Genomic DNA, 56,712 nt, shown 5'->3' on the forward strand with positions numbered 1-56,712 from the left:
AGCAAGTCGAACACCAGCACGAAGAAGAACCACAGGCCGATCGCCAGGCCCGATGCCTGCGCGCGGTCGCGCGACAGCACCGACAGCCACAGCGCCAGGCTCAGGAACGCCAGGCCCAGCAACCCGGCGCTGGCGACAAAGCCGAGGTAGTGGTACAGGCCGGGCCAACCGAACTGGCGCGCCAGCAGCACCGCCATCAATGCAAAGCCGGCGGCGGTGGCAAGCAGCAATGCGGCGGCCAGACCGAGGTACTTGCCCAGCAGCAGCTCGCCACGCGTCAGCGGCAACGACAGCAGCAGGTCCAGCGAGCCGCGCTCGCGCTCGCCCACCACGGCATCGAAGCCCAGCAGCAGCGCGATCATCGGCACCAGGTAGATCACCAGGCTCGCCAGGCTGGTGATGACGAACTCCAGCGAACGGGGTCCAAGCACACCTTGCTCGGCGCCGCCGAAATAGCCGATCGCCAGCGACAGCGCGGTGAAGACGACAGCCACGGCGAGCACCCAGCGGTTGCGCATGCGGTCGCGGAATTCCTTGGCTGCGATCGCAGCCACTTGCCTTGCATCGATGCGCGCGTTCATGCTTGTCCCCGCATGCCGAGAAACAGGTCTTCGAGCGAAGGCTCGCGGATCTGCAGGTCACTCAGGCGGCCCGCAAGCGGCTGCAATGCGGCGAGCACCGGCATCTTGGCAGCAACGGGACAGCGCACGGTCAGTTCATCCGGCACTCCGTCCACCACTTCGATCATGTCGCGCGCTTGCGTGCGCAGCAGGCGCAGCGCGTCCTGGCGTGCGCCCGGTTCGAAGCGCAACAGCAGCGTCAGCGGCAGCCCCGCCTGCGCGCGCAGCGCCTCCAGGCTGCCGGTGGCCTGCAGGCGGCCGGCGGCAAGAATGGCGAAGCGGTCGATGCGCTGCTGCAACTCGGCCAGGATATGCGAGGTGATGACGATGGTCACGCCGCGCTCGCGCAGCGTGTTGAGCATCCGGTAGAAATCGCGGATTGCCGCCGGATCCAGCCCGTTGGTCGGCTCGTCGAGGAACAGCACGCGCGGCGCGCCAAGCAGCGCCTGCGCGAATCCGAGTCGTTGGCGCATGCCTTTCGAGTACTCGCGCACCGGGCGCGCGGCGGCGGCGGACAAGCCAACCTGGTCGAGCATCGGCGCACAGGCATCCGCCTTCACGCCCTTCAGGCGCGCGAAGAAGCGCAGCGTTTCCAGCCCGCTCAGGTTGTCATAGAGCACCAGATGCTCGGGCAGGTAGCCGATACCGCGCCGCGTGGCGCGAAATGCACGGCTGCCTACCTCGGCACCTGCGACGCGCAAGGTGCCGTGCGTGGGTGGCAACAGTCCCAGCATCACCCTGAACAACGTGCTCTTGCCCGCGCCGTTGTGCCCGATCAGCCCGAGCAGTTCGCCCTGCCTCACGCTGAGGCTGACATCGTCGACGGCGCGCAGCGAGCCGAAGTGCCGGCTCACGCCGGTCAGCGAAATGGCATCCGTGGCCATTTCAGTTGCCGCTGGCCTGAGCATCCCAGTCCCTCCAGTTGGCGCGCACCGGGCGCATGCGCGGATAGGCGTCGACCACGCCCGGCGCCCGGATCACCGGGAACTGCCGTCCCGCCAGCCGCAGCGCCTGCAGGGCCGGACTGCCCAGCAGCAGCGTCACCCCCGGGTAGCGCCAGCCGAGCCGGTCGACGAGGTCATTGGCCTGGTACGGCACGTCGCCCACGCCGTCGCCGTCGCGGTCCCAGCCCAGGTAGCTGCTCCAGTAGTTGCCGTGCCCGCGCCCGCCCCACGGCTCGTCGCGCGCGCCCACGTAGCGCACCGGCTCACGGTTGCCGATGAAATCATTGCCCTGCACCACATTGCGCGTCGAGCCGGCCGACAGGTGCACGCCGGTCGCATTGCCCAGCACCAGGTTGCCGCGCAGCGTGACGTACTCGACGTCGTAGATAAAGAAGCCGCGCTGGTTGCCGGCGACCACGTTGCCTTCGATCACCGAGTCTTGCAGCGTGCGCAGCATGATGCCGTGGTCGGCATTGCCCCAGGTGCGGTTGTTGCGCACGACCTGGTCGCGTACTTCCATCAGCGCCAGCCCGCCGCGGTTGCGGTAGCTGTCGTTGCCTTCCCACAGGTTGTGGTACGAGTTCATGTAATGGGTGCCGTAGCGGCTGTGGTGCAGCCGGTTGCCGCGAAAAATCGCATGGTGCGAGACATCGACGTAGAGCGCGTCGCGCACGAAGCTGATGTTGTTGTCGAGGATGCGTGCGCCGCGCGTGTTGTAGAGCTGCACGCCGTTGCCGCGCTGCGCCGAGTTGTAGTCGCGCTTGCCGGTAATGGTGTTGCGTTCGATGCGGACATCGTCGGCCTTCTCGATCCACAACCCGAACAGGTTGTAGGTCAGGTCGCAATGGCGCACGACCGCGCGGTGCGCGCCGGGGCGAATGTAGATGCCGGCGTTCTGGTCCTTCAGGCTGTCACCGGAGTCGCGCACGATAAGGCCTTCGACCGTCACGTCGGGCGCCGTGATGCGCAACGTATCGCCGCGCAGCGCGCCGCTGAGCGTGGGCCGCGCGATGCCGCGCAGCACCAGCGGCTTGTCGACGGCGAAGTTGCCGGTGTAGTGGCCGCGCGCGATCTCGATGGTGTCCCCCGCGCCGGCGGCATCGATCGCCGCCTGCAGCGACTGGCCGGGCTGCACGCGCCAGGTCGCGGCGTGCGTGCAGGTCAGCCATAAGAGCGCGATACCAGGCAGCAGCTTCATGCGACCAGCATCCCCATCGCCTTCAGCGCCAGGAACAGCACGGCACCGACCAGCAGGTTCTTGAAGCCGACATAGCTGAGCATGTCCATCACGGTGGCGCGCCGGTAGCGGCCGCGCCACCACGGGCCGTCCTTGACGTAGCGCTTGCCGGACAGGCGGATCAGCACTTCGTACAGGCTCCAGCCCAGCCACCAGCCGATCACCGCGCCGGCGCGCATTTGTCCGCTGGCGGCCAGCGCCCACGCGACAGTGGCCGCCAGCGCCACGGCAAGCCCCGCCAGCTGCAGTGCAGCGGCGGTGCGCCAGCCCTGCCCGCTCCATGGCCACAAGTGGTCACACAGCTCGGCGAGCCAGCGCGCGGCGCCAGCCGTTGCCGCGTATGGAGGCGCGATGGGATCGGTCGGCATCCGCGGATCGGGGCCCGATGGCTGTGCCGCTTCGGCCGGCACCGGCACCAGCGGGATGAAGTACCCGTTGCGTCCCACCGGCGTCAGCGGCAGCCCGTCGCGCTCGCGCAGCTTGCGCTCGCGCGCCAGCGGCGGGCAGCCGCGCGTATCGGTATAAAGTACCATGCAGTCGAGGCAATGCAGGCATTCGCGCTGGTCGATGCGGCCGTCGGCATCGATCGCCTGCGCGCCGCAGCCCACCGCGCACGCCTTGCAGTGGTTGCAGTCGGGCTTGCGCCGCAGGCCAAACCAGCGGAACGTGCTCGGCATCGCCAGTGCGGCGCCGAGCGGACACAGGTACTTGCAGTAAGGCCGTTCGATAAACAGTGACAGTCCCAGCAGCGTGCAGGCGAACAGGCCGTACGGCCACGCGCGGTTCGGGATGCCGACCAGGAAGGTCGTCTTGAACGGCTCGATCTCCGCCAGCATCTCGGCCAGCCCCATCGAAAACACCGACACCGCCAGCAGCCCGAAGAACACGCCATACTTGACCCACTTGAGCCGGTCATGCCAGCGACGCGGCAGTTGCCGCTGCCATCGCTTCAGTCCCAGGAAACGGCCCAGCTTGTAGATCGCCTCGGACAGCGAGCCGAATGGGCACAACCAGCCGCAGAACAGCCCGCGCCCGAACAGCAGCACGGTGACGATGATGAAGATCCAGAAGCAGAAGATAAAGGGATCGCTGAGGAACAGCGCCCAGTCCCAGCGCAGCAGCAGCGCATGGAACCATGTCAGCACCTGCGTGATCGATGGCTGCGCCATCGCGCCGAAACCGACCAGGACGATGCTGATCGTCCAGGCCGTGTACTTGAACGCATTGACCGGCCATTTGTTCTTGTGCGTGGCGCGCCGCGTCAGGCGGTCGCGCAGAGCGTAGACCAACGTGACCGCACCGAGCAGCGCGATGAACAGCGCAATCGCAATGAACTGCTTGCGCCAGACCTTGCGCCACGGCGCCTCGGGTTCGTCGATCTGCGGCCGGCCGCCCTGCAGCATCGCTGCCGGCAGCCAGTATGGCGCATCGAAGCTGGCGAAGCTGCGCGTACCGGTGGCCCGGTCGACGCGGTTGCCGAGGAACGACAGCTTCCACCGATAGGCCGCGGAAAACGCCGGCGACCGGATCACGAAAATCGCCGACTCCGTCACCGCCGGCACGCCCTCCGCCGCGACGCCGTAGAGGTTGAGGTAATCCAGGTCGCGGAAGGTGAACGCATCGGCGCCCTGGCGCACCTGCACGCGGTCGTAGATGCCCCCGCGCACGAAGCCCGAGCCCTTGAACGACTCCGCACCCGCGGTGCGGATCACGAAGATGGCGTGCTCGCCGGGCTTCAACTGCGCGCGCAACCCCTGCCAGCCGGCATCGCCCAACACGCTGCGGCCGATGTCGGAATGGTTCAGGTCGCCAAACCACAGTTCGATAAAGGGCTCGCCGCCACCGGGCAGCCCGGCTTGCGCCGGCTGCACCAGCAGCCGCTGCACCAACCCGCTGGCCACCATTTGCTGCCAGCCATAGTGCTTGCCGCTTTCCGCATATCGCGCCGGTGCCCGCTGCGTCGGCGCCAGGATGCCGACCTGCCGCGCCACCGCCGCGCCCGATGTGGTCAGCACCTGGTTCTGCGCGATCACCGTTACGGTGGCACCGGAGATGGCATCGACGCCGACCACGCCCTCGTCCGGCCGCGACTGGCCGACCTCGATCTTGTCGGCCACCGACTTGCCGACGTACTGCCGATTGAAATCGAGCAGCGCCGATTCCGGGATGCCCAGCAGCAGGATCGGCTCGGAATGCTTCAGTACCCTGATGCCCGTGTACTGTCCCCGCGTATCCATGCCGATCAGCGTCACCACCGGTTTGCCGGAATACGCCGGCGTATCGGTGATATCGGTGGACAGCATCACGTAGCCGAGCAGCTCGCGCTTTCCGTCCGCCCCAGTGCGATAGCCCTCGACGTAGGGCGGTTGTCCCTTGCGCAGAGAGAAGCTGGTCGCGCCAGGCAGCACTTCGGTGCAAGACACCAGCGCGCACAGGTCCGCCGCGGTGGACAGTTCGGGCGGCAAGGCTGCCTCGTAGGCGCCGGCGTGTGCCGGCACGGCAAAGCCAAGCGCCAGCAGACACACGGCGAAGCACGCCGCAAGCCGTTCGAGCATTGCGTGGATCATGAAATTGGGGGCAGGCAGATGACCGGCGCAGCGGCGGGCACGGCGCCAGGTTATCCACGCATGCCATCTCAGGCCTCGACGATCATGCGGCTGCGCATCTCAAGATGCAGCGCGTGGCAGAAGTGAGTGCAGTAGCACCAGAACACGCCCGGCTTGTCTGCCACAAAGGTCACCGACGCGGTCTCGAGCGGATTGACGATGAAGTTGATGTTGTACTTGGGGATGGCAAACCCGTGCGTCAGGTCTTCGATCTTGTCAAGGTTGGTCAGGATCAGCGTGACCTCGTCGCCCTTCTTCAGCTTGATCTCGCGCAGCGAGAACACCGGCGCCTGCGACGTGATCTTCACCGTCACCTTCCTGCCGTTGCGGAACACGCCCGACTGCTGCGGATCCTTCACCGCCAGCGGGAAGTCATCCAGCGCATAGACCTGCTTCGGCCGCAGCAGCTCGCGACGGAAGATGATGAAATCGTGCGGCTCGCTGTGCACCGGGTGGTCCGCCAGCAGCACCATCTTGTCGCCCGAGATATCGATCAGCTGTTCGTTCTCGGCATGCAGCGGCCCCACCGGCAGGAAACGATCCTTGGAGAACTTGCAGCCCACTGCCAGGAACTTGCCGTCGGCGGCGATCGTCTCGGACTGCGAGGCGTTCAGGTGGCCGGGCTGGTACTGCACGTCGAGCCGGTCGACCACGTACCTGGCGTTCTTGTCGCCCTTGTGGAAACGGATCGCCGAGTCGATATTCCACTTGACGATCTGGCTGTCGAGGAACAGCGTGGTGTAGGCATTGCCACGCCCGTCGAAAGCAGTATGCAGCGGCCCCAGGCCCAGCTCGACTTCGGCGACGATGGCATCGTCGAGCTTCTCCAGCTTGCCGTCGAACCAGTCCAGCACTTTCGCCAGTTCGATCACGGTGCCCGTCGGCGACAACTTGCCCGCGCAGATAAAGTACTTCTGATCGGGGCTGGCATTGACCCCGTGCGGGTTCTTCGGCACCGAGACGTAGGCGGTCAAGGCGGTTTTCGGGTCGGCGTTGGCCGCGTGCGTGCCGTCGACCACCGGCACCTTCGAATCGCCGATGGTCTTGAACTTCCCATCCTTGACCGCGGCCTCGATGCGGGCGATGTTGAAGAACAGGCAGGCGTCGCGCTCGGCCGACATCATGTCTTCATAGCGCGCGCCCATCTCGACGTTGTACTGGTTGGTGGCGGCCAGCTTGCCGTCGTACGAGGTCGCGACCAGGTCGCAGTTGCCGTCGATCAGCACCTGCCAGCGCACCGCCATCGTCTCCGCGTCGACGCAGGTGAACAGCGAGCGGTACTTGCCGGCGTCCTCGGTCGGCGTATTGGGCAGCGGCACGGCGAACTCGGCGCCGCAGAACACGCGCGTGGTGTAGTTGATGTTCTGATCGACGGGATCGCGCTTGTCCGGAAAAATGCCGTGGAAACCCTGCACGTTGGGCAGGTCGGTGATCTTGTCGCAGACGAAATAGTCGAGCCGGATACGTGCCAGGCGCGCGTTTATCTTGTCGTTGATCCACGCGTAGCGGCCATCGTAGTTGCCGTCCTTGTAGGAGGCATGCACGTGGTGCGTGTCGCCGACGGTGTACAGCACGTTGCCGTCGGGGCGTGTGCCCATCACGCGCTTGGATTCATTGGTGATGCCCCAGCCGGTCAGCGCATCGGGCACGAAGCACGGGATGCGGTGCAGCTCGCGCCCGGAGGGCAGGCCCAGCACACGCACGTCGCCCGCATGGCCACCGCTCCACAGTCCGTAGTAGGTATCGAGCTCGCCCGGCTTCAGGTGCACCGACGCACCGGCATGCGCACCGGCATGCCCTGCATGGGCACCGCTTGCCGCGGCGGCCGCGGCAGGGGCTGCGCCCTTGTCCGTGCATGCCGCCACGCCGGCCAGCCCGGCCAGCGCCGCGGTATTGATAAAGCGCCTTCGTCCCGGTGCCGCCGGAGCATCGGTGTGTGCCAGTGGGTCTTGGGAATGCCTTGTCATCTTCGATCCTCGAACCGTCATTGCAAAGGGCGGAGGGTCCGCCTGCCTTCTTCGTTGTGTTGGTGGCCTGGTGCTGCCGGCTACAGATAGTCGAAGCAGTTGGCGCGAACGAGGTTGACGGTCGTCATGGATTTCTTAAATATTCATTTCTGATGCATGTTTTTTCGGAAGACTGCCGGGAGAATGGCGGCACCACAACGTCAACGATCAATGCGGCAAGCGCCGCCCACCCTGTCATGCGCGCCAAGACCCTACCGGCAACGCTGTCTTCTTCCTCTTGCATCGACGCCATGCGGCGCAACGTTCTGCGCGCCGCAGCGATCAGCGTGCCGATGCTCGCCACCGCCATGTTCGTCAGGCCCGCGTTGGCCGATTCAACGGTCACGCGCGCATCGCGGCGCCTGCTGGGCACGCAAGTCGATATCGTGGTGCAGGACAGTTCTTACCTGCATGCAAGGTCCGGCATCGCCGCGGCCTTTGCGGAGATGGCGCGCCTGGAGCAATTGATGTCGCGCTACCGGCCCGACAGCCAGGTCAGCGCACTGCAGCGCGCAGCGGGCCGGCAGCCGGTGCCGGTCGCGCCGGAACTGATGGCAGTGTTGCAAGCGGCGGCGGCGCTGTCGGCGCGCACCGGAGGCGCGTTCGACATCACCGTCGGTGCCTTCGCCGGCTGGCACTTCGGCGGAGACAGCGCGCGCGTGCCCACTTCCGCCGAACTTGCACGTGAACGGACGCTGGTGGACTACCGGCAAGTCATGCTCGACGCACGCCGCGGCGAAGCGATGCTGCTGCGCCCGGGCATGCGCCTGGACCTGGGTGGCATCGCCAAGCTGCCGATCCTGCAGGCGGGCATGCAGGCGCTGCGCAGGCATGGGCTGCACAACGCGATGATCAACGGCGGCGGCGATGTATTGGCAAGCGGCCAGTTGCAAGGACGCGACTGGCGCGTGGGCGTGCGCAACCCGCGCGCGCCGGCGCGGCTGCTGGGCGTACTGGCGGTTTCCGATGCCGTGGTCGCGTCATCGGGTGACTATGAGCGCTGCTTCGTGGCCAACGGCAGGCGCTACCACCACGTGCTCGACCCCGCCACCGGCCTGCCGGCGGCGGGTCCGCATGGCGTGACGCTGGTGGCTTCACAGGCCATGGCGGTGAACGGCCTGGGCGCTGGGCTGATGGTGGCGGGCCAGTCCGCCGCGGCCGGCCTGCTGCGCAGGGCAGCCGGCGTCGACGCACTGCTCGTCGGTGACGGCGAGCCCTGGGCCACGACAGGGATGCGCCGCCGGTTGGCGGGTATGGCGGTGTAGGACGCGCTGGCGCGCCGCCCAAAGAAAAAGCCGCCTGTACCAAGGCGGCCTTTCCGTCTGCGACGGCGCGGCAATCGCCGCGCTACGGCTTACTTACTTCTTCAGCACCAGGTCGCCCGGCAGCGACTCGATATACGCCGCCATGTCCTTCAGTTCCTTGCGTGTGAACGGACGCGGCTTGCCGTCCTTGCCGGTCACCGCCGGATTGGCGTTGACCTGACCGGCCATGATCGCATTGGAGCGGCCCACCAGCGCGTTGCCCGACACCTGGTACGAGGCCATCGCGTGGTACAGGTAGTCGGCATGCTGGCCAGCCAGCTTGGGATAGTCAGGCGAAATCGGCTTGTTCATGCCCGCGCCGTGGCAGGCCACGCAGGCACCCTTTTCCACCAGCGCCTTGCCGTTGGCGAGGTCGGCGGCCGAAGCCGGCATGGCGGCGGCACCCAGCACGAGTGCGCCGAGCGCGATCGAAAGCGTCTTGAGCGTCTTCATGATGGGTCTCTTACTTCAGGGAGTTGTTCTGGGTATTCGCCTTCTGCTGCGAGTAGTACGCGGCCACATCGGCAATATCCTGCTCGGTCAGCGTGGCGGCGATGCTGCGCATGGTCGGGTGCTTGCGCTCGCCCTTCTGGTACGCCTTCAGGGCGTTCTCGATGTACTTGGCGCTCTGGCCGCCCAGCAGCGGCACTTCATAGATCTCGGGGAATGACGCACGGTAGCCCGGAATGCCGTGGCATCCGATGCACATTGCAACCTTGTCCTTGGCAGCGTCTCCATTGCCCTTGACTTCCTGTGCCTGCGCGCCCATTGCAGCCGCGCCCAGCACCACCATCGTGAGGAGCTTTTTCATTGTCTTTGCGGATTGGAAATTAAACCGTGCGTGACAGCCCTGCCGGGCGGAGACGGTTTCAGAATGCTTCTGGGGAAAGCCTGGCTTGCCGATGGGGTTGCAAGAGGTGCAACCCGCCAGACCCGCCCAGACATTCGGCATCCGGGATCATTGCCGTGATGTGGAACACATTCTGGAACCACCTCGCGCAATCGCCGCGACCCGAGCGGGCCGCTGGGACTTCTGAACGCGGACTGCCGGATACTGGAGAACTGGACGTGGGGGCGCGTCAAACCGGCGCATTGTACAGCAGGCGGCACCTGCCAGTCCACTGGCAGTCCAGCAACCGCCCGCCGTTGCGGGCCGCCCGTCAGCCCATCTGTCAGACCCGCCCAACACGAACCGCAAAGGTCTTTTATACTGGCCCACTTCGGGAAAGCGCACGACCGTTCGCAGACGCTCGGCACTGAGCCCGGACGAACCCTACCGCCCATAATGAAAGCGCGCGTGACAGCGCGAAGAGACTGCGCCAAACACGCCAACCCGGCCCGAACCGACCAAGACAGGGCCGTCACCTCCAGGTTGCCTCATGTCAAACACCGCCAACGCTTCCGCCCAAGCTTCCTCCGCCCAGCAGGCCCGTTTCGAGGGCAGTGACCAGTATGTCGCCACCGACGACCTCAAGCTGGCCGTCAACGCCGCGCGCACGCTGCAGCGCCCGCTGCTGATCAAGGGCGAGCCCGGCACCGGCAAGACCATGCTGGCCGAGGAAGTGGCCGCCGCGCTGGGCATGCCGCTGCTGCAGTGGCATATCAAGTCGACCACCAAGGCGCAGCAAGGCCTGTACGAATACGACGCGGTCTCGCGCCTGCGCGACTCGCAGCTCGGCGACGATCGCGTGCATGACATCCGCAACTACATCGTCAAGGGCGTGCTGTGGCAGGCCTTCGAGGCCGACGAGCAAGTGGTGCTGCTGATCGACGAGATCGACAAGGCCGACATCGAATTCCCCAACGACCTGCTGCGCGAACTCGACCGCATGGAGTTCTACGTCTACGAGACCCGCGAACTGGTCAAGGCGAAGCACCGTCCACTGGTGATCATCACCTCGAACAACGAGAAGGAACTGCCCGACGCCTTCCTGCGCCGCTGCTTCTTCCACTACATCAAGTTCCCGGACGCCGACACCATGCAGCAGATCGTCGACGTGCACTACCCCGGCATCAAGCGCGATCTGGTCGCCGCCGCGCTGGAATCGTTCTACGAGATGCGCAACCTGCCGGGCCTGAAGAAGAAGCCGTCCACCTCCGAGCTGATCGACTGGCTCAAGCTGCTGATGTCCGAGGACATCCCGCCAGAGGCGCTGAAGAGCCCGGACAAGAAGGCCGCGATCCCGCCGCTGCACGGCGCGCTGCTGAAGAACGAGCAGGACGTGCACCTGTTCGAGCGCCTGGTGTTCATGAACCGCGCCAACCGCTGAGCGAGCTGCCTGTCATGACCGCTTTTGCCAAACCCGTGACCCTGGCCGGCAAGCACGCCACGCTGGAGCCGCTGCGCCCCGAGCATGCCGATGGCCTGCGCGCCGCCTGCGCCGACGGCGAGCTGTACAAGCTCTGGTACACCAGCGTGCCAGCACCCGAGCGCATGGAAGCCGAGATCGCGCGGCGCCTGGGCCTGCAGGAACAGGGCTCGATGCTGCCGTTCGCGGTGCGCGACGCCGCGGGCGAGCTGGCGGGCATGACCACCTACATGAATATTGACGCGGCCAACCGGCGCGTGGAGATCGGCTCCACCTGGTATGCGCGCCGGGTCCAGCGCTCGCCGCTGAACACCGAGTGCAAGCTGATGCTGCTCGGCCATGCCTTCGACCAGCTCGACTGCATCGCCGTGGAATTCCGCACGCACTGGATGAACCAGCAGAGCCGCGCCGCGATCGCGCGGCTGGGCGCCAAGCAGGACGGCGTGCTGCGCAACCACCAGCGCATGCCGGACGGCTCGTTGCGCGATACCGTGGTGTTTTCGATTATCGCCAGCGAATGGCCGACGGTGCGTCAACACCTGCAATTCCAGCTTGACCGTCCGCGCTGAAGCGGCCGCCTATCACCAGAGCAAGGCATCATGCTGATCGATTTCTTCTTCTCGCTGCGCCACGCCAAGCTGCCGGTCTCGGTCAAGGAATACCTGACCATGCTGGAAGCGCTCAAGGCGCAGGTCATCACACCCTCGATCGACGAGTTCTACTACCTGTCGCGCATGACGCTGGTCAAGGACGAGAAGCACTTCGACAAGTTCGACCAGGCCTTCGCCGCCTATTTCAAGGGCGTGGAAAGCCTGGTCGACTGGAAGTCCGATATCCCGCTCGACTGGCTGCAGAAGACGCTGGAGCGCGAGCTGTCGGCCGAGGAAAAGGCCAAGATCGAGGCCATGGGTGGGCTCGACAAGCTGATGGAGCGCCTCAAGCAACTGCTTGAAGAGCAGAAGGAAAAGCACGAGGGTGGCAACAAGTGGATCGGCACCGGCGGCACCTCACCGTTCGGGCATGGCGGCTACAACCCGGAAGGCATCCGCATCGGCGGCCCGAGCAAGGGCAACCGCACCGCGATCAAGGTGTGGGAAGCGCGCACCTACAAGGACTACGACGACCAGGTCGAGCTTGGCACGCGCAACATCAAGGTCGCGCTGCGACGCCTGCGCCGTTTCGCGCGCGATGGCGCCGACACCGAGCTGGACCTGGACGACACCATCCACTCGACCGCGGCCAATGCCGGCCTGCTCGACATCAAGCTGCGGCCCGAGCGCCATAACAAGGTCAAGGTGCTGATGCTGATGGACGTGGGCGGCTCCATGGACGACCACATCAAGCGCGTGGAAGAACTGTTCTCGGCCACCAAGACCGAGTTCAAGCACCTGGAGTACTACTACTTCCACAATTGCCTGTACGACCACGTGTGGAAGAACAACCGCCGCCGCCACGCCGAGAAGCTGGCGACGTGGGACCTGCTGCACAAGTACACGTCCGACTACAAGATCATCTTCGTCGGCGACGCCACCATGAGCCCGTACGAGATCCTGCAGCCCGGCGGCTCGGTCGAGTACAACAACGCCGAGGCCGGCGCGGTATGGCTGAACCGCATGACCGAGCAGTTCCCGCACTTCGTCTGGCTCAACCCCGAGCCGGAAGGCCTGTGGCAGTACCGCCAGTCGATCACCGTGATCAACCAGTTGATGAAGGGGCGCATGTACCCCGTTACGCTGGCCGGGCTGGAACAGGCAATGAAGGTGCTGTCGAAGTAAGACCGTTCAAGATGCGCGCCGTGGCCAGCGCCGCGCGAACCAGGCTCCCCTCGCCCGCTTGCGCGAGAGGGGGGAGGGCCGGAGCCTCCACGTAGTTTGGCGTGTCATGCCTGGCACATGCCTGCCCTCTCCCCCGGCCCCTCTCCCGCAAACGGGAGAGGGGAGCAAAACCGCCGGTATGCCAGGCTCCTCCACCTCAGCCGGGCCGCGCCAGGTCGGCCCCTTCCATCACCCAGGCGCGGAACGTGCGCAGCGCCGGCAAATGCTGCTTCTGCTCCGGGTAGCACAGGTAATAGCCCTTCTTCGCCAGCACCTGCGCCGGATGCGCAACCACCAGCGCGCCGGTGGCAAGCTCCTCTTCAATCAGGCAGCGCGGGATCAGCGCAATGCCGAGTCCCGACAGCGCCGCCTGCGTCAGCAACGAGAACTGATCGAACCGCGCGCCGCCCCACGCCTGCCGCGTAGTCACGCCGAGCGTGGCGAACCAGTCGGGCCAGGCCTCCGGCACGGTGGTGTGGTGCAGCAGTGGATAGCGCAGCAGCGCGGCCGGCGTGCGCGCGATGCCGTCCGGCTCGTCCGTCAACAGGCCGGGGCGGCATACCGGCAGCACTTCGCGGCCAGTCATGTAATCAGCCAGGCTGCCGGGCCAGACGCCATCGCCGAAGCGGATTGCCGCATCCAGGTCCGGCTCAGAAAAATCGTAGCCCTGCGCATGCGGCACGAACTCCAGCGTGACCTCCGGATGGCGCGCGAAGAACTGCGGCAGGCGCGGGATCAGCCACTTGGCGCCCAGCGTCGGCATGCTGGCGATATGCAGCACACCGCCGCGCCCTTGCCGCGCCATCAGCTCGACGGTGGCCGCCTCCAGTTCGTTCAGGCTGGGGCCGATGCGTTCCAGGTAGCGTTCGCCCGCTGTGGTCAGCACCAGCCGCTGCCGAACGCGCTCGAACAGCTCCACGCCAAGATAAGCCTCCAGGCTGCGCACCTGCTTGCTGACTGCACCCTGCGTCACATGCAGCTCGCGCGCCGCCACGGTGAAACTGTTGTGCCGGGCTGCGGCCTCGAAGGCCTGCAACTCGGTCAGCGACGGACACATGCGCCGCATAATTCACCTCTACCTCACGACCAAATGGAATGAGCTAGGGATTTTATTTCGTTTGCGAGGGTCTTGCTCAAACGCGCAGAATCGTGAAAACCCCTCTGTCTCTCCTTTTCCCTACAGAATCCCTCATGCAACGTCGCCACCTCCTCCGCGTCCTGGCCGCCGCCTCGGCCGCCCTCGCCACCGGCCTGTCGTTCAGCGCCGCGGCCCAGTCCGGCTACCCGAACAAGCCGATCACGCTGGTCGTGCCCTTCCCCGCCGGCGGCACCACCGATATCGTGGCGCGCATCGTCGCCGACAAGCTCGGCCAGCAGCTGGGCCAGGCCGTGGTGGTCGACAACCGCGGCGGCGCCGGCGGCAGCATCGGCACCACCTTCCTGTCGAAGGCCGCGCCGGATGGCTACACGCTGGGCATCGCCACGGCCTCGACTCACGGCATCAACCCTGCGGTCTACCCGCGCCTGTCCTACGATGCAACCAAGGACTTCACCACCATCACCAACCTGGCCTCGGTGCCGAACGTGATGAGCATCAACCCGGCGGTCAAGGCCACCGACATGAAGTCCTTCATCGCGCTGGCGCAGTCGCAGCCGAACAAGCTGGCCTATGGCTCGGCCGGCAACGGCAGCGTCTCGCACATGATGGGGGAACTGTTCAAGATGAGCAGCAAGACCGAACTGCTGCACGTGCCGTACAAGGGCGTGGGCCCGGCGCTGAACGACGCGCTGGCAGGCCAGGTGCAGGTGCTGTTCGACAACCTGCCGTCGTCGCTGCCGTTCATCGAAGGCGGCAAACTGCGCGCGCTGGCCGTGGCCGCGCCCAAGCGCGTGGCAGCGCTGCCGAACGTGCCGACCTTCGCCGAGCTGGGCCTGGGCGAGGTCAACGACGCCGCCTGGTTCGGCCTGATCGCGCCGGCCAACCTGCCGGCCGATATCCAGAACAAGCTGCACGCCGCCGCCGTCAAGGTGCTGGCAATGCCGGAAGTCAAGGCCAAGCTGGAAAAGCTGGGCGCAACCCCGGTGGGCGACACCCCGGCGCACTTCGCCGCGCAGATCAAGACCGAAGTGGCCAAGAACAAGCGCGTGGCCGCGGCCGCAAAGATCTCGCTCGACTGACCCCTGGCGCTGCACCATGACCGATACCGACCGAACCACCGCGGATAGTCCGTACTTCCTGTACCAGCCGGAGGGCGAGCCCGCTCCGCTGTTCCTGGATTCGCCGCACAGCGCGACCACCTACCCGACGGACTTCCGCCCCGATCCCGCCCTGCCGCTGCCGCTGCTGCGGCAGGCCGAGGACACTTTCGTTGATGAACTCTATGCCGGCGCGCCGGCGCGCGGCATCCCGCTGCTGTGCGCGGGCTTCCCGCGCAGCTACCTCGACGCCAACCGCGCGCTGGAGGAAATCGACGAAGCGCTGCTCGACGCCCCCTGGCCCGGCGCCAAGCAGGAAACCTCCAAGACCCGTCTTGGCAAGGGCCTGGTCTGGCGGGTGCTTGACAGCGGCGAAGCGATCTACGACCGCAAGCTCGGCGTGGAAGAAGTGCAGGCGCGCATCAACCGCTGCTACCTGCCCTACTACGCGCAGTTGCAGAAGCTGGCCGACCGCGCCGTCGCCAGCCACGGCAGCGCCTGGCACATCAACTGCCATTCGATGCCGAGCCACGCGGCGCAATACGCAACCGAGTTCCCTGGCCTGGAGCATCCCGACTTCGTCGTCGGCGACCGCGACGGCACCACCTGCGACAAGCGCTTCACCGACCGCATCGAGGGCGTGCTCAAGGACATGGGCTACGAGGTCTGGCGCAACCACCCCTACAAGGGCGTGGAAATCGTGCGCGTGGTCGGCCAGCCGCAGGCCGGGCGCCACAGCCTGCAGCTCGAGGTCAACCGCAAGCTGTACATGGACGAAGTGGGCCTTACCCACACCGCCGGCTTTGCCAAGCTGCGCCACAACCTGAACGCGCTGCTCGACGAGCTGCTGCGCTTCACGCGCGCGATGCCCTCGCGCGTGGCCTGAGGCGTTTGCCAGCACATCACGGCCGGGCCGCGCCGGGATCACCGCGGACCGGCCGTGCGGGTTCCCCGCAGTTGTGCCGCATGGGAAATGTCTGCTAGAAAGCAGGCCGCTTCCTGCGCGTCGTCATTGCGTCAGAAGAATAGGTAACAAGATTTAGGAACTTTGCCGGATAGGTTTCCTCTATCATGGCATTCCTTTGCGAAGCTACCCGGCCTGCCGGCCACCGCGCTGGCAGGCCAATTCCAGAACGCACACACCGCAAACACTGTGATCCGACGAATTTCCGAACTGCTCGGCAGCCGGCTCCGCATGGTGGCTGCCGCGGTGGCCGGTGCGATCGGGCTGGCGGGCTGCGCCAACATGCCGGCCGATGAGGCCGCCGCCCAGGCCCCTGCCGCCGCCCCGACGACCGCCCCCGTCAGGCCCGCCGCTCCCGCTCCCGCCGCCACTTCCGCGCCGCCCACCAAGACCATCACCCTGCCCGACCGCGGCCGCGTCAGCCTGTCCGAGTACCGCGCACGCATGCGCGAGCAGCTGATGAAGACCGAGAACGCCACCAGCGACGTGGCCGACTGCGCCGCGCACGCCAGCTGGGTGGTGCCGCGCTCGGCCACCTACGATGCCCTGAAGATCCCCACCGGCGCGCTCGCCGCCGGGCAGGCCACGACCGAGCCCTGGAGCGGACGCTTCTCGCCCGGCAAGCAGGCCGTGCCGGTCAGCACCGTGGTGACGTTCAACGCCACCGCGCACAAGCGCCGCGGCGACAACGACTGGCAGCCCGTGCGCGTGCGCTGCGGCTACGACGACGGCATGATGCTGGCGTACGAGCTGCAGGACACCAGCGGCGCCACCATCAGCGAACCCGCTGCCGCGCCGGCGGTGCCCACCTCGAGCCGCGCCACCTCGGCCAGCAAGAGCCGCAAGGGCGCCAAGGGCAAGAGCACGGCGGCGTCGAAGTCGGGCAAGTCCTCGGCGGCCAAGTCGACGAAGTCGGCGTCGTCGAAATCGGCGTCGGGGTCGGCATCGGGATCGGCGAAGACGAGCAGCAAGACCAAGAAGAAGCAGTAAGCGCGCTGGTGGTTATCTCCCCTCTCCCGCCTGCGGGAGAGGGGTCGGGGGAGAGGGCCGGCCTGTGGCAAGCATGACGACGTCTCACTTCGTGGAAGCGCCCGCCCTCTCCCCCGCCCCTCTCCCATCAGGGAGAGGGGAGCAAACCCACAGGGCGCGAGAGAGGCGCCAGCCTCAGCCCAGGTAATCCAGAATCGCCTGCAGCATTGCCGTGCCCAGCAGCGCGCTGCGCGCGCCGTTCCAGCCCACCGCCGCATCGGGCAGATCGGCGTTGTCCTTGAACGGCATTTCCAGCGTCAGCGCCAGGCAGCCGAAGGTATGGCCGATGTACTTGGACGCGAGCTTGAGCGCGTCGGCGTTGTACTTGCTGGCGGCGTAGCCGTGGACATCCTGGAAGTCCGGCGAAGCGCGCTTGAAGGCCTCGATGAAGCGCTGCTGCTCGCGCCGGCGCGCTTCGGTAAAGCCGGGCAGCATCTCGCTGCCGGCGACGAAGTTGTACGGCAGGCCCTCGTCGCCGTGGATATCGAAGAACATGTCGCACCCCGTGGCCTCGATGGCGCGGCGCACGTGGTACACCTCCGGGCTGGTATCCGCGCTGGGCGACACCCATTCGCGGTTCAGGTTGGCGCCGGCGGCATTGGTACGCAGGTTGCCGCGCGCCGAGCCGTCCGGGTTCATGTTCGGCACGATATGGAACACGGCGCGCTCGAGCAGCTTGCGCGCGACCGGATCGCCGGCCCAGGTGCCGGTGCCGGTCAGCCGCTGCAGCACGCCCTCGACAAACCATTCGGCCATGCTCTCGCCCGGATGCTGGCGCGCGATCATCCAGATGGTCTTCTTGCCGGGGCCGGGCTGGCCCAGCGTAACGCGGGTCATGTCGCGGCCGTCGACGGTGCTGCCAAGGTGCGACAGCTGCGCCAGCGGCGAGCGCTGGCAGCTCGCCAGCAGCGACAGGTGGCGCTCGTCGGGATAAGGCTCGAAATACGCGAACCAGACGCTGTCGTGCCCGGGCGTGAACTCCACCGTCATCACCTTGCCGTCGAAGCGCGTCGGCACGCGGAACCAGTGCGCGCGGTCATACGAAGCCACCGCGCGGTAGTCGCGCCAGCCGTCCGGGTAGGTGCAGTCGCCCGCGTTGAGGAAGTGCATCCGGCACGCCTGCCCCGCCGCGCCCTGCAGGCGGAAGTGGAACCATTGCCGGAAGTCGGCGTGCGAATCGGCGCGCAGGCGCAGGCGGATATCGTCGGCACGGTCGAGCGCCTCGACCTCGATGGCACCCGAATCGAAATGCGAGGAGATATGCAGTGCGGAAGGCATGGCTGGCGGTCTCGTTTCGTTAGGGTTCAGTCTTCCGGTTCAATCTTCCAAGCGGCGGCGGAACACCCAGCGGCCGGCGTCGGAAGCGGAGGCATCGAAGGCATAGCCGTCCTCGGCGAAGCGCTTGAGCTTTTCCGGCTCGGTGATGCGGTGCGTGACAACGTAGCGCGCCATCGTGCCGCGCGCGCGCTTGGCGTGGAACGAGATGATCTTGTAGCGGCCGCCCTTCCAGTCCTCGAAGACCGGCGTGACAATGCGCGCCTGCAGCACCTTAGGCCGCACCACCTTGAAATACTCTTCCGAGGCCAGGTTGACCAGCACCGGCGCGCCTTCCTGCTTGAGCGCGGCCATGTCGCCGTTGATCATCTGCGTGACCTCGTCGCCCCAGAATGCGTACAGATCCTTGCCGGCGGCGTTATCGAGGCGCGTGCCCATCTCCAGCCGGTAGGGCTGCATCCAGTCCAGCGGACGCAGCACACCGTACAGGCCGGAGAGGATGCGCAGGTGCTTCTGCGCGAATCCGAGATCCTCGGCGGACAGCGCCTTCGCATCGAGACCGTCATAGACGTCGCCGTTGAAGGCCAGCACCGCCTGCTTGCTGTTGGATGCGGTGAACTCGGGCGACCACTCGGCATAACGCGTGACGTTGAGCACGGCAAGCTTGTCGGAGATATCCATCAGCGCGCCCACGTCCTGCGGCGCAAGCTTGCGCAGGCGCTCGATCAGCGTGGCGGAACGGTCGATGAAACGCGGCAGCGTATGGGTCTTGATGCGCGGGGGTGTCTCGTAGTCCAGTGACTTGGCGGGAGACAAAACGATGAGCATGGCAAAATCGCGGCAGTAGCCAAGGACAAACCAGCCAAGATTGTAGCGAATGCGCCTCGACAGCACCGGAACCGACCATCCCGCCAGCCCCGCCGGCATCACATCCGCCCCAGCGGGCGCGCCCTGCGTGGTGCTCGACTCCAATATCTGGGTCGACCTGCTGGTTTTCCGCGACCCGCATGTCGAGCCGATCCGGCACGCGCTGGAAGCCGGCACCATCGCCCCTGTGATCCGTGCCGATTGCCGCGAAGAGCTGCGCCGGGTGCTGGCTTATCCGCAATTTGACCGCTTCGAGGTCGATATCGATGCCGCGCTGGCTACGGTCGACCGCCTGACCCGCCTCGAGCCGCTGCCGCCGCAGGACGAAGCCGACGCCATCAAGCTGCCCCGCTGCAAGGACACCGACGACCAGAAGTTTGTCGAGCTGGCCCACTTTGCCGGCGCCGCGTTCCTGGTATCGAAGGACAAGGCGGTGCTCAAGCTGCGCAGCCGGCTGCGCCGCTCCAGCGGCGTCGAGGTGCTGACGCCGCCGGGCTTTGGCGCCTGGCTGGCCGCTCAGGTGGACACGACGGCCGACACCACGGCCGATCCGCTTTAGAATTGCCGGATCGCGCGCGAGGCCGGTTCGGCACGTGCGCCCTCTCTTACCGCATCGATACGCCCGCAACATGTCCGCAGACACCACGCTCGCACCCCTGGCCCCGCCGCCCTCCCGCCTGCCCGCCGTCGGCACCACCATTTTTACCGTGATGTCGGCCCTGGCCATCGAGAAGAACGCCGTCAACCTGGGCCAGGGTTTTCCGGACTTCGATTGCGATCCCAGGATCGTCGACGCGGTCGCAGGGGCCATGCGCGCCGGCCATAACCAGTACCCACCGATGGCGGGCGTACCGCGCCTGCGCCAGGCCATCGCCGACAAGATCGCCGCGCTGTACGGCCACCAGTACAGCTGGGAGTCCGAAATCACCGTCACCGCCGGCGCCACGCAGGGCATCCTGACCGCGATCCTGTGCGCCGTGCATCCGGGCGACGAAGTGATCGTGCTCGAGCCCTGCTACGACAGCTACCTGCCCGCGATCGAACTGGCCGGCGCCACCGCCGTGCCGGTCACGCTGGAGGCGCCCGAGTTCCGCCTGCCCTTCGACCAGCTGGCCGCCGCGATTACGCCGCGCACGCGCATGATCCTCATCAACACGCCGCACAACCCCACCGGCACGATCTGGCGCGCGGGTGACATGGACAAGCTGGCGCAGATCCTGGCCGGCACCGATATCCTGCTGCTTTCCGATGAGGTCTACGAGCACATGGTCTACGACGGCCAGCGGCATGAATCGGTCTCGCGCCATCCCGAGCTGGCGCGCCGCAGCTTCGTGATCTCCAGCTTCGGCAAGACCTATCACGTGACCGGCTGGAAGGTCGGCTACGTGGCGGCGCCGGCCGCGCTGATGGCCGAGTTCCGCAAGGTGCACCAGTTCAACGTGTTCACCGTCAACACGCCGGTGCAGCATGGGCTGGCCGACTATATGGCCGATCCCGCGCCGTACCTGCAGTTGTCGGCGTTCTACCAGGCCAAGCGCGATTTCTTCCGCGCCGGGCTGGCGAATTCGCGCTTCAAGCTGCTGCCGTCGGATGGCACCTACTTCCAGTGCGTCGATTATTCCGCTATTTCGGACCTGAGCGAGGCGGACTTCGCCATGTGGCTGACGCGCGAGATCGGCGTGGCGGCGATTCCGGTGTCGGCGTTCTATACGCAGCCGCGCGAGTCGGGCGTGGTGCGGTTCTGTTTTGCGAAGAAGGAAGAGACCCTGGCGCTGGCGTTGGAAAGGTTGGGGAAGCTTTAAGAAGAAACGGAAACGCCCGCGAATCGCAGGCGTTCTTGCATCTGAGGGCTATCACAAGCCGGCGGTTTGCTCCCCTCTCCCGCTTGCGGGAGAGGGGCCGGGGGAGAGGGCGGGCGGTGGCATTCCGTCGACCTTTACTTCGTTGACCCTCCAGCCCTCACCCCAACCCTCTCCCGCAAGCGGGAGAGGGAGTACACAAGTGGCAAATCGAACCGCTTACTTCTTGCTCCGGCTCATCATCAGCTCGGTATTCGCCTTCCGGTCCGCATTGACCTTCTGCACCGACTCGCGCTGCGACAGCGTTTTCAGGTAATCCTTGACCGGCAGGTCAGCCAGCATATCCGTGCCATAGATGGTCTTGGTGCACGACGACACCAGCGGCAGGTGCACTGCTGCCGCGCAATCGGCCAACGTGAAGCTGTCGCCTGCGATATACGGCGAGAACTTCGCCAGCTTGGCAAACGCCGGGATATAGCGCGCCAGCAACTTGTGCTGGCGCTCCTTGACGCTATCGCTGACCTTGCCGCCGAAGAACGCCTCCGGATACAGTTCCCGCGCGGTCAGCTCCAGGTACAGCTCCATGAAGGTGACGATCTCGCGCACCTTGCCGGCCTGCAGCGGGTCTTTCGGCAGCAGCGGCGTCTGCGGGAAGGCCGCTTCCAGGTATTCGACGATGACTTCCGACTCGCACAGTGAGCCGGATTCGGTGATCATGTAGGGCACCTTGCCCGCGGGCGAAGCGGCCGGGTCAGTCTCGCCGATCCAGGCCAGCACCTCTTCGAACGGCACGTTCTTTTCCAGCAGCGCCAGCTTCACTTTGTTGTAGTAGTTGCTGGCGGCAAAGCCGCAGAGCTTCAGCATGTCGTCTCTCTCCGTTGGTGTAATGCTCGCCCGCACGAGCGCGGGTCTGAGGGGGATTGTGGACCATCCGGGGCCTGCCGTGTCCGGGCTGGCCGATCAGCGCACGCCGCCTGCCCTTCCGGTCTGTTCGGAAAGATGCAAAAAACGTACGATCGTGCTAATTTAACCACAACTTTTGGGACGAATGATGAGCACTTTCACCATCGACACGCTGGGTGTAGTCGGCACCGGCGCCATGGGCCGCGGCATCGCGCAGATCGCCGCCCAGGCTGGCCTGACCGTCAACCTGTACGACGCCAACCCGCAAGCTGTGGCCGCCGCCCGCCAGTACCTGCAGGACACGCTGGCCAAGCTCGCCGACAAGGGCAAGATCAGCGCCGCCGACGCCGAGGCCACGCTGGCCCGCGTCAAGCCGTGTGCGGCGCTGGAGGACCTGGCCAACAGCGACATGGTGGTTGAAGCCATCGTCGAGAAGCTGGAAGTCAAGCGTGACCTGGTCGCCAGGCTGGAAGCGATCCTGCGCGAGGACGCGATCATCGCCTCGAACACCTCCTCGCTGTCGATCACGGCGATCGCCGTGGGTGCGCAGCACCCGGGCCGCATCGCCGGCTACCACTTCTTCAATCCCGTGCCGCTGATGAAAGTGGTCGAGGTCATCGATGGCCTGTCGGGCGACCCCGCCGTGGGCGATGCGCTGATGGCACTGTCCCGCCGCATGGGCCATACCCCGGTGCGCTGCAAGGACATGCCGGGCTTCATCGTCAACCATGCCGGCCGCGGCATGAATATCGAAGGCCTGAAGGTCGCGCAGGAAGGCGTGGCCGAGTTTGCCGACATCGACAACATCATGCGCGAGCAGGCCGGCTTCCGCATGGGCCCGTTCGAACTGATGGACCTGACCGGGCTGGACGTATCGCACCCGGTGATGGAGTCGATCTACAACCAGTTCTACCAGGAGCCGCGCTACCGTCCGTCGCCGATCACCGCGATCCGCGCGGTCGGCGGGCTGATCGGCCGCAAGGCCGGCGCCGGTTTCTACCGCTACGCCGATGGCCAGAAGCAAGTGCCGGCCGCCGCGGTGGTGCCGAGCGCACGCCCGTCGAGCGTCTGGGTCAGCCATGACAGCGAGCGCGGCCACGCCATGGTGACCAAGCTGCTGGGCGCGCTGGGCGTGACCCCGGAAGGCGGCAACAAGCCATCGGCCGATGCGCTGATCATCGTCACGCCGCTGGGCCTGGATGCCACTACCAGCGCGCTGCAACAGGGCCTGGACCCGGCCCGCACCGTCGCCATCGACACGCTGCTGCCGTTCGAGGCCACCAAGCGCCGCACGCTGATGACCACGCCGGCCACCAGCGCCGCCGCGCGTGATGCCGCGCACGGCCTGTTTGCCAGCGACGGCGTGCCGGTCACGCTGATCCGCGACTCGGCCGGCTTCGTGGCCCAGCGCGTGCTCTGCTGCATTATCAATATCGCCAGCGACATCGCGCAGCAGCGCATCGCCACGCCGGCGGACATCGACCTCGCCGTGAACCTCGGCCTCGGCTACCCGAAGGGCCCACTGGCGCTCGGCGACGCCGTCGGTCCGCAACTGGTGCTCGAGACGCTGCGCAACATGGAAACCCTGACCGGCGACATGCGCTACCGTCCGAGCCCCTGGCTGTGGCGCCGTGCCGGCCTGGGCCTGTCGCTGCTGTCCGAAGAGCAGTAAGTCCGTTCCGTATCGTTTTCCAGAGTCCGCCCCCATGCCCGCACAACTGCTATCCGAACGCGTCGATTCGACGCTGGTCCTGACCATCTCGAACCCCGAGGCGCGCAACGCGCTGCACCCGGACATCTACGCGGGCTCCAAGGCGGCGCTGGACGCGGCCGCCGCCGACGATTCGATCCGCGCGGTGATCTTCACCGGCGCTGACGGCATGTTCTGCGCCGGCGGCAACCTGAACCGGCTGCTGGGCAACCGCAGCCAGCCGCCCGAGGTGCAGGCCGCGAGCATCGAGGTGCTGAACGGCTTCATCCGCTCGCTGCACGCCTTTCCCAAGCCGATCATCGCGGCGGTGGAAGGCGCGGCCGCCGGCGCGGGCCTGTCGCTGGTGCTGGCATGCGACTTCGTGGTTGCGGCCAGCGATGCCAAGTTCGTGATGGCCTACGTTTCGGTCGGGCTCACGCCCGACGGCGGCGGCTCGTACGAACTGGCGCGCGCCCTGCCGCGCCAGCTTGCCAGCGAGATGATGATGGAAGGCAAGCCGATCAGCGGCGAGCGGCTGGCCCAGTTTGGGCTTGTCAACCGCGTCACGCCGCCGGGCGAGGCGCTGTCCGAATCGCTGCGACTGGCCGCGGGCCTGGCCAGGCAATCGCCGCATGCGGTGGGCCGCATCAAGGGCCTGATCAACTATGCGGCCACGGCTTCGCTCGACGAACACCTGCTGGCCGAGCGCGACAACTTTGTCGCCGCGCTGCACCACCCCGACGGCGGCGAAGGCATCAGCGCTTTTCTGGAGAAGCGCAAGCCGCAATACCGCTGACAGACCCGGACGGGCCGCGGCCCGTCTTCATGGCAAGCCCGCGGGAGACGGGCACGCCAGCACAACTCAAGGAAACAACGCATGGAATTGCCGCCGTCCTCGCGTCGCCGCATCTACCTGATGCGGCACGGTGCCGTCTCGTATTTCGATGATACCGGGCGCCCAGCGCTGCCGGAGATGGTCCCGCTCAACGAGACCGGGCGCATGCAGGCCACCGCCGCCGGGCGTGCCTTTGCCGCCGAGCAGATCCGCTTCGATCGCGTCATCGTCAGCGGCCTGCCGCGCACGGTCGAGACCGCCGAGCGCGTGCTGGCCGAATTGCCCGATATGGACGACGTGGTCCCCGAGGTCTGGCCCGAGTTCCAGGAAATCCGCGGGGGCGACCTGTCCGCGATTGCCGACGCCGACCTGCGCGACGCCTTCGTCGGCGCCTTCGAAGGCGAGGTACCGGAAGACAAGCGCTTCCTCAACGGCGAAACCATCGGCGCCTTTCTCGACCGCGTGCTGCCCGGGCTGGATCGGCTGCGCGCCGACCCGGAATGGGACACCGTGCTGATGGTGCTGCACGGCGGCACCAATCGGGCCATCCTTTCGCAGGCCATCACCTGCGGACGACGCGTGCTATTCGGCTCGCTGCTGCAGACGGCGGGCTGCATCAATGTGCTCGACATGGGCGACGGCCCGCTCGACTGGGTGGTCCGCATGACCAACTACTCGCCGCCCACACCCGTCCACAGTGGCTCGCGCCACACCACCATGGAAGTGCTGCTGCACCAGTATTTGCGCGGACGCCAGCCGGCCGCCTGAGTCACCCAAGCCATCCAATCGAACCCGAACAGAAAACCAACGGAGACAGCATGACGAGCAACGTATCGCACTTCGAGGGCACACGCCCGGTGGCAGACCAGCAACGCTTCGACACCGACGCGCTGGAAGCCTGGATGCGCCAGCACGTGGAGGGCTTTGCCGGCCCGCTGACCGTCGAGCAGTTCAAGGGCGGGCAGTCCAACCCGACCTTCAAGCTGGTCACGCCGGGCCAGACCTACGTGATGCGCGCCAAGCCCGGCCCCAAGAGCAAGCTGCTGCCGTCGGCGCATGCCATCGAGCGCGAATACCGCGTGATGGCCGCCCTCGCCGGCACCGACGTGCCGGTGGCGCGCATGTACGCGCTGTGCGAAGACGAATCGGTGATTGGCCGGGCCTTCTACATCATGGAGTTCGTTGCCGGCCGGGTGCTGTGGGACCAGTCGCTGCCCGGCATGGGCAATGCCGAGCGCAGTGCTATCTATGACGAAATGAACCGCGTCATCGCCGCGCTGCATACCGTCGACTACAACGCCATTGGCCTGGGGGACTACGGCAAGCCGGGCAACTACTTCCAGCGTCAGATCGAGCGTTGGACCAAGCAATACAAGCTGTCGGAAACCGAGTCGATCCCAGCCATGGATGCGCTGATGGACTGGCTACCGCAGCATATTCCGCAGGAAGACGCCGACCTGACTTCGATCGTGCATGGCGATTACCGGCTCGACAACCTGATGTTCCATCCGACCGAGCCGCGTGTGCTGGCGGTGCTGGACTGGGAGCTGTCCACGCTGGGGCATCCGATGGCGGACTTCAGCTACCACTGCATGAGCTGGCATATCGCGCCGGGGCAGTTCCGCGGGATTGCGGGGGTGGACTATGCTGGGTTGGGGATTCCTGACGAGGCAACGTATCGCCGCATGTACGAGCAGCGTACCGGGCGCGCGATCACTGGCGACTGGAATTTCTATCTTGCCTTCAGCATGTTCCGTATTGCCGGGATCTTGCAGGGGATCATGAAGCGCGTGGTCGATGGGACGGCTTCGTCGGCGCAGGCTACGGATGCGGGCAAGCGGGCGCGGCCGATGGCGGAGATGGGGTGGGAGTATGCGAGGAAGGCTAAGGGGTGAGTGACTATTGGAGCTGGGTCGCCGTTGGTGACATGCTGTCGGCCGATTGAAGCGTTGTGGTCGCTCGCTATTGGTGACATGCTGTCGGCCGTTGAAGCGCCTGGTTCCGCCCTCCTGGGCGGGTAACTTTTTGTCCGAGCGACAAAAAGTCACCAAAAAGCGCGTTTACGGCCCTGCGGGCGGCCACTCTTATCGTAGTGTGCCGGGGGTTTCGAACGGGGCTGGGATTCGTTGCAGGGCAAGGCTGCCTGACGCCTTGGTGCGCCACGGTGGCTGGGATTGATGCGGTGATTGAACGAGCCCAGAGCTGTGAGTGGCCCCTGCTGGTTGGGTCAACGCAGGAACGCCTACGGCTGCGCTGCGCGCCGGCAGTATCTCAGGTCGGGCCCTGGCATGGAACGCGTCGCTGCGCTCGCTTGGCGCTATCGCAGGTGAACCCGGAGCCTTTCCCTGCCTGCTTGTTTTCTCCCCTCTCCCGCTTGCGGGAGAGGGGCCGGGGGTGAGGGCCGGAGCCCCCACGAAGTAAAGCCAGCCGATTCTCCGTCGCCGCGCCAGACCTTCGTATGCGCGCGCCGAGCCCGAAGCGCAAGCCGGAATATGGACGCCAGCTCCGCCACGTTAGGACCCGCGCACAGCGCAGCCGAAGGCGTCCCTACGTTGCCGTCAGCAGCAGGAGCCACCCACAGCTCCGGGCTCGTTCAAACACCGCATCAATCCCGAGCCACCGTGGCGCACCAAGGCGTCAGGCAGTCCTGCTATGTGAGGAAGCGCGGCCCCATACGAAAGCCGCCGTCCACTACGATAAGAGTGGCCGCCCGCAGGGCCGTAAACGCGCTTTTTGGTGACTTTTTGTCGCTCGGACAAAAAGTTACCCGCCCAGGAGGGCGGAACCAAGCGGTTCAACGGCCGACAGCATGTCATCAACGGCGACACCCAGCTTCAACAGCCGACAGCATGTCACCAACAGCGACCACACTGGCCTCACATAACCCCCCTTTAATCCCCCACCGCCACCCCCTCCCTCCGCGGATCCGCCCCACCCGCCCAAACCACCTTCCCATCCGGCCCCTGCCGACGCACGATAGCCTGCGTCCCGCTAGTCATCTCAATCTCCGCCACCTGATGCCCACGCTGCTGCAGCGCCTGGACCAGCCCTGGCGACACCAGCCCCTTCTCCACTTCAGTAGGTCCATTCCGGCTGCCGAAATTGCCCATCCCGATCGCAGCCTGCGGATCCATGTTCCAGTCCAGCATGCCGACCAGCGTCTTGGACACATACTCGATGATCTGCGAGCCGCCGGGCGAACCCACCGTGGCCACCAACTGCCCGGTCTGGCGGTCAAACACCAATGTCGGCGCCATCGAAGAACGCGGCCGCTTGCCCGGCTCGACGCGATTGGCCACCGGCTTGCCGTTCTCGCTCGACACGAAGGAGAAGTCAGTCAGCTGGTTGTTCAGCATGAAGCCACGCACCATCAGATGCGAGCCGAAGTACGACTCGATCGTCGTGGTCATCGAGATCGCGCCGCCGCGGTCATCGACCGCGACGATTTGCGAGGTGGAGATGCGCGGCGGCGACCGGTCCGGGGCATACGCCACCGCAGGCCCCGGCGGTACGCCTGGCTGCGCCTTGCCCATGCTCTTGTCGCCGATCAGCTCGGCTCGGGATGCAAGGTAGTTGGGATTGACCAGGCCGGCTACATCGATCTGCACGAAATCGGCGTCCGCCACGTAGAGGCCGCGGTCGGCATAGGCCAGGCGGTCGGCTTCGGCAATCGCGTGGACCGCGTCGGGATTGGCTTCCACCTGCGCGGGCGTATTGACGTTTTGCGGCTTGAGCGCCGCCAGCGCATATTTGGGATTCTTGGTCTCCAGCGCCTGCAGCGTGCCCAGGATCTGCGCAATGGCGATACCGCCTGACGACGGCGGCGGCATGCCGCAGATCTTCCAGCGCTTGTAGTCGGTGCAGACCGGCACGCGCTGCTTGGCCCGGTAGCCGCGCAGGTCCGCCATCGACAGCGAGCCCCGGTTGGCGCTGCCGTTGACCTTGGCGACGATGTCCTGCGCGATCGGGCCGCCGTACAGCACGCCCGCGCCGCGCCGCGCGATATCCCGCAGTGTCTGCGCGAGCTTGGGGTTCTTCAGCATCGTGCCGGCCGGCTTGGGCTTGCCCTGCGCATCGAGGAAATACGCGGCCATTTCCGGTGAGTTGGCCAGGAACTTGTCGGCGGCCACCTGTGTGTACAGGCGCTGCGAGATCGGAAAGCCCCTCTCCGCCAGCGAGATCGCCGGCTCGAACAGCTTGGCCCACGGCAGGCGCCCGTGCTGCCGATGCGCCATCTCCAGCGCGCGCATCACACCCGGCGTGCCCACCGAACGCCCGCCGATCTGTGCCTCGCTGAATTCCATCGGCTTGCCATCGGGACGCATGAACAGGTTTTCAGTGGCACCTGCGGGTGCGGTCTCGCGGCCGTCGAAGGCCTGAACGCGCTTGCCGTCCCAGTACATGATGAAAGCGCCGCCACCGATGCCGGTGGCCTGCGGCTCGACCAGCGTCAGCACGGCCTGCATGGCGATGGCGGCATCAATGGCCGAGCCGCCCTGGCGCAGCATGGCACGCCCGGCCTCGCTGGCCAATGGATTGGCCGCGGCGGCCATATGGCGCTGCGCATAGACCGTCGACATGCCGGCGCGGTAGCCGGAAGCGACCTCCGGGGCCGGCGGCATGGCCGCCGCGGCTGGGGCGGCAGCTGGCGCAGCCGTTGCGGCGGGCGTCCCTGTCCCTGCGCCCTGCGTTCCACACGCGCCAAGCAGCGCGGCCATGGTCAGGGCCAACGTGCTGCGCCACACCATCGAATCGAGGTCAAAGCGGGCCATGCGATGTCTCCTGGGGAAAGGAATCAGGCGATTGTAGTGGCGATCGCCGCATGCGGGGGTCGGGCGAAGTCTGATTCCCTTCACCTGATTGAGCGTGCAGCGAAAAAAAACGGAGGATTTAACCCCGCCTGGGATCGTGCGCCGTTTCATGGACAGGCCACCTGGCGTCCCGCCTGCGGCCCACCAGGAGAACAACATGCAACATCGCGCACCGGTCGTGTCCACCGTTGCCGCCCGGCGGACCCGGGCCGCCGCTGCCTGCTGCGCAACCGCACTGGCTCTGGCGCTGTCGGCCTGCGGCGGGCATTCGCCTTCGCTGACGCAGCCGCCGCAATCCGTTCCGCCGGCCCCGGCGCCGGCGCCGGCCCGGGATCACGCCGCCGAAGCGGCCAAGGCCGTAACTGCCGCACCCGCGGCCGAAATGCGCGCCATCGCACCCCATGCCGCGCTGGCCATGCCGCGGCCCTACTACCTGCCACCACCCCAGGCCGCAGACCGCGAGCGCTATGGCCAGATCGAAGAGAACGGCGTCAAGCTTGTCGCACAGGCCCCGGTGTCCACCTTCAGCATCGACGTCGATACGGGCAGCTACAGCAATATGCGCCGCCTGCTCAATGCCGGCCGGCTGCCGCCCGCCGATGCCGTTCGCGTGGAGGAAATGCTGAACTACTTCCCGTACGACTACACCCAGCCCGCCGACGGCCGGCCTTTCGCCGTGCACACCGCGCTCGCGCCCGCGCCCTGGCATCCGTCCAACGTGCTGCTGCGCATCGGCATCAAGGGCAAGGACATCGCCGGCGAAGCGCTGCCGCCGGCCAACCTGGTGTTTTTGGTCGATGTGTCAGGGTCCATGGACTCGCCCGACAAACTGCCGCTGCTCAAGTCCTCGCTGAAGCTGCTGGTGAACAAGCTGCGCGCGCAGGACCGCATCACGCTGGTGACCTATGCAAGCGGCACCCGCGTGGCGCTGCCGCCCACGCCGGGCAGCGGCAAGGCCGCGATCAGCGCCGCCATCGACCAACTGGTGGCCGGCGGCAGCACCGCCGGCGCCAGCGGCATCGCACTGGCCTACCAGGCCGCGCAGCAGAGCTTTATTGCGGGCGGGATCAACCGGGTGCTGCTGGCCACCGACGGCGACTTCAATGTCGGCGTCACAGACTTCCGGCAACTCAAGGGCATGGTCGAAGAGAAGCGCAAGTCGGGCGTGTCGCTGTCGACGCTGGGCTTCGGCACCGGCAACTACAACGAGCAGCTGATGGAGCAGTTGGCCGATGCCGGCGACGGCGCGTACTCGTATATCGACAACCTGATGGAAGGCAACAAGGTGCTGGCGAGCGAGTTCAGCTCGACGCTGGCCACCATCGCGCGCGACGTGAAGATCCAGGTGGAATTCAACCCGGCGACGGTGAAGGAATACCGGCTGATCGGCTATGAAAACCGCATGCTGGCGCGCGAGGATTTCAACAACGACAAGGTCGACGCCGGCGACATCGGCGCGGGCCATACGGTGACCGCGCTGTACGAGCTGACGCTGGCCGGCCAGCCCGGAATGGTCGATCCGCTGCGTTACCAGCCGGCCACGCCGGCACCCGGCCGCGACGGCGAACTGGCGCATGTGAAGCTGCGCTACAAGCTGCCGACGGCCAGCACCAGCCAGCTGATGGATACCACCGTGGCGCGGCAGGCGATCCGGCCCCTGGCCCAGGGCGACGACGACTTCCGCTTCGCCGCCGCCGTGGCCGGCTTCGGCCAGGCGCTGCGCGGCGGCAAGCACACCGGAAGCTGGGGCTACGCCGAGGCGCACGCGCTGGCGCAAGGCGCGCGCGGCGCCGACCGCTTCGGCTACCGCGGCGAATTCCTCAAGCTGGTCGATCTGGCGCAAAGCCTGGCAACCAGCAAGCCGGCGGATGCCGGTAGCGCGGTTCCCGAGCGTGCGGCGCGCTGACAACGTCTCGGCGCAGGGTGGCGCAGCGGTTTGTCGCCCCGCCCTGCGCTCTCCTATACTCGGGCGCATGCAGGCCCCAGACCCCGTCCCGCCTCCCCCGTTGGCCGCGCTGCCCGACCAGGACCTGATGCTGCTGGTCGCGTCCGGCATCATCGAGCAACCCATCGCCGAGCTGTTCCGCCGCCATAACGCCGGCCTCTACAACTACGTGGCGTGGCTGTGCCGGGGCAACACCGGCGAGGCCGAGGACATCGCGCAGAAGACCTGGATCAGGCTGATGACCCGCTGCGGCGACTACCAGCCCGCCGCGGCGTTCCGCACTTTCCTGTACCAGATCGCGCGCAATGCCTGGCTCGACCAGGTGCGCAGCGCGGAGGCGCGCCAGCGCCACGAGACGGACGACGGCCAACCGCCGGAGTTGCCAGCCGATGACCTGTCGCCGGAAGCCGAGTTGCAGTTGCGGCAGCATGCGCACCACGTCCACCTCGCACTGCTGCAACTGCCGGTGGCACAGCGCGAGGTGGTGGTGCTGCGTTTCTTCAGCGACATGAGCGTCGAGGATATCGCGCAGATGCTGGGCGAAAAATTCGAAACGGTGAAGAGCCGGCTGCGCTACGCCTTCGCGCGGTTGCGTGCCGAACTGGCGGGCAGCGTGCCGGACGCGCGGGAGCCCGGGCCATGAGCGCCGCCGACCGTTTCATCGACGGACAGGACCGGCTTGCCGCGTTGTTGAAGGCATTGCCGGCCTACGTGCCACCGGAGCGGCTGGCCGATGCCGTCCAAGCCGCGGCCCACGTGGCCCAGCAGGAAGCCGACGCGCGCCGCGCCAGCACCCTGCCGTTTGCCGCGCCACCGGGACTGGCGTCTGCGGTGCTGGAAGAAGCCGCGCGGCTGCAGGCAGCGCAGGCAGGCCGGCGCGATGCGGTGCTGGCCGGCATCGCCGCAGGCCAGCCGGCGGCGCAGGCACTGGGTGCGCCTGTCAGCGATGCCACGCGCGACTGGCTGGCAGCGCAGGCGCGCAGCGTTGCCGCCGCGCAGGCGGTCGAAGGGACGGATTGCGCCGGACGGACGGAACAGACACGAACGGCACGCGCACGCCGCTGGTGGCGATCACTCGGTGCCGTAGCGAGCGTAGCGGCCGTGGCCGGGCTGACCACCAGCATCGTGCTGCGGCAGATCGACGAAGGCGCCTTGCAACCGGCTTCGGTGCATGAGTCAACCGCACCGGCAGCCCCGACGGCAGCCCCACCCGCAACCGCACCGGCTGCGACCGCGGCGGCCGGGGACGCTCCCGCGTCGACACATGAAGCACCCGTCGCCGCTCCGGCACGTCCGGCCCCGCCGGCGCCCAAGGTTTCTCCGTCGGCGTCGCGGGAGCTACGGCAAGAACGCGAAGCCCCTCAGCGCCAGCACGTGCAGCCGCACGCCGAGCGCAAGGCGACGCCACGCGACGAAACGCGGGCCATGCCCGCCCCGGTCCTAGCCACCAAAGGCTTGCCGCCACAGGCTCCGGCGATTGCGGCGGCTCCGCCGATGCCCGCGTACTCCGCCATGGCGGAATCCGCGCCGGCACCGGTGACCACGCCCTCACCGCTCTCAGCGCCCTCACCGCCAGCACCGCCGGCAGCAGCCGCCCCGCGTGCCGATTTCGCGCGCAAGGCCGCCCCGCCGCGGGCAGCTGCGCGCGCACCCGCTGCGCTTGCCGCCGCGGCGATGGTCGTATCGGTACAGGAAGATCCCGCAGCGATCGCGGCGCGCATGCACGCAGCCACGCCGCTCGGCGTGTGGGCGGCCGAACCGGACAGCGAGGAAATCAGGGAATGGGTGGAACGGCTGTGGCAGTCGCTGCCGGCGGGGCAGCGCCCGCCGTTGCCGTATGCCGTGCAGCCTGACCGCACGCTGGCGCCGGGCCAGGTGCGCATCGAGCTGCAGCACCGCGCCCCGCAGTGAGCGCGGCGGTGCCTGGCTGATCGGGGAAGATCAGCGCGTGGTGAACGACCAGCTCAGGTCCACCGGCTGCGAACCCAGCCGGCCGGTCACGCGCACGTTGTAGCGCTGGCCGCTCGCCAGCGGTGCCACCGGCGTGCAGATCGCCAGGCCGCGCGCGGCGCTGGACAGGCCCGACGAACGGCTGTCGACCTTCAGGCAATTGACGCTGGCACCCTGCGCGTCGGTGATGGCGAAGTTGTCGGCATCGAACTGCAGCGAGGTATTGATCGCCTGCAGCGAGACCGGGTAGCCAACGGTCTTGCCTTCGTAGCCCGGCGCCGGGTTGGGGCTTTCGGAGTTGACCCAGCTCGCCGGCACGTCGGCCTGGCCGTTGAAGGGGTAAGCCACCATCTGGTTGTCGCTGCCGCCCTTGGACGCATCGGCCAGGTCGATGGTCTGGTAGTAGCTCGCCGAGGTGCCGCTGCCGTTCGGGCCCACGCTCTCGGCAAAGCCGCTGCCGGCCGAGCCGTAGCTGCCCAGCAGCGCGGCGCGGTGGAACGGTGCGTTGATCAGGTCGGAGACCAGCGCATCCTTGGGCGACATCGACAGGTTGGCATTGGCCACCGAGGTCCAGCGATTGGCACCGGCCACCACTTCCGCGGTGGCATTGGTCGGGTAAGCCGCCTGGATGCGCGCGTTGGGCGTGGCACCGGTATAGCCGGGCCGGCCGCTGATTTCGTCGTGCGTCAGCGTGGCGTTGGCCAGCATGTATCCGGTGTGGTTCTGCGCCACGGTGTTGAGCGCGTCGCGCGCGGCCAGCGGCGGAAGGCCAACCTGCTCGCGGCGGTAGTTGGCGTAGCACAGGCCCGCGGTGCGCGGTTCCTCGAGCACGCGGTAGTTGCTGACCGCGCTGCCGCGCGCCGGCAACAGCGTGATGCCGCTGCCGGCCGCAGGCGCCGGTGCCGCACCGCTGACGGTGTAGCAGCCGCCGGCAGTGGTCGGCGTGGAAGACGTCGAACCAGGCGTGGAGCCAGGGCTCGTGCTGGACTGGGTGCCGGATTGCGAGGAGCCCTGCGGCGCGCCGGCCGACGTGGTGCCGTCGCCCCCGTCTCCACCGCCGCCGCCACAGGCGGACAGGGCCAGCACGGCAGCGGCGCAGAGGCCGGTCAGGGTGAACGTGGTGTGCCTCGCGCGTCGCGGCAGCGTCGGTTGGCAATCAGCAAGCAAGCGTGTCCCGGTCATCGGTCTGGATTTGTCGTAGTCGTGGAATAAGGCATCTGCCTGAGGGATCCGCACGCGCGGACGGCCGACGCATGAGGCGCCGGAGGCAGAAAGACCGAACGATGGTATGAGCGTGACCCGGCAGGGTCTAGCGCGCGAACAATTGCTTACGTGTGCACCGCGCGCGCTTCACCGGGGCAACGCCCAATACACATTGGGCAACCGGCATGCGACGCGCACTCCGCTCAGCCCGCAGGCGTCACATCGGAGGTGCCGCCACCGAGCGATGTCATCACCGCCATCAACTGCTCGCGCAGCCACCTGTTGGCGCCATCGTTCTCGCCACCCGCGTGCCAGTACAGGTGCAGTTCCAGCGTCGGGACCTTGAACGGCAGGGACAGCAGCCGGTTGGCGTAAGGCTCGTTGGCGATGCGCGCATAGCGCAGCGGCAGCGTGGCCAGGAGATCGGTGCAACTGACTACGCGGCACGCGGCGGCATAGTGCTGGCAGCGCAGCCGCACGCGCCGCGTCAGGCCCATGCGGTGCAGCGCCTGGTCTTCCAGCCCGGCGCCGCGGCGGCGCGACGACACGTGCACGTGTTCGGCCGCCAGGTAGCGCTCCAGCGTCAGCTCCTTCTTCACCAGCGGATGGTCGCGGCGCGCCAGCACCACCATCGGGTCGTTCATGAACGGCGCGTGGTGAATGGCCGGCGAAACCGGCAGCAGGATATCGATCGCGGTATCGATGGTGCCCGCCAGCAACTCGGATTCCATCTCGCGCCGGTCAAAGCGGATCGCAGCGATTTCCACGTGCGGCGCCATCGCCGTCACCCGCGCCATCAGCGGCGGCAGCAGCGTCGATTCCAGCGCGTCGCGCATGCCGATGGTGAAGCGCCGCACCGTATTGGTGGGATCGAAGTGCGGCGTATCCTGCAGCGTCCGGGCAAACGACTGCAGCGCGCCACGTACCTCGCCGGCCAGCGAACGGGCCAGCGGCGTGGGCGCCATGCCCTGCCCGCGGCGCTCGAACAGCGGGTCGTCGAACAGCGTGCGCAAGCGCCCCAGCGCATGGCTGACCGCCGGCTGCGTCAGGTTGAGCTGGCGCGCGGCCGCGGTGATGCTGCCTTCGCTGTAAATGGCGTCGAACACCACGAAGAGGTTGAGGTCGATGCGGGAGAGCTGCATGCGAGCGATTCTGTCATGGAATGCAGGAAATTGATACTGCCAAATCCAGAAAATTCATTTTTCTAATTATCGTCTTTCAGATAGAGTGCATTGCATCGGCGAAGTCTGCCCGAACGACGAAGCCAACCGGCGCCGTTGCCCGCCGTTGCCCGCCGTTGCCCGCCGTTGCCAATGCGCGGCGCCCACCGATCCCGTAGCGAGGAGACCACATGGATTTCGAGTACAGCCCGAAGGTCAAGGAAATGCAGGCCAAGCTGCTGGCCTTCTTCGACCAGCACATCTATCCGAACGAAAAGCGCTTCGCCGAGGAGATCGACGCGAACCGCCGCGCCGGCGACGCCTGGATCCCGACCAAGGTGATCGAGGAACTGAAGCCGCTGGCGCGCGAAGCCGGCCTGTGGAACCTGTTCCTGCCGCGCTCGCCGCGGGCGCCGCAGGGCCTGTCCAACCTGGAATACGCCACGCTGTGCGAGATCATGGGCCGGGTGCCCTGGTCGGCCGAGGTGTTCAACTGCGCCGCGCCCGACACCGGCAACATGGAGACGCTGGAGCGCTATGCCTCCGAGGAGCTGAAGGACAAGTGGCTGGAGCCGCTGCTCGCCGGCGAGATCCGCTCGGCTTTCCTGATGACCGAGCCGGCGGTGGCCTCGTCTGACGCCACCAACATCGAATGCCGCATCGATCGCGATGGCGACCATTACGTCATCAATGGCACCAAGTGGTGGTCGTCGGGCGCCGGCGATCCGCGCTGCAAGGTCTATATCGTGATGGGCAAGACCAATCCCGACGCCGGCCGCCATGAGCAGCAGTCGATGGTCGTGGTACCGGCCGACACCCCGGGCATCACCATCAAGCGCTTCCTGCCGGTGTTCGGCTACGACGACGCACCGCACGGCCACATGGAGATCGAGCTGAAGAACGTGCGCGTGCCGGCCTCGAACATCCTGCTGGGCGAAGGCCGCGGCTTCGAGATCGCGCAGGGCCGCCTCGGCCCGGGCCGCATCCACCACTGCATGCGCAGCATCGGCGTGGCCGAGCGCGCGCTGGAGCTGCTGTGCAAGCGCGCGCTGTCGCGTGTGGCCTTCGGCAAGCCGGTGGCCAGCCAGGGCGTCACCCAGGAGCGCATCGCCGAAGCCCGCTGCGAGATCGAGATGGCGCGCCTGCTGACGCTCAAGGCCGCGTACATGATGGACACCGTCGGCAACAAGGTGGCCAAGGCCGAGATCGCGATGATCAAGGTGGTGGCACCGAACGTGGCGTTGAAGGTGATCGACTGGGCCATTCAGGTGCACGGCGCCGCGGGCGTGTCGAGCGACTTCCCGCTGGCCAGCTGGTGGGCGCACCAGCGCACGCTGCGCCTGGCCGACGGTCCGGACGAGGTGCACCGCAACGCCATCGCCAAGCTGGAACTGGCCAAGCACATGAACGTGAACCCGGACAGCATCAGGATGCCGGTGGCGCGCGGCTTCTGAGCGCCCGGCCGGCGCGGGCGCCTTGCGCGCCTGCTCCGCAGGTGCTCGCCCCTGACGCCAGTATGGAAACGCGCAGCATGCCTGCGCGTTTTTTTCTTCTGTGCTTAAATCGCCCGGTTCGCCACGTCAGTGGTTGACGTGGCAGTCACCACGATCGCAGCCAGGGGAGCCATTGCGATGATCGACGTCTATACCTGGGCAACGCCCAACGGCCACAAAGTTCACATCATGCTGGAAGAATGCGGCCTGGAGTACAAGGTCCATCCGATCAACATCGGCGCCGGCGACCAGTTTGGCGAGGACTTCCTGAAGATCAGCCCCAACAACAAGATTCCCGCCATCGTCGATCCCGACGGCCCGGACGGCAAGCCGATCTCGCTGTTCGAATCCGGCGCCATCCTGCTGTACCTGGCCGGCAAGACCGGCAGGTTCCTGCCCGAGGACGTGCGCGGCAAGTACGACGCGCTGCAGTGGCTGATGTTCCAGATGGGCGGCGTCGGCCCGATGCTGGGGCAGGCGCACCACTTCCGCATCTACGCCCCGGAGAAGATCGAGTACGCGGTCAACCGCTACACCAACGAGGCCAGGCGCCTGTACGGCGTGATCGACACGCAGCTGTCGAAGCACGAATGGCTGGCCGGCGACCAGTACACCATCGCCGACATCGCTACCTTCCCATGGCTGCGCAGCTGGCAAAACCAGGGCGTCGAGCTGGACGAATATCCGAACCTGAAGCGCTGGTTCAACGAGATCGCCGAGCGTCCCGCGGTCAAGCGCGGCGTCGAGGTGCTGGCCAGCGCGCGCAAGGCGCTGCAGGACGACAAGGCGCGCGAGGTGCTGTTCGGCGCCACGCAGTACAAGCGCCACTGAGGCGCCACTGAGGCGCCACAGAAGTGCCACAGAAGTGCCACTGAGGACCGGCCCGGGCGTGGCCCCGGGCCGCCGCGGTGTTCACGCCGCCACCAGTGCCGGCATGTCGGCACGCTCCCTGGCCAGCCGACCGGCGCACCGCGTGGCCTGCCCGATTCTGCCTTCGCCTTCGTTCCCGCGATTGCCATGCTCGCACGGCGGCCCGAAGCAGCACAGCAGGGCGGTGCCGGGCATGAGCACGTCGAGACGACAGGTTTCATTCGGGTCCGGCGCGTAAAGCGCGCCGGGCTGCAAGAACGCCGCGTTATCCGCCGCTGACGCCTCCGGCCCGTGCCAGTGCAAGCCTGCAGCACCGCGATAGCACAGCGCCCAGCGCAAGCCGCGCGCGCGCAGCCACTGCGCCCAGTCGCCGCCCGAATCATCAAGCTGGATGAACTCAGGCTGCATGCCTGACAGGCTTCGCAGCGCGCCCCCGCCCGGTGATGCGCCGTCGATGCTGTCAGGGTCGTCCGCGCCCACCTTCCCCAGCGTGCAGCGACACGCGCCAGCGGGCAGCGACACTGGCGCCGCAGCTACATCCTGCGCGACCGCGCGCACCAGGATCGTATCGAGCGTAGCGCGGACCTGCATCGGCACGCCGGTGGCGGGCGCGAACAACTCGCCGCCGCCCGCCAGCAGGCTGCCGCGCCCGGGCGCCGACATGCGCAGCCCGCCGCGCAGGCAGGCCCACCACTCGGGCCGCTCCGCCATGAATTCGGGCTGAGCCTCTCCCGCGCGGAGAAACACGTAGTCGCAGGTTTCGCCAAGCCCTGCCGTAGCGGACAGCAAGCGCGACTGGAAACCGATGGTCAGGTCCGCCACAGCATGGTGGCCGGAGTGGAAGGCGCGCATCTGCGCCTCGAACAGCGTGAATATCTGCATGGCAATTCCCTGAGCAGGGCGACAGGATGTAGTCATCCTGTCCGCGCAATCCGGCGCACGCGCGAAAGCATCGCGCCGGCATCGCGCAGTGGTCCCGTCTGGCACGGCCATGCAAGCCGCCCGATGTCATGCCATCGTGCCGCGCCATATGCACTGGCGCATCCCTTATTCCGCGGATCGGGCATCGATAGTGAGGGGGAGAATAAGTTGTCGTGGCCTCAAGGTCAAACCCTTAGCCTCAGAACACTCCGAACTTCTTACGATCCCATGACTACTCGACATCTCAGACTATTCGGATTGCATCTCGCCTGGCTGCGCAAGCAGCGCGGCTGGTCCCAGGAAACGTTGTCGCTTGAAAGCGGTCTGGCACGTTCCTACCTGAGCGGCATCGAAGGGGGCAAGCGCAACCTGGCGCTGATCAATATCTGCACGCTGGCCGAGACCCTTGCGGTCCCACCGTCCGAAATGCTGGACTTCGCACGCCACGATGTCAGCGAGTTGCAGGTGGAGCAGCCGCCGATGCCCTACGGCAACCGGCAGCAGGCGGCCATCGAGGCCACCGTGCGCCATATGGCCGAACTCAACGAGCCGGAGCTGAACCTGGTGGCGGCGGTTGCGCGGGCGCTGGCGGGCAAGGGCAGCTTCCGCCCGCCGGTGAGCTATGTCAAACCCGGCGCCAGGGCCGCCGCGGGCGACATCGAGCGCTAGACGCCAAGCATGCCCTGCCGTTCGATGAAGCGGATCACTTCGTCCAGGCCCTGCCCGGACTTGACGCTGCCCATCACGAACGGCCGGGTGCCGCGCATCTTGCGGGCATCGCTCTCCATCACTTCCAGGGACGCGCCGACGTACGGCGCGAGGTCTGTCTTGTTGATCACCAGCAGGTCGGACTTGGTAATTCCGGGGCCGCCTTTTCTCGGAATTTTCTCACCGCCGGCTACGTCGATCACGTAGATCGTCAGATCAGAAAGTTCTGGGCTGAAAGTTGCCGCGAGGTTGTCGCCGCCGGACTCGATGAACACCACGTCGGCGTCCGGGAATTTCGCCAGCATGCGGTCCACCGCTTCCAGGTTGATCGACGCATCCTCGCGTATCGCGGTATGCGGACAGCCGCCGGTTTCCACGCCCATGATGCGCTCAGCAGGCAACGCGCCGGAGATCGTCAGCAGGCGCTGGTCTTCCTTGGTGTAGATGTCGTTGGTGATTGCGACCAGGTCATAGCGATCGCGCATGGCCTTGCACAGCATCTCCAGCAGCGTGGTCTTGCCGGAGCCAACCGGGCCGCCGACGCCAACGCGCAGCGGAGGGTTCTTCTTGGTACGGGCCTGGGTCATGGTGGGGAGTGGATTCAGGAACGGAACAGCCGGGAGTACTGCGTTTCGTGGCGCGCGCAAAGCAGGCCCAGCAACGGGGAAAAGGTTGACAGTTGCGGCGGCGTGGAATCGGCGCGGCGCGTGGCTTCGTCTACGGTTTCCAGCACCGCTGCGTGAAGACGGCGCAGCATGTGTTGGCCGGCGACCTGGCCCAGCGGCACCGCCTTGATCGCGGCGGCGACCTGGTTCTCGGCCCAGTTGAAGCAATAGGCGGCCAGGCCGTCACGGGCGTCGACGTCCAGCGCAACGCACGCTGCGGTGAAGGCGGTTGGCAGACAGACCGGCGATAGTGCTGCCAGCGCCTCGCGCAATGCTGGCGTGCCCCACTCCATTTGGCCGATCAGCTTCGCCAGCGACCAGCCCATCTGCTCGGTCTCGAGGCGAAGCTCCGAGGTTTCGCGGGTGGCGTGGAACCAGGCGTTCCACGCCTGCACTGCTGCCGTGTCACCGGTACGCCAGTGGCGATGCAACAGCAGCCACAACGGCGCTTCGCATTGGGACTGGACATGCAGCAGGTTGTCGCGGATCCAGCGCTCGGCCGTCTGGGCGTCATGGATGACGCCGGCCTCGATCGCGGCTTCAAGCCCTTGCGAATAGCTGAAGCCGCCGATGGGCAAGGCGGGGGATGCGAGGTGCAGCAGGGAAATGAGTTGGTGGAGGTTGGTCATGAGGGCTGACCCCGTTTTGCGACGGTTTGCTCCCCTCTCCCGCTTGCGGGAGAGGGGTCGGGGGAGAGGGCCGGCGCATCCACAAGCCCCAGCTCCAACAAGACCACACGAACCCTTTCCAACACTGCCTCAGTGTTCCCCAATACCTCATGGTTCCAAAACCGCAACAAACGATAGCCTTCGCGCCGAAACCATGCATCGCGTTTCGCATCGACCTCTATGTCATGCTGGCCGCCGTCCACCTCAATGACCAGTTTGAATGCCATGCAGACAAAATCCGCTATATAAGGCCCACACTGCTGTTGACGCTTGAATTTCAACCCCAGGAATCGATGGGCGCGAAAGTGGTACCAAAGACGTTGCTCTGCTTGGGTCTGGTTTGAGCGGAGCATGCGGACGAATGTCGGTGCTGGCAAACGCTGGCCCTCTCCCCCAGCCCCTCTCCCGCAAGCGGGAGAGGGGAGCGCGGTGTCGGTATTGGTAAGGTTTTCCGGCAGATTCACAGCGCGCCCCCATTGTTGTCAGCACTAATGGGATCAATGCTTATGCACGCAATTTGCATCGTCAACATGATCCGCGTCGCTATGTTCGTGATCATGAGCATGTCCGTGCGAGTGCGAGTGCGAGTGCGAGTGCGAGTGCGAGTGCGAGTGCGAGTGCGAGTGCGAGTGCCCATGATGCTCATGGAACACCGCCTGCGCCGCCGCATAGTCTTCCGCGAACGTGGCATCGTGCCCATGCTTGTGCCCGCCGCCATACGCTCCGGCCTCCGGCTCGAACGGCAGCTCCGCGCGCTCGGCGCGCACGCCCAGGCGCTGCAGCATGTCGGCCAGCACCGGGTCGTACTCTAGCCGCAGATAGTCGCGCCCGATCTCCACCGGCGTGTGCCGGTTGCCCAGGTGATACGCTGCCCGCATCAGCGCATGCTGATCCTCCGAACGCACGTCCAGCACGGCCTCCGCAGCAGCCTGCACCTCGACAAAGCTGCCATCCTCGGCCACCAGCAAATCGCCCCCCCTCAGCACCGTGCCGCGCGGCAGGAACAACGCAGCCTCGGTGCCGTTGTCGAGCACCGCGCGCAGGCGGCTCTTGCTGCGTTCGTTGAAAGGCAGGACCAGCTTGGGAGCACGGCGCACCAGCACCGGCGCAATGCCGTGCGGGGCGCTCAGAAGTTTGTCGATCTTCAGCATTTGCGATGCGAGGCGTGGAGCCCGGCGGTTCAGAACAGGAAATAGCGCTGCGCCATGGGCAGCTCGGTGGCGGGCTCGCAGGTCAGCAGCTGGCCGTCGGCAACGACCTGGTAAGTCTCCGGATCGACCGTGACGTGCGGTTGCCAGTCATTGTGCACCATGTCGCGCTTGCTGACCGTGCGGGTGCCGCGCACCGCAGACAGCGTCTTGGCCAGGCCATAGCGCTCGCCGACATTGGCCGAAAGCGCCGCCTGCGATACAAAGGTCAGCGAAGACCGGTGCAGCGCCCCACCCGCCGACGCGAACATCGGCCGGTAATGCACCGGCTGCGGTGTGGGGATCGACGCATTGGGATCGCCCATCGCCGCGGCGGCGATCATGCCGCCCTTCAGGATCAGGCTCGGCTTGACGCCGAAGAACGCCGGACGCCACAGCACCAGGTCGGCCCATTTACCGACCTCTACCGAGCCCACCTCATGCGCGATGCCATGCGTCAGCGCCGGGTTGATGGTGTACTTGGCGACATAGCGCCTGACGCGGAAGTTGTCGTGCCCGCCACGCGCATCGTGCGGATCGCCGGGCAGCTTGCCACGCTGCAGCGCCATCTTGTGCGCGGTCTGCCAGGTGCGGATGATGACCTCGCCGACGCGGCCCATGGCCTGCGAGTCGCTGGAGATCATCGAGAACGCGCCGAGGTCGTGCAGGATATCCTCCGCGGCGATGGTCTCGCGGCGGATGCGGCTTTCGGCGAAGGCGATATCCTCGGCAATCGACGGGTCCAGGTGGTGGCACACCATCAGCATGTCGAGGTGCTCGTCCAGCGTGTTCACCGTGTACGGCCGCGTCGGGTTGGTCGACGATGGCAGCACATTGGCCTCCCCACAGACCTTGATGATGTCCGGCGCATGGCCGCCGCCGGCACCTTCGGTGTGGTACGTATGGATGGTGCGGCCCTTGAATGCGGCAATGGTCGCCTCGACAAAACCGGCCTCGTTCAGCGTATCGGTATGGATCGCCACCTGCGTGTCGGTCGCGTCCGCCACCGACAGGCACGTATCGATCGCCGCCGGCGTGGTGCCCCAGTCCTCATGCAGCTTCAACCCGATCGCACCGGCCTCCACCTGCTCCAGGATCGGCGCCTGCTGGCTGGCGTTGCCCTTGCCGAGCAGCCCGATGTTCATTGGGTAGGCGTCCGCCGCCTGCAGCATCCGTTCCATGAACCACAGCCCCGGCGTCACGGTGGTGGCGAAGGTGCCCGTCGCCGGCCCGGTGCCGCCGCCGATCATGGTGGTGACGCCGCTCATCAGCGCCTCTTCGATCTGCTGCGGGCAGATGAAATGGATATGGCTGTCGATGCCGCCCGCCGTGACGATCATGCCCTCGCCCGCGATCACCTCCGTACCCGGCCCGACCACGATGGTCACGCCCGGCTGGATATCCGGGTTGCCGGCCTTGCCGATCGAGGCGATGCGCCCGTCTTTCAGCCCGATATCGGCCTTGACGATGCCCCAGTGGTCAACGATCAGCGCATTGGTGATCACTGTGTCGACGCAGTCCTTCGCCATGCGCTGGCTCTGGCCCATGCCGTCGCGGATCACCTTGCCGCCGCCGAACTTCACTTCCTCGCCGTAGATGGTGAAGTCCTTCTCGACTTCGATGATGAGCCCTGTGTCGGCCAGCCGCACGCGGTCGCCGGTGGTGGGGCCGAACATCTCGGCATAGGCCTGCCTGGAGATCCTTGCCATCACAGCGCTCCCATGATCTTGCCGTTGAAGCCGTAGACGATGCGGTCGCCATCCAGCGCCACCAATTCGACGGTGCGGGTCTGCCCGGGCTCGAAACGTACCGCCGTACCCGCCGCGATATTCAGCCGGAAGCCGCGCGTGGCTTCGCGATCGAACGACAGCGCGGTGTTGGTCTCGTAGAAATGGAAGTGCGAGCCGACCTGGATCGGCCGGTCGCCGGTATTGGCCACCGTCACGCTGACCGTGGCGCGGCCGGCGTTGAGTTCGATCTCGCCATCGGCGGGCATCAGTTCACCGGGGATCATGGTGCGTCTCCTCAGGCCACCAGCAGGCCGGCGCCGTACAGCGCCACGCCGGCACCGGCCAGGCGGGCCAGCCAGCCGGCATGGCGGCGCAGCAGCGTGCCGGCGACGATACCGAGCAGGTGCAGCGCCATGGTCGCGACGGCAAAGCCGCCGACGTAGGCCAGCACGGCGGGCAGCGCCTCGGCAGTGGCCGGCAACTCCGCGCCATGCGCATAGCCGTGGAACACCGCAAAGCCGCCAACCAGCAAGGCCCCCGCCCAAGCAGGCAGCTTGGCGCGCAGCGCCAGCATCAAGCCCACCACCAGCAACGACACGGCGATCATCGGCTCCACCGCTGGCAGCGCCATGCCAGCCAGCCCGAGTGCCGCACCGACCAGCATCAGCGCGACGAAGACCAGTGGCAGGCGCAGCGTATCGGCAGCCGAGCGTGCCACCAGCGCGCTCCACACGCCCACCGCCGCCATCGCCAGCAGGTGGTCGGCGCCGGTGAACGGGTGCGCCAGGCCGGCCCACAGGCTGGCGCCGACGGTAGCGGCATCATGGCCGGGGTGCGCCAGCGCGGCGGTGGCGGCAATGGTCAGGGTAGTGCCCAGTGCAAGGCGCAGGCAGGCGGTACGGGTCATATCGGCTCTCGGTTGGATTTGTTGTTCGAATCGGTCGTCGCAGCGCCAACTCCGACGATGGGCTAGCTCAGACAATGGGATGGTGCACGGTCACCAGCTTGGTGCCGTCGGGGAACGTCGCTTCCACCTGGATCTCGGGGATCATCTCGGCGACGCCATTCATCACGTCATCGCGCGTCAGCACGGTGGTGCCTTCGTGCATCAGATCGGCAACGGTGCGGCCATCGCGCGCGCCTTCCATGATGGCGGCGGTGATCAGCGCCACCGCTTCCGGATAGTTGAGCTTGAGCCCACGCGCCTTGCGGCGTTCAGCCAGCAGCGCGGCGGTGAAGATCAGCAGCTTGTCCTTTTCTCTCGGCGTTAGTTCCATCTCTTGTTCCTTGTCTGCCTTGTTGTCCGATCGTGGTCCTACGTGGCCCTACGTTGCCCACAGGCGCAGCGGTCGCGCCACCACGCCGTGCATCGGCGCGCGCAGCGCGTTCCAGCTATCGACCATCACGTGGCGCACGGCTTCCATCTGCCGGCCGAGCACGCGCACAAGCAGCATCGACTGGCCATGGGCTGCCAGGCAGGTCACGCCCGCGCGCAGTTCCGGGCCGTAGGGCAACCGTTCGGCCAGCGCTTCCGCCAGTTCCTGCGTCGCGCCCTCGCCTACCGCCCACAGCGTGCCCAGCACGTTGAGTCCATCGAGCCCCGCCACGGCGGTGCGCAGCGGCGACCCTGCATCGAAATGAGACTGTTCGATCCACAACGCGCGCTCGCCGACGCCGACGCGGGTATCAAGCCACAACGCACCGCGCGCCCATTGCTCGCCCGATGCCTGCCGGCCCAGCACCACGGCATCCCAGCCGATCGCGCTGCCGCCCGGCGCAACGTCGAGCACCGTCGCGATGCGCGCGCGCGCATCGTCGAATACGATGTTCTCCTGCGGCAGCCAGTCCAGCCGCGCCCCCGCGCCGACCGACAGCCGCACCTGCTGCGCCGCGTCGCGGCCGAGCGACTTGTACCACTTGGTGGCGCCGGGCGTGGCCAGCACCGCGTGGGCACCGGCATCGACCGTCACATCGATATCCAGGCTGTCGCCGCCCGCCACGCCGGCCGGCGGGTGCAGGATGACGACATGGCAGATGCCGCCTTCGGGATAGAGCGGCTTCTGCACCAGCAGCGGCCCCCGGTGGCGGCGCTCGACCAGCGCGGTGCGTTCGCCGCGTTGCGCAAAACGCAGCCGCAGGCTGGCCTGCCATGCGGCAGGCACGGCGAGTGACGATGGAAAATCTGGATGACGCATGGCGAGGAAATGCCGGAGGCGGGTGCGCGATGGCGGGGGTTGCAGGCAATCATAGCGCGCCGCCTGCCTGGGCGGAAAGCGGCGTGCGATGCGCATTCCCCGTTCTGCCCTTACACGGCAATCAGCTCCCGTACGCCGTCCTGCTCCATGCTCGTCCCGGCACCGCGCGCGACCACTTCGCCCCGGCTCATCACCACATAGTGATCGGCGATATGGCGCGCGAACTCGTAGTACTGCTCGACCAGCAGCACCGTCATGCCGAACTCATCCACCAGCAGCCGCAGCGCGCGGCCGATGTCCTGGATGATCGATGGCTGGATGCCCTCGGTCGGCTCGTCGAGAATCAGCAGCTGCGGTTCGCTCATCAGCGCCCGGCCGATCGCCAGTTGCTGCTGTTGGCCGCCGGACAGGTCGCCGCCGCGGCGCTGGCGCATGGTGCGCAGCACGGGGAACAGCTGGTAGATGCGATCCGGCACACCCGATGGCCGCGCGCGGCTGGCGGCACCGATCAGCAGGTTCTCTTCGACTGTCAGCCGCGGAAAGATCTCGCGCCCCTGGGGCACATAGGCCAGCCCGGCGGAGACCCGTTCATACGGCGCCTTCTTCTCCAGCGGCTTGCCGTCCCAGTGGATGCTGCCGCTGCGCGTCGGCACCACGCCCATCAGGCATTTCAGCAGTGTGCTTTTCCCTACGCCGTTGCGGCCGAGCAGCGTGGTCAGCTTGCCCGCCGGCACGTCAAAGGAGACGTTGCGCAGGATATGGCTGCCGCCGTAGTACTGGTTCAGTGCATTGACCTGCAGCATGCTTATCTTCCCAGGTAGGATTCGATCACGCGTTCGTCGCGCTTGACGCTGTCGAGCGTGCCTTCGGCCAGCACGCTGCCCTCGGCCAGCACCGTGACCTTGCCGGCCCCGCCGGCCAGCGCGGCAACGAACTCCATGTCATGCTCCACCACCATCATCGAGCAGCTGCCACGCAGGCCGTTGAGCAGGCTGGCGAGTTGCATGGTTTCTTCATCGGTCATGCCGGCCACGGGCTCGTCGAGCAGCAACAACTGTGGCTGCTGCATCAGCAGCATGCCGATCTCCAGCCGCTGCTTCTGCCCGTGCGACAGCAGCCCGGCGGGCCGGTATGCCTCAGCCTCCAGTCCGGTCAGCACCAGCGTCTCCTCGATGCGGCGATGCCCCTCGCCGGTCAGCCGCGCGCGCAGCGACGACCGCCAGCGCTTGTCGGCCTTCATCGCCAGCTCCAGGTTCTCCCACACCGCATGCTGCTCGAACACGGTCGGCTTCTGGAATTTCCGGCCGATGCCGGCCTGCGCGATGCGCGGCTCGGTCATCCGCATCAGGTCGATGGTCTGACCCAGGAACACGCGCCCGCTGACATTGGCATTGCGCGGCCCGGTCTTGCCGGTGATGACATCCATCATCGTGGTCTTGCCAGCGCCGTTGGGGCCGATCACGCAGCGCAGTTCGCCATGGTCGATCGACAGGTTCAGCTTGTTGAGCGCGCGGAAGCCGTCGAACTGCACGGTGACGTCTTCCAGGTACAAGATCGGGCCATGCGACACATCGATGGTGCCCGGCTCCAGCACCCGGCCCAGCCCGGTGGCATCGCCGCTTTCGGCCTGGCCGTGTTGGAATGTGGCGTTCATGCTTCACCTCCGGTGCGGCCCGCGACCGCCGGCGTGGAAACCGGCTCTGGCACGGATGGCGCCACGGCACAAGCGCGGCGCTCACGCAGGCGCCGCCACAGGCCGATCACGCCGTCGGGCAAGTAGAGCGTCACCAGCACGAACATCGCGCCCAGCAGGAACAGCCAATATTCGGCGAAGTGGGCGGTGAAGAGCGTCTTGGCACCGTTGACCAGGAACGCGCCAACGACAGGCCCGATCAGCGTGCCGCGCCCGCCCACGGCAACCCACACCGCCATTTCGATCGAGTTGCCGGGCGACATCTCGCCCGGGTTGATGATGCCGACCTGCGGCACGTACAGCGCGCCGGCGATGCCGCACAGCACAGCCGAGAAGGTCCACACGAACAGCTTGTAGCCGAGCGGGTTGTAGCCGGAGAACATGACGCGCATCTCGGCATCGCGCACCGCGGTCACCACGCGGCCCAGCTTGGACGTGACGATGTAGCGGCAGGCAACGAAGCCGGCCAGCAACGCCAGGAAGGTCAGCACGAACAGCGCCGTGCGGGTCTGCGGCGCGGCGATGGCAAAGCCGGCGATGCGCTTGAAATCGGTGAAGCCATTGTTGCCGCCGAAGCCGGTCTCGTTGCGGAAGAACAGCAACATGGCCGCATACGTCATCGCCTGTGTGATGATCGACAGGTACACGCCCTTGATGCGCGAACGGAAGGCAAAGAAGCCGAACAGCCACGCCAGCACGCCCGGCACCAGCACCACCAGCAGCAGCGCGTAGCCAAGGTGGTCGGTACCGTGCCAGAACCACGGCAGCTCCTTCCAGTCGAGGAACACCATGAAGTCCGGCAGGTCGCTCTTGTACACACCTTCGCGCCCGATCGAGCGCATCAGGTACATGCCCATGGCATAGCCGCCCAGCGCAAAGAACAGGCCATGGCCGAGGCTCAGGATGCCGCAGTAGCCCCACACCAGGTCGAGCGCGATCGCGGCCAGCGCAAAGCACATGATCTTGCCGACCAGCGTCAGCGCATACGCCGACAGGTGCAACGGATGACCCTCCGGCACCAGCAGCGCGCATACCGGCACGCCGATGCCGACGATCACCGTCAGCGCCACCAGCGCCATCCAGCCGCGCGGCGAGAACAACGACTGGCGCTCGGGTACGGCAAGCCGGAAGGGCAACACGGAAGAATTCGACTGGAATCGCTGCATCATGCCTCCGCGCTGCGCCCCTTGAGCGCGAAAAGTCCCTGCGGCCGCTTCTGGATGAAGAGCACGATCAGCACCAGGACAAAGATCTTGGCCAGCACCGCGCCATAGAACGGCTCGATGAACTTGTTGATGATGCCCAGCCCGAACGCACCTACGATGGTGCCAGCCAGTTGCCCTACCCCGCCCAGCACCACCACCATGAACGAATCGATGATGTAGGCCTGGCCCAGGTCGGGACCGACATTGCCGATCTGCGACAGCGCGCACCCGCCAAGCCCGGCGATGCCGGCGCCGAAGGCAAAGGCGTAGCTGTCGACCTGCCACGTGCGCACGCCGACGCACGCCGCCATGGTGCGGTTCTGCGTGGTGGCGCGCACGAACAGCCCCAGCCGCGTGCGATTGAGCACCGCCCACGCCACCGCCACGACGGCCAGCGCGAACAGGATGATGACCACGCGGTTGTACGGGATCACCAGTCCCGGCATCCATTCGAAGCCACCGCTCATCCATCCGGGATTGGCCACTTCCACGTTCTGCGCGCCGAACAGCGTGCGCACTGCCTGCATCAGCAACAGGCTGATACCGAAGGTGGCCAGCAGCGTTTCGAGCGGGCGGCCATACAGGTGGCGCAGCACCAGCCGCTCCAGCACGAAGCCCACCACCGCCGCTGCCAGGAACGACACCGGCAGCGCCGCAGGCAGGTACCACGCGAACGCATCCGGTGCATAGGCACGGAACAGCGACTGCACCACGTAGGTGGCATAGGCGCCGATCATCAGGAACTCGCCGTGCGCCATGTTGATGACGCCGATCAGGCCATAGGTGATGGCCAGGCCCAGTGCGGCCAGCAGCAGCACGCTGCCCAGGCTCAGGCCGGCGAACAGATTGCCGGTCAGTTCGGCGCGGCGCTGGTCGCTGCGCAGCTGGTCCAGCGCCTGCTGCGCGGCCAGGCGCACGTCGGCATCCGCTTCGCGGTAGTTGCCGGCGCTGTCGCGCTCGACCAGCGGCGCCAGCTTCTGGCGGCTCTGCGGGTTGCTGTCCCTGGCGAGGATGCGGATCGCTTCGAGCCGGGCATCGTGCGCCGCGGCATCTGCGGGCTCCGCCAGCACCAGGTTGGCCCAGATCACGTCCAGGCTGGCGCGCAGGCCAGCATCGGCCTCGGCCTTGCGCGCGGCTTCCACGGCGGCAAGCGAGGCGCTTTCCGGCTGGTCGCGCAAGGTGCCGATGGCCTGCGCGCGCACCGCGATGTCGGGCGATTGCAGCAGCAGGCTGCTGGCGGCGCTGTCGACCAGCGCGCGCAGGCTGTTGTTCAGGGTCAGGGATTCGAGTTCGTCCGGCTTGACGGTGACCGGCTTGCCGGTGATGGCATCGACCACCTTGTCGCCATCCTGGCGCACCATGCCGACCGAGGGCGCATATTGCAGGATGTCGTCCTGCAGGGCCTTCAAAACCGGGCCGGCTTCGGCAGGCGATGCCTTGGTCAACGCAGACAACGCGGCAGTCTTGGCGTCGAAGTCGTCTTCGGCCAGCGGCTTCAGGTCGGCCTGCGTCAGCGCTGCCGCCCAGGGCGCTGAGGCCAGCAGCAGCGCGGCGAGCAGGGCGCGCAGCCAGGGCACGACTCGAACGGATAAGGGATTGCGCATAGGAGCTTGCGATGGCAGGAATGATGCGAGCTGATTGTCTGCTCCCCTCTCCCGCACGCGGGAGAGGGGTCGGGGGAGAGGGCCGGAATCTATGAGGAAGTAACGCCATCACAATTGCCAGCGCCCGCCCTCTCCCCCAGCCCCTCTCCCGCAAGCGGGAGAGGGGAGCCGCGTGGTGGCAAGCAGAAGGGGCTTACATCACCTTGTCCGGCTTCCCTTCATTGCCCGAGATGAACGGGCTCCACGGCTGCGCGCGCACCGCCTTCGGCGTCTTCCACACCACCGAGAACTGGCCATCGCCCTTCACCTCGCCGATCATCACCGGCTTGTACAGGTGGTGGTTCTCGCCCATGGTCAGCGTGAAGCCGTCCGGCGCCTTGAAGGTCTGGCCATACATGGCCGCACGCACCTTGTCGGTATCGGTGGTGCCGGCCTTCTTCACAGCCTGCGCCCACATATGGATGCCGACATAGGTGGCCTCCATCGGGTCATTGGTCACGCGCTTGTCGCCGCCCGGCAGGTTGTTGGCCTTGACCCAGGCCGCCCACTGCTTCCTGAAGGCGTCGTTCTGCGCATTCTTGACCGACATGAAGTAGTTCCACGCCGCAAGGTGGCCGACCAGCGGCTTGGTATCGATGCCGCGCAGCTCTTCTTCGCCCACCGAGAACGCCACCACCGGCACGTCCTTGGCCTTCAGGCCGGCATTGCCCAGCTCCTTGTAGAACGGCACGTTGGAATCGCCGTTGATGGTCGAGATCACCGCAGTCTTGCCGCCCTGCGAGAACTTCTTGATATTGGCGACGATGGTCTGGTAGTCGCTGTGGCCGAACGGGGTGTAGACCTCTTCGATGTCCTTGTCGGCAACGCCCTTGCTCTTCAGGAAGGCACGCAGGATCTTGTTGGTGGTGCGCGGGTAGACGTAGTCGGTGCCCAGCAGGAAGAAGCGCTTGGCGCCGCCGCCTTCCTTGCTCATCAGGTATTCCACCGCCGGGATGGCCTGCTGGTTGGGCGCGGCGCCGGTGTAGAAGACGTTTTTGGACATCTCTTCGCCTTCATACTGCACCGGATAGAACAGCAGCGAGTTCAGCTCTTCATAGACCGGCAGCACCGACTTGCGCGACACCGAGGTCCAGCAGCCGAAGGTGACCGCGACCTTGTCCTTGCTGACCAGCTGGCGCGCCTTCTCCGCGAACAGCGGCCAGTTGGAGGCAGGGTCCACCACCACCGGCTCGAGCTTGCGTCCGAGCACCCCGCCGCTCTTGTTGATCTCGTCGATGGTCATCAGGGCCACGTCTTTCAGCGACGTTTCCGAGATGGCCATCGTGCCGGACAGCGAGTGCAGGATCCCGACCTTGATCGGTTCCTTGGACTGCGCCATGGCCAGCGGGCTGGTACCGATCATTGCCGCGGCGGCGATGGCCGACAACTTCAGCATGTCACGTCGTTGCATTTGCAGCTCCCGTTTGTGGTGTTAGTAGGGACTACGCTCCCCGGGGTGATGCATTTGCAACTAGCGTGCCACCGGTTTCGGGCGGCAACCCGCCCGCCAGGCGCGGCGCGCATGGCTTTACCGGGCCGCGAGGACCCTCGCGCACCATGAGCGTGCAGCGCAGGTCGGCACTGAGACAGTGCAACAGGAGAGATGGGAGCAGTGACGGTGCATGGTGCCCGCGAGCAGGTCGCGGCCATGCGCCAGAATCGGTCGTGTTGCCCGCACCGGTCTGACGGCGAGGACGGTGTGCGGCTTGCCAATGGCGACACCCGGCGCGGAAGTAAGCGAACTTTTAATCCGGAATTGGATGACTGTAAATCGGTACAACAGTCCATTAAGACAGGCTCGCGGCCAACCTACGTTTAGAGATAGCCTGGAAGGACCTGTTCACGCCGGCCATCAAGCTCGCCACCGATGGCTTCGCGGTCCCGCCCCGCATGGCGGCGGCTATCTCAGGCTCCGCCACGGTAACCAATATCCAGCGCGACCCGGAAATGGCCGCCTACTTCCTGAACCCTGACGGCACGCCGCGCGCGGTCAATACCACCCTCAGGAATCCGGCGCTTGCGGGCGTGTTCACTGCCGTGGCAGCCGGCGGCGCCGATGCTTTCTACAAGAATGGCCCGATCGCCCAGGCCATCGTCGACAAGATCCAGACCGCCTATGACGGCAACACCACGCCAGGCGTGACCACACTGGACGACCTGGCCAACTACCAGGCCAGGAAGCGCACGGCGGTCTGCACCACCTATCGCCAGTACGAGATATGCGGCATGCCGCCGCCCTCCTCCGGCGGCATTGCAGTCGCGCAGATCCTGGGTATCGTCGAGAATTTCGACATGGCCAGCCATGGCCCCACGCTGGTCGACCAGAATGGCGGCCGGCCCAGCGTGCTGGGCGCGCACTTGCTCGGCGAAGCGGGCCACCTGGCCTATGCCGACCGCAACAAGTACGTGGCCGACACCGATTTCATCGGCCTGCCGGGTGGCAGCTGGGACACCATGCTGAACAAGCCCTACCTGAGCCAGCGCGCCGCGCTGATCAGCACCACCGGCGTGCTGACCACGCCGGTGGCCGCAGGCAACCTCGGCGATGTGCCACTGTCGCCGTCGTTCGTGCAGGAGCGCGGCACCACCCACCTGTCGCTGCACGACAAGTACGGCAACGTGGTGGCGATGACCACCACCATCGAGTCGGGGCTGGGGTCTTACCACATGACCAACGGCTTCCTGCTGAACAACGAGCTGACCGACTTCAACGCCGCGCCTGCCGTGGGCGGCGTACTGGTCGCAAACCGCGTGCAGCCGGGCAAACGGCCGCGCAGCTCGATGTCGCCGACGCTGGTGTTCAAGCGCAATGCCGACGGGTCGCGCGGTGACTTCTACATGACCACCGGTTCGCCCGGCGGCGCCACCATCATCCAGTACGTGGCCAAGACGCTGGTGGCGGCGCTGGACTGGGGCATGGACGCGCAGCAGGCGGTGTCGATGATCGACTTCGGCGGCTCCAACGGCGCGGGCTCGGCCATGATCGTCGGCGGCGAGCACCCCAATGTCGACCTCAGCGTGCCGTCCGGCGGACTGGCGGGCGATAACGACCCGCTGGTCAAGGGCCTGCGCAACCTTGGCCACACGGTGAACACCGCCGCGCAGTCGAGCGGCCTGAGCGCGATCATCCGCATCACCATCGGCGGCTCGGCGGTGCTGGTGGGCGGCGCCGACCCGCGCCGCGAAGGCGTCGTGCTGGGCGATACGTTCAAGCCTTGATGGCAAGACCCTGAACCACGCGTGTTTCCTCCCCTCTCCCTCTGGGAGAGGGGCGGGGGAGAGGGCAGGCGTTGCCACGAAGTGAAGCGCCACCGTGCTTGCCAAGCGCCGACCCTCTCCCCCTGCCCCTCTCCCGCTTGCGGGAGAGGGGCGAAAGCCAGCGGCATGAATGCAATCTCGCAAAAAAAACGGGGCCCCTCGCGGGGCCCCGTTTTTCGATGCCAGGATGCCAGGACAGCGCAGTCCTTACATCGGCATCATGTTGGCGTTCAGGTTGTACATGATCCACAGCGAACCCGCCACCACGATCACCAGGATCAGCGCCGTGAACAGCAGCGCGATCACGTTGCTGCGCTGCTCGGACGACGTGTCCAGGTGCAGGAAGTACTTCAGGTGGACCAGGATCTGGACCGCGGCCATGCCGAGGATGATCCACAGGATCGTGCCCTTGTCCATGCTGCCGTCCATCACCAGCTTGAACGGGATCACGGTCAGGATCACCGCGAGGATGAAGCCGATCGCGTATCCCTTGAAGCTGGCGTGGGTGCTGCTGCCATGCGAATCGTGCGCGGCATGCGAGTCATGGGCGCCGTGCGCCGCCGGTGCGTTGTGTTGTGCCATCACAGATGTCCCATCAGGTAGACCACGGTAAACACGCCGATCCAGACCACGTCCAGGAAGTGCCAGAACAGCGACAGGCACATCAGGCGCTTGCTGAGCGTCGGGGTGATGCCCTTCTTGCCCAGCTGCCACATCAGCACGATCATCCACAGCATGCCGCTGGCGACGTGCAGGCCGTGGGTACCGACCAGCGTGAAGAACGACGACAGGAACGCGCTGCGGCCCGGGCCGGCGCCTTCGGCGATCAGGTGGTGGAACTCGTTGATTTCCATCGCCATGAACGCCGCGCCCAGCAGGAACGTCACGCCGAGCCAAGTCTGCACGTGCTTGAGGCTGCGGTTCTGCAGCGAGATCATCGCCATGCCGTACGTGATCGAGGAGAACAGCAGGATGAAGGTCTCCACCAGCACGTAGTTGAGCTCGAACAGCTCCTTCGCCGACGGCCCGCCCGCCAGCTCGCCGCGCAGCACGGCAAAGGTGGCGAACAGCCCGGCGAAGATGATGCAGTCGCTCATCAGGTAGATCCAGAAGCCATACACCGTATTGGCACTGGTATCGTGGTGCGCATGGTCATGGCCATGCGCGTCAGCGTGGGCCGAGGCGCCCTGCGCGGGGATGCGGTCTAGGACTTGAGTCGACATGGTTGTTAGGCCTGCGAAGCAATGCGCTGCAGATGGCGCGTTTCGATCAGCTCGACCTCGGTGGCCGGCACGTAGTAGTCGATATGGTCGTCGTTGCTGCGGTGGACAAACGCCCACACCATGCCCACCAGGCCAACGATGGCCATCCACCAGATATGCCAGGTCAGGGCAAAGCCGAACACCAGGCTGAAGGCGCCGATGATGAAGCCCGCGCCCGTGTTCTTGGGCATGTGGATCTTCTCGTAGCCTTCGGTCGGCAGGGTCTCGCCACGGGCCTTCATGTCGGAGAACGCGTCCAGGTCACGCACCACCGGGGTGTGCGCGAAGTTGTAGAACGGCGGCGGCGACGAGGTGGCCCACTCCAGGGTGCGGCCGCCCCACGGGTCGCCGGTCACGTCGGCCAGCTTCTTGCGGTCGCGGATCGACACCACGATCTGCAGCACCTGGAAGAAGATGCCCAGCGCCACGAACACCACGCCCACCACGGCCAGGTACAGCCACGGCGTCCAGGCCGGATTGTCGGTGTGGTTCAGGCGGCGGGTCATGCCCATCAGGCCGAGCACGTACAGCGGCATGAAGGCGAAGTAAAAGCCGACCAGCCAGCACCAGAAGGCGCACTTGCCCAGGCGCTCGTTCAGCGTGAAGCCGAACGCCTTCGGCCACCAGTAGGTAATGCCGGCCAGGTAGCCGAACAGCACGCCGCCGATGATCACGTTGTGGAAGTGGGCGATCAGGAACAGGCTGTTGTGCAGCACGAAGTCAGCAGCCGGCACGGCCATCAGCACGCCGGTCATGCCGCCGATCACGAAGGTGATCATGAAGCCCAGCGTCCACAGCACCGGCGTGGTCATCTGGACCCGGCCGCGGTACATGGTGAACAGCCAGTTGAAGATCTTCACCCCGGTCGGGATGGAGATGATCATGGTGGTGATGCCGAAGAACGCGTTGACGTTGGCGCCCGAACCCATCGTGAAGAAGTGGTGCAGCCACACGATGAACGACAGCACCATGATCGCGGCGGTCGCGTACACCATGCCCTTGTAGCCGAACAGCTTCTTGCCCGAGAACGTGGCGATCACTTCAGAGAAGATGCCGAACGCCGGCAGGATCAGGATGTAGACCTCGGGGTGGCCCCAGATCCAGATCAGGTTCACGTACATCATGGCGTTGCCGCCACCGTCGTTCGTGAAGAAGTGGGTGCCCATGTAGCGGTCCAGGCCCAGCAGCGCCAGGGTCACGGTCAGCACCGGGAAAGCGGCCACGATCAGCACGTTGGTGCACAGCGCGGTCCAGGTGAACACCGGCATGCGCATCAGGGTCATGCCCGGGGCGCGCATGCGCAGGATCGTCACCAGGAAGTTCACGCCGGTCAGCAGCGTGCCCAGGCCTGAGATCTGCAAGCTCCAGAGGTAATAGTCCACCCCTACGCCAGGACTGTAGTCCAGGCCCGACAGCGGCGGGTAGGCCAGCCAGCCGGTCTTGGCGAACTCGCCGACGCCCAGCGAGACGTTGACCAGCATGGCGCCCGCCACGAACAGCCAGAACGACAGCGTGTTCAGGAACGGGAAGGCCACGTCGCGCGCGCCGATCTGCAGCGGCACGACCAGGTTCATCAGGCCGGTCATCAGCGGCATGGCCACGAAGAAGATCATGATCACGCCGTGGGCGGTGAAGATCTGGTCGTAGTGCTCAGGCGGCAGCACGCCGGTGGCGCCATTGGTGGCGAGCGCCAGCTGGGTGCGCATCATGACCGCGTCGGCAAAGCCGCGCAGCAGCATGATCAGGG

Annotated in this window: 51 protein-coding genes and 1 pseudogene (2 of these 52 running past the window's edge); 20 read left to right on the forward strand and 32 right to left on the reverse strand. The window is 66.5% G+C overall.

Annotation, left to right across the window (positions count from 1 at the left end):
* The 5 genes from ACIP1U_RS09590 to nosZ all read right to left on the reverse strand — a co-directional run.
* Positions 1–581, reverse strand: partial view of an ABC transporter permease gene (locus ACIP1U_RS09590; RefSeq protein WP_400314239.1) — the 5' portion only. It extends 259 nt beyond the left edge of the window; the window shows 581 of its 840 coding nt (coding positions 1–581); its start codon is at positions 579–581; its stop codon lies beyond the left edge, outside the window.
* Positions 578–1,504, reverse strand: coding sequence for an ATP-binding cassette domain-containing protein (locus tag ACIP1U_RS09595; RefSeq protein ID WP_400314240.1), 927 nt, complete (start codon positions 1,502–1,504; stop codon positions 578–580). The genes ACIP1U_RS09590 and ACIP1U_RS09595 overlap by 4 nt, the downstream gene beginning before the upstream one ends.
* A 1-nt stretch (position 1,505) precedes the next feature.
* Positions 1,506–2,762, reverse strand: a complete 1,257-nt coding sequence (locus ACIP1U_RS09600; RefSeq protein ID WP_400314241.1) for a nitrous oxide reductase family maturation protein NosD — start codon at positions 2,760–2,762, stop codon at positions 1,506–1,508.
* A complete protein-coding gene (locus ACIP1U_RS09605; RefSeq protein WP_400314242.1) occupies positions 2,759–5,356 on the reverse strand; it encodes a 4Fe-4S binding protein in 2,598 nt (865 codons plus the stop codon). Before ACIP1U_RS09605 ends, ACIP1U_RS09600 begins: the two co-directional genes overlap by 4 nt.
* A gap of 80 nt (positions 5,357–5,436) precedes the next feature.
* Complete coding sequence (nosZ, locus tag ACIP1U_RS09610; protein WP_400314244.1) at positions 5,437–7,374, reverse strand: TAT-dependent nitrous-oxide reductase; 1,938 nt, start codon at positions 7,372–7,374, stop codon at positions 5,437–5,439.
* Positions 7,375–7,664: 290 nt separating this feature from the next.
* Between nosZ and ACIP1U_RS09615 the strand changes: the two genes are divergently transcribed.
* Positions 7,665–8,678: an FAD:protein FMN transferase gene (locus tag ACIP1U_RS09615; RefSeq protein ID WP_400314246.1), complete on the forward strand. Its 1,014-nt coding sequence runs from the start codon at positions 7,665–7,667 to the stop codon at positions 8,676–8,678.
* Positions 8,679–8,771: 93 nt separating this feature from the next.
* On the opposite strand, the gene ACIP1U_RS09620 is transcribed toward ACIP1U_RS09615, so the two are convergent.
* Both ACIP1U_RS09620 and ACIP1U_RS09625 read right to left on the reverse strand, forming a co-directional pair.
* Positions 8,772–9,170, reverse strand: a complete 399-nt coding sequence (locus ACIP1U_RS09620) for a c-type cytochrome (protein ID WP_400314248.1) — start codon at positions 9,168–9,170, stop codon at positions 8,772–8,774.
* A gap of 10 nt (positions 9,171–9,180) precedes the next feature.
* On the reverse strand, positions 9,181–9,528 hold the full coding sequence (locus tag ACIP1U_RS09625; protein WP_400314249.1) for a c-type cytochrome: 348 nt from the start codon (positions 9,526–9,528) through the stop codon (positions 9,181–9,183).
* 568 nt (positions 9,529–10,096) lie between these two features.
* Between ACIP1U_RS09625 and ACIP1U_RS09630 the strand changes: the two genes are divergently transcribed.
* Genes ACIP1U_RS09630 through ACIP1U_RS09640 form a run of 3 tightly spaced genes read left to right on the forward strand, consistent with a single transcriptional unit; the run spans position 10,097 to position 12,801 of the window.
* Positions 10,097–10,987, forward strand: coding sequence for an AAA family ATPase (locus ACIP1U_RS09630; protein ID WP_400314251.1), 891 nt, complete (start codon positions 10,097–10,099; stop codon positions 10,985–10,987).
* Positions 10,988–11,001: 14 nt separating this feature from the next.
* Entirely contained in the window at positions 11,002–11,595 is a 594-nt protein-coding gene (locus ACIP1U_RS09635) for a GNAT family N-acetyltransferase (protein WP_400314253.1), read from the forward strand.
* Positions 11,596–11,625: 30 nt separating this feature from the next.
* Complete coding sequence (locus ACIP1U_RS09640; RefSeq protein ID WP_400314254.1) at positions 11,626–12,801, forward strand: VWA domain-containing protein; 1,176 nt, start codon at positions 11,626–11,628, stop codon at positions 12,799–12,801.
* Positions 12,802–12,997: 196 nt separating this feature from the next.
* Here ACIP1U_RS09640 and ACIP1U_RS09645 read toward each other — a convergent pair whose 3' ends face one another.
* Positions 12,998–13,906 (reverse strand): LysR substrate-binding domain-containing protein, encoded by a 909-nt coding sequence (locus ACIP1U_RS09645; RefSeq protein ID WP_400314255.1) that lies wholly within the window; start codon positions 13,904–13,906, stop codon positions 12,998–13,000.
* A gap of 125 nt (positions 13,907–14,031) precedes the next feature.
* Between ACIP1U_RS09645 and ACIP1U_RS09650 the strand changes: the two genes are divergently transcribed.
* From ACIP1U_RS09650 to ACIP1U_RS09660, 3 genes are all read left to right on the forward strand, one after another.
* The gene (locus ACIP1U_RS09650; protein ID WP_400314257.1) at positions 14,032–15,018 is read left to right on the forward strand and encodes a tripartite tricarboxylate transporter substrate binding protein BugE; all 987 of its coding nucleotides are present in this window, start codon (positions 14,032–14,034) and stop codon (positions 15,016–15,018) included.
* Positions 15,019–15,034: 16 nt separating this feature from the next.
* Complete coding sequence (locus tag ACIP1U_RS09655; RefSeq protein WP_400314259.1) at positions 15,035–15,922, forward strand: N-formylglutamate amidohydrolase; 888 nt, start codon at positions 15,035–15,037, stop codon at positions 15,920–15,922.
* Between the two features lie 267 nt (positions 15,923–16,189).
* Complete coding sequence (locus tag ACIP1U_RS09660) at positions 16,190–16,990, forward strand: BspC domain-containing protein (RefSeq protein ID WP_400314261.1); 801 nt, start codon at positions 16,190–16,192, stop codon at positions 16,988–16,990.
* Between the two features lie 174 nt (positions 16,991–17,164).
* Here the strand turns inward: ACIP1U_RS09660 and ACIP1U_RS09665 are convergent, their stop codons facing one another.
* Together ACIP1U_RS09665 and yaaA are read right to left on the reverse strand one after the other, a co-directional pair.
* Entirely contained in the window at positions 17,165–18,307 is a 1,143-nt protein-coding gene (locus ACIP1U_RS09665) for a M14-type cytosolic carboxypeptidase (protein ID WP_400314262.1), read from the reverse strand.
* Between the two features lie 39 nt (positions 18,308–18,346).
* Positions 18,347–19,132 (reverse strand): peroxide stress protein YaaA, encoded by a 786-nt coding sequence (gene yaaA / locus ACIP1U_RS09670; protein ID WP_400314263.1) that lies wholly within the window; start codon positions 19,130–19,132, stop codon positions 18,347–18,349.
* Positions 19,133–19,181: 49 nt separating this feature from the next.
* On the opposite strand from yaaA, the gene ACIP1U_RS09675 reads away from it, so the two are divergent.
* Positions 19,182–19,730, forward strand: coding sequence for a putative toxin-antitoxin system toxin component, PIN family (locus ACIP1U_RS09675; RefSeq protein ID WP_400314264.1), 549 nt, complete (start codon positions 19,182–19,184; stop codon positions 19,728–19,730).
* A 70-nt stretch (positions 19,731–19,800) separates the two neighbouring features.
* Entirely contained in the window at positions 19,801–20,973 is a 1,173-nt protein-coding gene (locus ACIP1U_RS09680) for a pyridoxal phosphate-dependent aminotransferase (RefSeq protein ID WP_400314265.1), read from the forward strand.
* 216 nt (positions 20,974–21,189) lie between these two features.
* Here the strand turns inward: ACIP1U_RS09680 and ACIP1U_RS09685 are convergent, their stop codons facing one another.
* Positions 21,190–21,834 carry a glutathione S-transferase gene (locus tag ACIP1U_RS09685; protein WP_400314267.1) on the reverse strand — a complete coding sequence of 215 codons (645 nt, stop codon included), beginning with the start codon at positions 21,832–21,834 and terminating at the stop codon, positions 21,190–21,192.
* 187 nt (positions 21,835–22,021) lie between these two features.
* On the opposite strand from ACIP1U_RS09685, the gene ACIP1U_RS09690 reads away from it, so the two are divergent.
* The 4 genes from ACIP1U_RS09690 (at position 22,022) to ACIP1U_RS09705 (ending at position 26,293) form a co-directional block, all read left to right on the forward strand.
* Entirely contained in the window at positions 22,022–23,545 is a 1,524-nt protein-coding gene (locus tag ACIP1U_RS09690) for a 3-hydroxyacyl-CoA dehydrogenase (protein WP_400314268.1), read from the forward strand.
* Positions 23,546–23,579: 34 nt separating this feature from the next.
* The gene (locus tag ACIP1U_RS09695; protein ID WP_400314269.1) at positions 23,580–24,359 is read left to right on the forward strand and encodes an oxepin-CoA hydrolase, alternative type; all 780 of its coding nucleotides are present in this window, start codon (positions 23,580–23,582) and stop codon (positions 24,357–24,359) included.
* Positions 24,360–24,440: 81 nt separating this feature from the next.
* Positions 24,441–25,166 (forward strand): histidine phosphatase family protein, encoded by a 726-nt coding sequence (locus tag ACIP1U_RS09700; RefSeq protein ID WP_400314270.1) that lies wholly within the window; start codon positions 24,441–24,443, stop codon positions 25,164–25,166.
* Positions 25,167–25,216: 50 nt separating this feature from the next.
* The gene (locus ACIP1U_RS09705; RefSeq protein ID WP_400314271.1) at positions 25,217–26,293 is read left to right on the forward strand and encodes a phosphotransferase; all 1,077 of its coding nucleotides are present in this window, start codon (positions 25,217–25,219) and stop codon (positions 26,291–26,293) included.
* A 996-nt stretch (positions 26,294–27,289) separates the two neighbouring features.
* Here the strand turns inward: ACIP1U_RS09705 and ggt are convergent.
* Positions 27,290–29,170 carry a gamma-glutamyltransferase gene (gene ggt, locus ACIP1U_RS09710; RefSeq protein WP_400314273.1) on the reverse strand — a complete coding sequence of 627 codons (1,881 nt, stop codon included), beginning with the start codon at positions 29,168–29,170 and terminating at the stop codon, positions 27,290–27,292.
* Between the two features lie 196 nt (positions 29,171–29,366).
* Here ggt and ACIP1U_RS09715 point away from each other — a divergent pair, with 196 nt between their 5' ends.
* The 3 genes from ACIP1U_RS09715 (at position 29,367) to ACIP1U_RS09725 (ending at position 33,065) form a co-directional block, all read left to right on the forward strand.
* Complete coding sequence (locus ACIP1U_RS09715) at positions 29,367–31,115, forward strand: von Willebrand factor type A domain-containing protein (RefSeq protein WP_400314274.1); 1,749 nt, start codon at positions 29,367–29,369, stop codon at positions 31,113–31,115.
* Positions 31,116–31,182: 67 nt separating this feature from the next.
* Complete coding sequence (locus tag ACIP1U_RS09720) at positions 31,183–31,797, forward strand: sigma-70 family RNA polymerase sigma factor (RefSeq protein WP_400314275.1); 615 nt, start codon at positions 31,183–31,185, stop codon at positions 31,795–31,797.
* The gene (locus ACIP1U_RS09725; RefSeq protein WP_400314276.1) at positions 31,794–33,065 is read left to right on the forward strand and encodes a hypothetical protein; all 1,272 of its coding nucleotides are present in this window, start codon (positions 31,794–31,796) and stop codon (positions 33,063–33,065) included. Before ACIP1U_RS09720 ends, ACIP1U_RS09725 begins: the two co-directional genes overlap by 4 nt.
* 30 nt (positions 33,066–33,095) lie before the next feature.
* On the opposite strand, the gene ACIP1U_RS09730 is transcribed toward ACIP1U_RS09725, so the two are convergent.
* Complete coding sequence (locus ACIP1U_RS09730) at positions 33,096–34,190, reverse strand: CAP domain-containing protein (RefSeq protein ID WP_400314277.1); 1,095 nt, start codon at positions 34,188–34,190, stop codon at positions 33,096–33,098.
* 320 nt (positions 34,191–34,510) lie between these two features.
* Positions 34,511–35,449 carry a LysR family transcriptional regulator gene (locus ACIP1U_RS09735; protein WP_400314279.1) on the reverse strand — a complete coding sequence of 313 codons (939 nt, stop codon included), beginning with the start codon at positions 35,447–35,449 and terminating at the stop codon, positions 34,511–34,513.
* 209 nt (positions 35,450–35,658) lie between these two features.
* On the opposite strand from ACIP1U_RS09735, the gene ACIP1U_RS09740 reads away from it, so the two are divergent.
* Entirely contained in the window at positions 35,659–36,921 is a 1,263-nt protein-coding gene (locus ACIP1U_RS09740; protein ID WP_400314281.1) for an acyl-CoA dehydrogenase family protein, read from the forward strand.
* A gap of 177 nt (positions 36,922–37,098) precedes the next feature.
* A complete protein-coding gene (locus ACIP1U_RS09745) occupies positions 37,099–37,791 on the forward strand; it encodes a glutathione binding-like protein (protein WP_400314410.1) in 693 nt (230 codons plus the stop codon).
* 81 nt (positions 37,792–37,872) lie between these two features.
* On the opposite strand, the gene ACIP1U_RS09750 is transcribed toward ACIP1U_RS09745, so the two are convergent.
* A complete protein-coding gene (locus ACIP1U_RS09750) occupies positions 37,873–38,712 on the reverse strand; it encodes a hypothetical protein (protein ID WP_400314283.1) in 840 nt (279 codons plus the stop codon).
* A 267-nt stretch (positions 38,713–38,979) separates the two neighbouring features.
* Between ACIP1U_RS09750 and ACIP1U_RS09755 the strand changes: the two genes are divergently transcribed.
* Positions 38,980–39,420, forward strand: a complete 441-nt coding sequence (locus tag ACIP1U_RS09755; protein WP_209763208.1) for a helix-turn-helix domain-containing protein — start codon at positions 38,980–38,982, stop codon at positions 39,418–39,420.
* Here the strand turns inward: ACIP1U_RS09755 and ureG are convergent.
* From ureG to urtA, 14 genes are all read right to left on the reverse strand, one after another.
* Complete coding sequence (ureG, locus tag ACIP1U_RS09760; protein ID WP_029044737.1) at positions 39,417–40,046, reverse strand: urease accessory protein UreG; 630 nt, start codon at positions 40,044–40,046, stop codon at positions 39,417–39,419. The two genes, ACIP1U_RS09755 and ureG, sit on opposite strands and share 4 nt — an antisense overlap.
* 14 nt (positions 40,047–40,060) lie before the next feature.
* Complete coding sequence (locus tag ACIP1U_RS09765; RefSeq protein ID WP_400314285.1) at positions 40,061–40,753, reverse strand: urease accessory protein UreF; 693 nt, start codon at positions 40,751–40,753, stop codon at positions 40,061–40,063.
* Positions 40,750–41,145: an endonuclease domain-containing protein gene (locus ACIP1U_RS09770; protein ID WP_400314286.1), complete on the reverse strand. Its 396-nt coding sequence runs from the start codon at positions 41,143–41,145 to the stop codon at positions 40,750–40,752. Before ACIP1U_RS09770 ends, ACIP1U_RS09765 begins: the two co-directional genes overlap by 4 nt.
* 144 nt (positions 41,146–41,289) lie before the next feature.
* A complete protein-coding gene (gene ureE, locus ACIP1U_RS09775; RefSeq protein ID WP_400314287.1) occupies positions 41,290–41,943 on the reverse strand; it encodes an urease accessory protein UreE in 654 nt (217 codons plus the stop codon).
* Positions 41,944–41,972: 29 nt separating this feature from the next.
* Positions 41,973–43,688, reverse strand: coding sequence for an urease subunit alpha (ureC, locus tag ACIP1U_RS09780; RefSeq protein WP_400314289.1), 1,716 nt, complete (start codon positions 43,686–43,688; stop codon positions 41,973–41,975).
* Positions 43,688–43,993, reverse strand: coding sequence for an urease subunit beta (locus ACIP1U_RS09785; protein ID WP_400314290.1), 306 nt, complete (start codon positions 43,991–43,993; stop codon positions 43,688–43,690). Before ACIP1U_RS09785 ends, ureC begins: the two co-directional genes overlap by 1 nt.
* An 11-nt stretch (positions 43,994–44,004) precedes the next feature.
* Positions 44,005–44,616 (reverse strand): HupE/UreJ family protein, encoded by a 612-nt coding sequence (locus ACIP1U_RS09790; protein ID WP_400314292.1) that lies wholly within the window; start codon positions 44,614–44,616, stop codon positions 44,005–44,007.
* A 67-nt stretch (positions 44,617–44,683) separates the two neighbouring features.
* Complete coding sequence (locus ACIP1U_RS09795) at positions 44,684–44,986, reverse strand: urease subunit gamma (protein WP_400314294.1); 303 nt, start codon at positions 44,984–44,986, stop codon at positions 44,684–44,686.
* A gap of 48 nt (positions 44,987–45,034) precedes the next feature.
* Positions 45,035–45,904: an urease accessory protein UreD gene (locus ACIP1U_RS09800; RefSeq protein ID WP_400314296.1), complete on the reverse strand. Its 870-nt coding sequence runs from the start codon at positions 45,902–45,904 to the stop codon at positions 45,035–45,037.
* Between the two features lie 110 nt (positions 45,905–46,014).
* A complete protein-coding gene (gene urtE, locus ACIP1U_RS09805; protein WP_400314298.1) occupies positions 46,015–46,707 on the reverse strand; it encodes an urea ABC transporter ATP-binding subunit UrtE in 693 nt (230 codons plus the stop codon).
* A gap of 2 nt (positions 46,708–46,709) precedes the next feature.
* Positions 46,710–47,558: an urea ABC transporter ATP-binding protein UrtD gene (gene urtD / locus ACIP1U_RS09810; RefSeq protein WP_400314300.1), complete on the reverse strand. Its 849-nt coding sequence runs from the start codon at positions 47,556–47,558 to the stop codon at positions 46,710–46,712.
* Complete coding sequence (urtC, locus tag ACIP1U_RS09815; protein WP_400314412.1) at positions 47,555–48,763, reverse strand: urea ABC transporter permease subunit UrtC; 1,209 nt, start codon at positions 48,761–48,763, stop codon at positions 47,555–47,557. The genes urtD and urtC overlap by 4 nt, the downstream gene beginning before the upstream one ends.
* Positions 48,763–50,406 (reverse strand): urea ABC transporter permease subunit UrtB, encoded by a 1,644-nt coding sequence (gene urtB, locus ACIP1U_RS09820; RefSeq protein WP_400314302.1) that lies wholly within the window; start codon positions 50,404–50,406, stop codon positions 48,763–48,765. The genes urtC and urtB overlap by 1 nt, the downstream gene beginning before the upstream one ends.
* A 193-nt stretch (positions 50,407–50,599) precedes the next feature.
* Complete coding sequence (urtA, locus tag ACIP1U_RS09825; protein ID WP_400314304.1) at positions 50,600–51,856, reverse strand: urea ABC transporter substrate-binding protein; 1,257 nt, start codon at positions 51,854–51,856, stop codon at positions 50,600–50,602.
* Between the two features lie 410 nt (positions 51,857–52,266).
* Between urtA and ACIP1U_RS09830 the strand changes: the two are divergent.
* Positions 52,267–53,664 (forward strand): annotated as a pseudogene (locus ACIP1U_RS09830) (gamma-glutamyltransferase family protein); the annotation flags it as partial.
* Positions 53,665–53,910: 246 nt separating this feature from the next.
* Here ACIP1U_RS09830 and cyoD read toward each other — a convergent pair.
* The 3 genes in view from cyoD to cyoB are tightly spaced (at most 5 nt apart) and all read right to left on the reverse strand, a layout consistent with a single transcriptional unit that may run on beyond the window.
* Positions 53,911–54,285, reverse strand: coding sequence for a cytochrome o ubiquinol oxidase subunit IV (gene cyoD, locus ACIP1U_RS09835; RefSeq protein ID WP_400314305.1), 375 nt, complete (start codon positions 54,283–54,285; stop codon positions 53,911–53,913).
* A complete protein-coding gene (cyoC, locus tag ACIP1U_RS09840) occupies positions 54,285–54,926 on the reverse strand; it encodes a cytochrome o ubiquinol oxidase subunit III (RefSeq protein WP_151071395.1) in 642 nt (213 codons plus the stop codon). The genes cyoD and cyoC overlap by 1 nt, the downstream gene beginning before the upstream one ends.
* A gap of 5 nt (positions 54,927–54,931) precedes the next feature.
* Positions 54,932–56,712: the 3' portion of a cytochrome o ubiquinol oxidase subunit I gene (gene cyoB / locus ACIP1U_RS09845; RefSeq protein ID WP_400314307.1), read on the reverse strand. It continues 193 nt past the right edge of the window; 1,781 of the gene's 1,974 nt are visible here — the last part of the coding sequence; the start codon falls outside the window, past its right edge; it ends in the stop codon at positions 54,932–54,934.

Origin of the sequence: Cupriavidus sp. NPDC089707, from assembly GCF_044748965.1 — a bacterium.
Classification (GTDB): Bacteria; Pseudomonadota; Gammaproteobacteria; order Burkholderiales; family Burkholderiaceae; genus Cupriavidus.

Coding starts and splice junctions, on each gene's coding strand:
- ACIP1U_RS09675 (WP_400314264.1), top strand. CDS start 19,182: ATGCGCCTCGACAGCACCGGAACCGACCATCCCGCCAGCCCCGCCGGC.
- ACIP1U_RS09600 (WP_400314241.1), bottom strand. CDS start 2,762: ATGAAGCTGCTGCCTGGTATCGCGCTCTTATGGCTGACCTGCACGCAC.
- ACIP1U_RS09770 (WP_400314286.1), bottom strand. CDS start 41,145: ATGCTCCGCTCAAACCAGACCCAAGCAGAGCAACGTCTTTGGTACCAC.
- ACIP1U_RS09700 (WP_400314270.1), top strand. CDS start 24,441: ATGGAATTGCCGCCGTCCTCGCGTCGCCGCATCTACCTGATGCGGCAC.
- ACIP1U_RS09755 (WP_209763208.1), top strand. CDS start 38,980: ATGACTACTCGACATCTCAGACTATTCGGATTGCATCTCGCCTGGCTG.
- ACIP1U_RS09725 (WP_400314276.1), top strand. CDS start 31,794: ATGAGCGCCGCCGACCGTTTCATCGACGGACAGGACCGGCTTGCCGCG.
- urtA (WP_400314304.1), bottom strand. CDS start 51,856: ATGCAACGACGTGACATGCTGAAGTTGTCGGCCATCGCCGCCGCGGCA.
- ACIP1U_RS09720 (WP_400314275.1), top strand. CDS start 31,183: ATGCAGGCCCCAGACCCCGTCCCGCCTCCCCCGTTGGCCGCGCTGCCC.
- ACIP1U_RS09750 (WP_400314283.1), bottom strand. CDS start 38,712: ATGCAGATATTCACGCTGTTCGAGGCGCAGATGCGCGCCTTCCACTCC.
- ACIP1U_RS09690 (WP_400314268.1), top strand. CDS start 22,022: ATGAGCACTTTCACCATCGACACGCTGGGTGTAGTCGGCACCGGCGCC.
- ACIP1U_RS09685 (WP_400314267.1), bottom strand. CDS start 21,834: ATGCTGAAGCTCTGCGGCTTTGCCGCCAGCAACTACTACAACAAAGTG.
- urtB (WP_400314302.1), bottom strand. CDS start 50,406: ATGCGCAATCCCTTATCCGTTCGAGTCGTGCCCTGGCTGCGCGCCCTG.
- cyoD (WP_400314305.1), bottom strand. CDS start 54,285: ATGGCACAACACAACGCACCGGCGGCGCACGGCGCCCATGACTCGCAT.
- ggt (WP_400314273.1), bottom strand. CDS start 29,170: ATGGCCCGCTTTGACCTCGATTCGATGGTGTGGCGCAGCACGTTGGCC.
- ACIP1U_RS09595 (WP_400314240.1), bottom strand. CDS start 1,504: ATGGCCACGGATGCCATTTCGCTGACCGGCGTGAGCCGGCACTTCGGC.
- urtC (WP_400314412.1), bottom strand. CDS start 48,763: ATGCAGCGATTCCAGTCGAATTCTTCCGTGTTGCCCTTCCGGCTTGCC.
- ACIP1U_RS09765 (WP_400314285.1), bottom strand. CDS start 40,753: ATGACCAACCTCCACCAACTCATTTCCCTGCTGCACCTCGCATCCCCC.
- ACIP1U_RS09705 (WP_400314271.1), top strand. CDS start 25,217: ATGACGAGCAACGTATCGCACTTCGAGGGCACACGCCCGGTGGCAGAC.
- urtD (WP_400314300.1), bottom strand. CDS start 47,558: ATGAACGCCACATTCCAACACGGCCAGGCCGAAAGCGGCGATGCCACC.
- ACIP1U_RS09800 (WP_400314296.1), bottom strand. CDS start 45,904: ATGCGTCATCCAGATTTTCCATCGTCACTCGCCGTGCCTGCCGCATGG.
- ACIP1U_RS09630 (WP_400314251.1), top strand. CDS start 10,097: ATGTCAAACACCGCCAACGCTTCCGCCCAAGCTTCCTCCGCCCAGCAG.
- ACIP1U_RS09645 (WP_400314255.1), bottom strand. CDS start 13,906: ATGCGGCGCATGTGTCCGTCGCTGACCGAGTTGCAGGCCTTCGAGGCC.
- ACIP1U_RS09635 (WP_400314253.1), top strand. CDS start 11,002: ATGACCGCTTTTGCCAAACCCGTGACCCTGGCCGGCAAGCACGCCACG.
- urtE (WP_400314298.1), bottom strand. CDS start 46,707: ATGCTGCAGGTCAATGCACTGAACCAGTACTACGGCGGCAGCCATATC.
- ACIP1U_RS09605 (WP_400314242.1), bottom strand. CDS start 5,356: ATGCTCGAACGGCTTGCGGCGTGCTTCGCCGTGTGTCTGCTGGCGCTT.
- ACIP1U_RS09735 (WP_400314279.1), bottom strand. CDS start 35,449: ATGCAGCTCTCCCGCATCGACCTCAACCTCTTCGTGGTGTTCGACGCC.
- ACIP1U_RS09785 (WP_400314290.1), bottom strand. CDS start 43,993: ATGATCCCCGGTGAACTGATGCCCGCCGATGGCGAGATCGAACTCAAC.
- ACIP1U_RS09795 (WP_400314294.1), bottom strand. CDS start 44,986: ATGGAACTAACGCCGAGAGAAAAGGACAAGCTGCTGATCTTCACCGCC.
- ACIP1U_RS09640 (WP_400314254.1), top strand. CDS start 11,626: ATGCTGATCGATTTCTTCTTCTCGCTGCGCCACGCCAAGCTGCCGGTC.
- ACIP1U_RS09680 (WP_400314265.1), top strand. CDS start 19,801: ATGTCCGCAGACACCACGCTCGCACCCCTGGCCCCGCCGCCCTCCCGC.
- ureG (WP_029044737.1), bottom strand. CDS start 40,046: ATGACCCAGGCCCGTACCAAGAAGAACCCTCCGCTGCGCGTTGGCGTC.
- ACIP1U_RS09695 (WP_400314269.1), top strand. CDS start 23,580: ATGCCCGCACAACTGCTATCCGAACGCGTCGATTCGACGCTGGTCCTG.
- ACIP1U_RS09665 (WP_400314262.1), bottom strand. CDS start 18,307: ATGCCTTCCGCACTGCATATCTCCTCGCATTTCGATTCGGGTGCCATC.
- ACIP1U_RS09625 (WP_400314249.1), bottom strand. CDS start 9,528: ATGAAAAAGCTCCTCACGATGGTGGTGCTGGGCGCGGCTGCAATGGGC.
- ACIP1U_RS09745 (WP_400314410.1), top strand. CDS start 37,099: ATGATCGACGTCTATACCTGGGCAACGCCCAACGGCCACAAAGTTCAC.
- ACIP1U_RS09790 (WP_400314292.1), bottom strand. CDS start 44,616: ATGACCCGTACCGCCTGCCTGCGCCTTGCACTGGGCACTACCCTGACC.
- ACIP1U_RS09740 (WP_400314281.1), top strand. CDS start 35,659: ATGGATTTCGAGTACAGCCCGAAGGTCAAGGAAATGCAGGCCAAGCTG.
- ACIP1U_RS09715 (WP_400314274.1), top strand. CDS start 29,367: ATGCAACATCGCGCACCGGTCGTGTCCACCGTTGCCGCCCGGCGGACC.
- ACIP1U_RS09615 (WP_400314246.1), top strand. CDS start 7,665: ATGCGGCGCAACGTTCTGCGCGCCGCAGCGATCAGCGTGCCGATGCTC.
- ACIP1U_RS09620 (WP_400314248.1), bottom strand. CDS start 9,170: ATGAAGACGCTCAAGACGCTTTCGATCGCGCTCGGCGCACTCGTGCTG.
- nosZ (WP_400314244.1), bottom strand. CDS start 7,374: ATGACAAGGCATTCCCAAGACCCACTGGCACACACCGATGCTCCGGCG.
- ACIP1U_RS09650 (WP_400314257.1), top strand. CDS start 14,032: ATGCAACGTCGCCACCTCCTCCGCGTCCTGGCCGCCGCCTCGGCCGCC.
- ureC (WP_400314289.1), bottom strand. CDS start 43,688: ATGGCAAGGATCTCCAGGCAGGCCTATGCCGAGATGTTCGGCCCCACC.
- ureE (WP_400314287.1), bottom strand. CDS start 41,943: ATGCTGAAGATCGACAAACTTCTGAGCGCCCCGCACGGCATTGCGCCG.
- cyoC (WP_151071395.1), bottom strand. CDS start 54,926: ATGTCGACTCAAGTCCTAGACCGCATCCCCGCGCAGGGCGCCTCGGCC.
- ACIP1U_RS09655 (WP_400314259.1), top strand. CDS start 15,035: ATGACCGATACCGACCGAACCACCGCGGATAGTCCGTACTTCCTGTAC.
- yaaA (WP_400314263.1), bottom strand. CDS start 19,132: ATGCTCATCGTTTTGTCTCCCGCCAAGTCACTGGACTACGAGACACCC.